The organism is Bacteroides sp. 51 (assembly GCF_010500965.1).
Classification (GTDB): Bacteria; Bacteroidota; Bacteroidia; order Bacteroidales; family Bacteroidaceae; genus Bacteroides.
Genome location: NZ_QVMI01000011.1, coordinates 66,049 through 123,719, shown reverse-complemented (window position 1 = coordinate 123,719; position 57,671 = coordinate 66,049). Strand labels below are relative to the sequence as shown.

The window sequence follows — 57,671 nt, the reverse complement described above, 5'->3', positions numbered from 1 at the left end:
CCTCATCATAGAAGCAGTTGTAAACACCTGCCAACAAGCTTTGTGCCTGTTCCATATCCTTGAGGAATGTGTCGGGAGAGGCTTTATCCGGAGGAGTAGTATTCAGGTAGTCTTCGCAGGAACTGGTGGCTACACACAGGAACGCGATTGAAATATACGTTATAAAATTCTTTTTCATGGCTTAGAAAGTTAAGTTGAGTCCGAATGTATAGGTTTTAGTCAACGGATAATCGTAGATGTTAGAAGACTCTGTACCGGCACGTTCCGGATCGAAACCTTTGTAGGAAGTAACGGTAAACAGATTCTGAGCGCTTACAAAAGCACGTGCTCCGGCAAGTCCGATCTTACTCATCCATAATTTGGGGAATGTATATCCCAATTCAATATTCTTCAGACGCAGGTAGGACATGTCTTCTACATAGTATGCCGATTTGATGGAAGAACGCTGACTGTCGATGTACACCCGTTGGTAGGTGTTGTTCGGTCTTTCGGGAGTCCAGCGTTTGGTCATCCATCCGGCAGAGTTGTAACCGTTGAAGAATGGGGAAACAAGCTGTCCCATGCTCCAGCCTTCACCACCGTAAACTCCCTGGAAGAAAGCGGTAAAGTCAAAGCCTTTATATTTTGCGCCTACATTGAAGGAGTACATAAAGTCGGGCGATGGGTCGCCAAGTGCTACCCGGTCGTTCTCTTTATCAATGATGCCATCGCCATTCTGATCTTTGAAACGGATATCACCGGGAGCGGCAATGAGTCCGGAATAGGAGTTCACGGGATTTCCGTAGCGGTCGAAAGTAACCAGATGGTTGTGGATTTCGTCATCGCTTTGGTAAAGACCTTCTATTTCATAGCCATACAATGTATTGATGGCTTTGCCTTCCTGTAATAGCAAGCCTCTGTCATCGTTAAGGATGGGGCTTTGGCCTTTCAGGTCTAATATTTCGTTCTTATTGAAGGATATGTTTCCGCCACCGTTGATTTCCAGGTCGCGCATGAGTTGTTTGCTGTAAGACAGCGAGAATTCAAAACCTGTATTCCGCATCTTTCCGGCATTCTGCCAGGGAGTTTCGGTAAAACCATAGGTCATGGATACGGGCAACTGCATCAGGATATCGTCTGTTTCCTTTCTATAATAATCGGCAGAGAAATTTAATGTTTTGAACAGAGTGATGTCTAAACCGATATTCTCTTGTGTGGTCGTTTCCCAGGTGAGGTTCTTATTGGCCATGTATGCTAAGGCAGAACCAGTTGTATTCTGTCCGTTCCAGATGTAGTTGGCACTCCCCACAGAGAGAATATCCACACCGGCGTACATGCTCCATATCTTTTCGTTACCCAGTTTTCCCCACGAAGCACGTAGCTTAAGTTCATTCAGCCAGGACACTTTATTCTTCAGGAATTTCTCTTCGGCAATACGCCACGCGGCAGAGAATGAGGGGAATGTACCAAACTTATGCCCTTCGGCAAACTTGGAAGAACCATCGTAACGCACGTTTGCTTCGAAAAGATATTTGGCTTTGTAGTCGTATCCAAAGCGTCCGAAAAGTGAAACGGATGTGGTTCCTCTTTCCCAGCTTTCATTTTTCTGTGTAGCCGGGTCGCCTACTTCGAGTGACGGCAAGTCGGCCGTAAGCCTTCTGCGCTCGGTCATCACATGCTTGGTTCTCCATTCCGACTGCTGTACCCCACCCATAATACGGAAGTGGTGATGCTCTTTCAAATCATGCCAATAGCTTAACGTGGCATAACTCGACTGACTGCTCGAACGGTCGGTGCTTTCTTTTATCTGCGACTCTACGGAGTTGTTCTTACCGATGGTTTGTTCGCCGTTGGCACCTGTTTCCACGCCATATAGCGTAACGTTGGGGGCATAAGTTTGCCCGAACTCCTGGTACATATCATAGCTAACGGCTCCTTCGAGTTTCAATTGCGGAAGGATTTGTATTTGCATATTGAAATTACCATTGAAGTTCTGTCCCACCCACTTCTGTCCGCCGCCGGCTTCTTTCGCGGCATCATCATAGAACCAGCTTGTCCATCCGTAGCCTTCCATTTTAGGTTGCGCGGTAGGCGGCATCTGAATGATACGGGCAAGTGTACCCCCGGTTCCACCTACAAGGTCGCCGCGGTTTCCTTTATATCCGGAAATGTTGGTTCCGATTTTCAGTTTATCATTAAAGAAAGAACTGTTGGTGTTGGAACGGAAGGAGAATTTCTCGTAAGATGTACCATCAAGAATACCATTCTGGTCGAGATAACCCAGCGACAAACTATACATCAGTTGTTCGGTACCTCCACTCATTTTTATATAATGGTTTTGTTGGGTAGCAGGTTTGAAATAGAAATCGGCCCAGTTACGGTCATTGTACACACCGGGATTCTCGCGCTTGCGGAAATGATCAATCCACTCTTCGCTGAATGATTTCTGCAGGCCGGAGTTCAGGCGTGCTTCATTGTGCAGTTCCATATAGTCTACAGCACCCAGCAGATCGGGATAACGGGTAACCTCCTGTATGGCCACATAGCCATTATACTCGATGGATAGCTTTCCGCTCTTTCCTTTTTTAGTGGTAATCAGGATGACCCCGTTGGCGGCTTTATTACCGTAAATGGCAGCAGAAGCGGCATCTTTCAATACCGAAATTGACTCAATGTCTTTGGCATCTACTTTATCAAAGGAAGATTCAAATCCGTCTACAATAACCAACGGCGATGAGTCATTCAACGTACCGATACCACGGATATTGATCTTTCCACCATCTTTACCGGGCTGACCGGATTCTTGCGTTACCTACAAGCCTGTTACCTTACCTTGCAGCGCCATGGATACGTCGGTAATGGGCCGGTTCTTAAAGTCGCTTGTGGACACCGTGGAGACGGAACCCGTCAGCTTTTCTTTACTATTCGTACCGTAACCAATCACGACTACATTATCTAATAAGATACTGTCGTCTTCCAGTTGAATGGTCAGTGGCTTTTGCGAAGCGGCTACTTTGATGGTTTGCGGCCGATAGCCCAGATAAGAGAATTCAAGAACATCGCCTACCTGTGCGTTGATCGTAAAATTACCATCCACATCGGTAGTAGTGCCCACGGGGCGATCCTTGATTTTAACTACTGCTCCAACAATCTCCATGTTGGCCGAATCGACTATTCTTCCTTTTACAGAAACAGTGGATCTTGTTTGAGCGTAATCCAATTGCGAATAAAACAGTCCTAATATAAATAGGAGCCAAAAGCAAAATGATGAGCTAATGCGGTGTTTCATCGTTTCATAGTTTTAAATTTAATTGAAGGGTTAATTATATCGAGGGCTAAAGTAGATAATAATGAGGCTGGGGGCTTATACGGTGGTTTTTAATTCATACCTAACATATCTGTATGAGAAAAGGACAGGGAAAAAGAACGATTTTATATGCGTTCTGAACAAATAGACATAAAACGGATGCATGATTATTCTGGTTCCAAGGTATTTAGTATTAGATGAAGGCTATATAATATACAATTGTTAGTTCATTATGAACAAATATAGATATTAAAGAATAAATGCTACCTATTTTTAAGATATACTATTTGCATTGAACTTTCTACTATAGCAGTAAAATCTTATATTCTCCTACCTAAACCGCTACCACCTGATACACCGTTCCAAACCTCCCCTTCCGGCTACGCAAATTCTTCTTCAACACCCGCCCCAACTTCATAGCAACAGACCGGCTACATTCAAATTCGGGGCGCCGCTGGCGGATACGTTCCAATATTTCCGTACAAGTTAACTCTTCGTACTCCTCTCCTACATGTGGGGAACGGAAATACAGGAAGATCATTTCTTCTTCGGGTAATATTTGGTGGAAGCCCAGATTGCTTTTGGTTATATAAGCCTCCTCTTCGTGCGAGAACCAATACTGTTCTTTATTACGTACTGCGTGCAAGGCCTGCGCGTATAATTGTTCGTAATCAATGGGTTGTATATAGTCTATTACCCCTTCCACCTCGATACAGATAAAACGGCGGCTTCCTGTAGGATCGGTTAGTAAATCAAAATTATTGCTGGTGGCTATGAATGTGGCGTAACGCCGCAATTGCTCTGTTGAACTTCCATGCGGGCGACGGGTTTGCACAATGGCCTTTTGTAGTATATGTTTCAAAAAGCCTTGATAGGATGAACCGATAGAATCAAACTCATCCATATTGATCAGTGCAAAACGATTTAGAGACAATTGCACATCGCGGCGATTGCTGAAATCTATACTATCTGTATAATAATCGCGCAATTCTGGCGGTAGTATATTCAAACAAAATGTTGATTTCCCACAACCTTGATCACCCACAAGTAGGGGCAATGTACTGTTGGCATGTTCGCGGTCGAGCTGCAACCAATGCGCCACCATAGACAAGAACCAGGTGTAAAACAGATCGGGCCAGCGCTTATTGGAGCATTTTACCCGGCGGGCCAGTTCGCGGATACGGTCTTTTCCGTCCCATTTTGAGAGTGCGAAGAGGTATTCTTCGATTGGGTCGTACACCGGAATACGGTCCGACTCTACGTATCGCCGCATATCGGCATCCCAGGCACCGATGCCTTCGGCTGTGGCGTTGAGCGTCATACCGTTCAAGGCTTGTTTGGTTAGCGGACGAAAGTCGAACTTATATGATTTTAGTTCCCGATATTCAACGATGCCTTTGATGGTGTTGCGCCGCAATTGATAACGGCGTTGCATAAACTCTTCCAACTGAGCTACCAGTGTCATGGCCGAGGTTATGCAGGGTCGGCCACCGAATTTCTGCCGCATGGTGTATGCGCTACGGAAACAGGCGCGTACAAATAAATCATAATCAATGAGGTCGCGCCGCACGAGGGTAAACCGCACGGCATCTTCTTCGGGAATGCCAGAGTTGTAGCAGTTCTCGGCCAGGCGAATGAGGAAGGGGTGCAGGTCTTCCTCCGTATCTACTTTTTCCAACTCCGCCATGGCATTCCACAGGCTGGTTTCGAAGAGTGTATCGATGATCCAATAGCGTTCATAACCGGGAATAAGCCGCAATAGCGGGTCGCTTATTTCTTGCTGATGTTCGGAAAAAGTCGGTTCGAGAGGCATGCGCAGAGGCTGTTCGATGCGGATGGGCACGGCATTGGGATTATAAAACAGCGTTGGGTCGTAGGTCATCCTACAACAGAGGTTCAGTACGGGCTTCTTCAGTTCGATCTCCCTTTTTAGTTGGGGTTGATACCACTTTACGGCATCGCGATAGGCTTGGGCGTGAAACATTTCAATGAGTTCGGGGCTTTGGGGCAGCGTACCGTCGGGCAGCGTAAAGGGTATCAGTATTTTTGTACTCTTTCCACTCGATCCTACAAATGCCAACAGGGTTTGGGGCAGAGTGGCTGCCCGGTCGCGTATTTTCACAGCCTCCTTCATGCCTGTCAAGTTGTTGACCTGAAGCACGACTACTCCGTTATAAGTGGTCATTTCCTGCCGGCTGCCTACTGTCCGCCGAAACACTCCGCTAAATGCCATAAGGGGTACTTTTCCGACGAATTCGTTCTTTACTCCATGCATACTGTCGCGCAGTTTCTCGCGCATAACGGATACGGGTTTACCTTTTGTCTCTGTGCGCATGGCAGCCAAAGCGGCTTCCATATCTATGGTACGTTGTGTCTGCACCTTACCATCGTTACGGTATTGGGTTATTTTCATTTTTTCTTCTTTGCGCGTTCACAGAATTTATATTTCATTTTTTCCAGAAAGCTTCGCATTATGTTATCGGCTTTGAAACAGATGCGTTGCGCCTTCACTGTGGCGGGGGTAACTTCCTTTGGGGTGTCGTACCCCGGACTACTGGCCGACACGGAAAACAGGCCGATACCTTTCAGGTAGACCGTATTTCCAATTCGCAAGTGATCTTGCATAACATCGCTCAACGCACTGATTGTTGCCAATACATCGGCAGGGGTCAGTGAACAGCGCGCGCTGATTTCGGCGGCCAAATCATCGGCATCTACTTGCCCCGAAGTAACAGGAACACCATAATAAAGTGTTTTCGGTTCTTTTTTACTCTTATCAACCTTCGGTCTTACTACATATAACTGCATATCTTATTTGTTTAAATTATTAATCTATTTTATTAAGTATTTCCACACCCGGGTGGAGGTGGTTTCTCCATCCGGATAGAGGAGACTTCTCCACCCGGATGGAGAAGGCATCTACACCTGGGTGGAGAAGCACTTAAGGCGATTACAAATATACAAAAACAAATCATATTTATCAAATATAAAAGGTAGTTATAAAGAGACATAAAGAGGATAAAATTGTAATTTATAAATCAAACAAAACAACAGATAAAACCTGTGGGACTTTCGGGACTTTTATGGGACTTTTTTAGAAAGTCCCACACGCTGTATCTATCTATATTACAGATCATTAACACACCATTGTGGGACTTTCGGGACTTTTTAATCAAAAAAATCATCTTGAACAGCGAGTTTACATATCACCTTTTTGCTATTCATCTAAAATGAGTACATTTGCATGAACCAGCAAATATCAATCCTCAACATTATGAGCTTCGAGCAATTATTAGACAGATTCAACGAACTGCACATCACTGATGCTGCCCCCCTTTTCGTAAGTTTCTTTTAGAGTTTTTGAAATACACCATTTGCTCAGCCAATTCAAACGGATCTATAAACAATAGTATCAATTTGTGCATAAGTCGACTGCTTTCTTAAATAAACTTTCCTCAAACTTATGATATAACCTTGAACAACTTTTTATACCTTTGCATAATAACTTTACTAGACATCTATATTTGAAGAACAAAATCCATCTCATAATATTTACCATCTTTGCATTTATTAGTGGGTGTAAGAATGATAGAATTCTTTCCAATCAGTTAATTCAGATTGATTCTTTGATAAATGATAAAACTGATAGTATCCTGATTATACTTGAAGATTTAAAGCATATTGATATTTTTGACAACTACAACAGAGCCTACTACAATTTATTATACATTGAAGCGCAAGATAAAAACGGACAATCTATAATCAATTACGATTCACTTCTCAACGATGCTATTGACAAATTATCCCCTCAAACAGATAAATATCTTTTAGCAAAAGCATTGTTTTACAAAGGGCAAATATGGGAGGAATTGAACGAACCTACCGAAGTCGCCATGTATTACCATAAGGCTATTGGATTGGCCAACGAAATAAAAGATAATAATTTGCTCGCACGCATCTTTATTGAACTGGGAAATTTGTATATAGCCCAAGAATTGTTTACTGATGCATTGGATGCTTTTCAAAAAGGATATTTCCACAGTAACAAATCTAACAACGACTATAATACATTTATTTCATTGCGGAATATGGGTGTTGCTCATTTACTTACCGATCAATTGGATAGTGCCTTTACATATTTCAATAACTCCTACGAATACGCAAAAAAGACAAGCGATTCAACCGAACTTATCAACTCAATTAATAACGACCTTGCAATTTACTATCATGAAAACAAGCAATATAAAGAAGCCCTATCCTACCTTCAGAACGTATCTGAAATGAACGAAAAACACTGTTTAACGAAAGGAGATCTGTTTTTAGAAACAAAACAATATGATTCAGCCTATCATTACTTATCATTATCCGAAAGAAGTGATAATATTTTAGTTCAAATTAATAGCTGGCATAGTCTACATAAGCTAAAAGAAATACAAGGAGATTTTAAAGAGGCCAACTACTATCTCAACAAATTTATAGACGGTTATGATTCAGTCATGGTTGCAACTCAAACCTCGGAAATCCACACGATCAACCAAAAATACAATATTAAAAACGCTATAGCAAAACTTGAAAGGCAACATACAAACAGAATCATATCCTTAATTATTCTCATAGTGTTATTGACATTGGCAACAACAATAATATACATTACATTAGATCGAAAGAAGAAAGTCAGACAGAAAATTCAAGAGCAGGAAATATTAAAAAAAGAGAATGAACTCCTTGAAAAAGAGATTGAAATATCAAACTTGTTAAATCAAATCGCAGAAACAAAGAATACTATATTAAAACTGACTTACACCAACAACAAGGCTGCAAGTGATAACACTATGGTTCAAAAAGAAAATACCCTGGTTGAACTCAGGAATAAAGTAGAAATATTGCGTTCAAAACTTATTATAGATAAACCATTATACAAAAAAATAACAAAATTAGCACAACAAACAGAGAGTAACGATGCAAAAGTACTCAACCCAAGTGAAAGAGAAGAATTAAAAAACATAATAAAATTCGTCTATGCCGATTTGATAGAAGACCTACAGTCGTCATGCCCTTCTCTGACTGAAGAAGATATTCTCTTTTGTTGTTTGGCTAAATTAAACCTTTCAATGTTTGCAATTAGTATTTGTACAGGCTATTCGCAAACAAGTCCAAGCAGACAGCGGAAATTCCGCATTAAGAAAAAAATGGTTGAAGAAACCGATAATTTGACTTTATACAATAGTCTTTTTAATGCATAAACAACAATCAAATCATTCATTGTAACACAAATCTCACACTCAAAGCTGATTATCAGGCAATTACAATCACTTAGTGTTACATCTTTTTTTTGTGTACCAGAAATTACAGCTCTACTTTTGTAGTTGAAAAACTAAATAAAATATTTATTATGAAAAAGCTGTATCTATTCTTATTCATCTTGGTTATATCTAATCTATGCCTGGATAAAGCATTCTGTACCATTCACGAAGTTGAGAAAAAAGGGAAAGCATCATTCGCTATTAGAGCAAAACTTGAAACCCATAAATCAAAACGATCTCTCAGACCACCTTTATTAATAGAAGGATATATTGATGGAAACGATTTGATTATATCATTCACAACGACTCCTCCTGACAACAATATAAGCATTCTTATAGTAGATGATTGTGGCAATACCATATACAACAATAATATGATCGTCATTGATAATAGAATTGAAATAGCAATTGATCTCAATGAAGACGAGGATATAACTTATTATATTGAGATGAATTCTCCCCAAATGTTTGCTTATGGTTCATTTTAAGAAGACAAAATAATTAATGTCTGTAAATTACTAATCATTAAATTAATTCATTATGAAAAAGTTTTTTTATTTTTTTAATCTATTCTTATTATTGGTATTCTTTTCATGTAATGATGACAATGATCTATTACTTGAAAACCAGGAATCGATATCGCCTAAAACCAATGATATATCTATTACTGAAGAAGGTTTTTTATCATTCTCTTCTTTTAATGCCTTAGAAAAGGTTATCAATGATATCGAATTAGGAGAAAAAGTTGGTATCACATCAAAAGCCATAGTTACACGCGCCATAAGCCGTGATTTTGAATCAGTTGCTACATTAAGACATCAAATAGATGACTTCGGCGGCGGTGGAGGTGGATATACACCTCCTCCATTACCCATTGATGATGATATTGAGGAAATGACAATACATGAATATAGACTAATGAAAGCTGAAGAGTTATTGTTAGACAATGTTCTTGCAGAGGTTTTAGACACCACATTAAGAATAGGAGTTAATGATATTGTATACAAGATAACAGACTATGGTACATTTTCAGCTCATAAAAATAAAGTAATCCAAATAGATAGGGCTATAGCAAACTTCAACCCATCAATCATCTCCGGCAATGAAGCTGGGGCAAGTATTCAATTAAATAATGATGTTACTTTCACTAATACTTTTGGTGGCGGAGCAGTGCAACCTACCGCTACTTCAGTTCAAGTACCAGCAAACTATAATCCAGATTTTCATAATGGATATAATTGTACGACATTCAGTTGGAAGAATAATTCGTTGTGGCAAAAATTTTGGGATTGGGTTCGCGGTAAAGATGTTACGAAGGAGGTAAAGTTCGATAAGAATAACAGAGTACAAGTTGAAGTTTTTAATGTAAATTATCAGTTTTATGCATCTTCTGGCATAAAGGTTAAAATGCAAAAAAGAAAGAAATTTTTAGGTATCACTTATTGGAAAAGTAAAAATGCAGAAAAAATGGCTATTGGATTCAATATGTTATCCGGGGAAATGAAATATACAAATCCACGTTCATTTTCATCAATAACACCAACTGGAAGTACAGGATGGGGAAAGTTCACAGGTACAATTAACAATATATCTCATAGTTACGTATTAGGAACATATCATAAATTTGAGATTATAAAAGACTGGGTTGATGACATATATTTCTGGATGCCAGAAGTCAATATATCCTACCCTGGAGGCAATTATACAATTCCAAATCTGGATTTACTGAACAAACTCTATGATGCTCCTGCCGAACAAGTATTCAGTCAACTAAAAAGTCTTGCTGGACAAACCGTATATAAACCTATACAAAAAAAGATCCAACCAAAAGATCCAAGAATGAGTTATTTCATGTGGGGCAATGCAAATGTCACATATAACAAAGATAAGAGTTATATTATTGGTGTTCAAGAATACACGAATAAAAGTAGTAAGACTGTACGTTTCGATCGTTCTTTTGGCATCAATTTCAACAATGGATCCGTTAGTGGCTTTATACCAACTGAATTCAAAATAAAGGACTTAGATATGTTTGGTGCTTGTTACTATAATAAGCAATGGAAAGGTGTTCGTTTTGTCAAATAACAAATTGAAAAGAAATGAAAAAAATACTATTACTGATTTTCCTATTCACCGCTCCTTATTTATCCTCACAAGATAGTAAGAAACTTTGGGGGGGAATTGAAATCGGTTATGGAATATCTCTATCAGATGATGGTGATAGTTATAATACATCTTATGGGAGCGAGAATAAAATGGCTATAAGTTCAATCAGAGGAGTAATTGGTTATTATATCATCCCTGAATTATCATTAGGAGCAGGAGTAGGACTCAATAGTTATACGAAACCAGGGGTAAACATTCTCCCAGTATGGTTTGATATAAGATATCATCCTTTTACAAATAAGAAAATTCAGTTGAATGGTGATCTGGGTTATACTGTTGTTACTTCAGAAAGCAAACAGAAGGGTAAACTATTAACCGACCTTTCAATCGGATATAAATTATTCAATTTCAAGAGAATAAGCCTCCAACCTGCTATAGGATATAACTTTTGTAATTATTCAATAGAAGAAACTAAAAGGTTTAACCAATCCAGACATTCATTGTTTCTAAAAATAAGTATATTATTTTAACGTAATTTGGGCCAATCTCTAAGATTGGCTCATTTTTTAAGTAGCCCCAGTTAATCTCAGAAACAAAACAAAACCAACATTATTGGGCTTAAGTTTGAGATGATCTTTTAAGTTAATACTTTCGACCTTTGAATAATAATATGCATTATAAGGATTATGGTTTGTTATTCCCGCACCAAAAGAAATTCGTCCTCGCCTTTTTATTGTCCTATTTTCATAAAACAAACCTAGTTCAGCAGTATAAGACGGATTAAAACGGGTAAAAATCAAACCATTTTTACCACTTTCTTCGGGATATTGGTAATTAGTATCAAATGTCCTTTTATGTATATCGACATAATTAAAAGGGATGGGGTCAAACATTAATTTCAAATCAGTAATTATCCCTACTTTTTTAAACACCGGACTTGAAAACTTTAATCCGACAATTCCGTTCAAATTAAATATTGGAGCATCAACAGAATAAAAGACCTTATCGTCTTTAGGTGAATCAAAAACCATATCAATTTTAGAATGACTCACCATACCACCCAAAGTAACTCCCCAATATTGATTAATCCAGTAATTATAATTCATCGATAGTCCCAAGGAGACACTATAATCCAAATCTGACAACATCAGCTCCCCTCCCATTTCGAGTTCTTGTACTTTTTGTGAATAAGCAGATATCGGATATAAACAGAATAATAAAATAACAATGATCGCTAGCTGACGTAAAAAGTGTTTCTTCATATTATATTTTAATTTAGCACAAATATTATCTAGTACTTAACCTCCTTCATCATTCAATTCCTAAAATACTTCATTACAGCTTTATACTTACTCTGTGCTGTTAAACAAATATCTATTAAATATTCGTGAACTTTACTCCGCTCCGCTCTTGCAGGCCTCCGGCATCACCACCACCCCTAGCTTCTTCTTACCATCCATCTTAATCATCACCGGTTTCTCAAACCGCACATGGCGCAGGTATTTCGTTTCTTCCACAGCCGGCTGCGCATTCAGGAACTCCTGATTATATATTCCATCATTCATAAAAGCGTTGATCGTGAAATACCCCACACCAAAAGAAGTCAGATTCTGGAAGAAATGCGTTCCCTGACTCGGGTCTACCCGATAATTCGTCAGCCCGGCCTCAACTATGACTTTCGCTCCGGAAATGTGCGGCCACTTCACCGGAATACCCAACCAGGTATCGCTACTCCCCCACCGGCCCGGACCAACCAGAACGTAACCTTTACCTGAATCGAGGAATTGTTTATTAAGCTTTTCTATTTCGTATGCGATATGTTGATTATTGGACGCACTGTAACCATCGGTTTTCACATAAACAATATCATATACATCGTCCATAATACCGTGTCCCAGGGAGTTCTCGGATTTCAGAATCACCTCATCATCTGGTATAAGCGTCAGATCTTCGTCCAACACATCCTTGCTATCCACAATAGGACGAATCTGCAACAAATAAAACGTTCCTGTTTTATCGTGCTCACGGCTCATATTGGCAGCAAACTCAATCTCTACCGGACGGCGGACTTCCTGCTGGCTATGCTGCAATACGAGTTGCAGAATACGCGCCAGCGGAAAAACATCGTGCTGGAGGATATTGGCAAACGTAATCACCTTACGTCCACCGGGGTAAAACCCGTCACGTATAATCATATCATACGGATCATACGTAGAAGCGATATACTGTAAAGCACCATCCGCCTCGGCCTCCTTCACATGAAGTTTAAGCAAGTTGAACCCATCGTCAATAGAAAATTCCTGCGCCACATTCTTAAGGTCGAGCGCATAGAAGCGGGTCTGGGTTTCCTTCAGTGCTATTTCCATTTCGCTGGTTTGCAACACCTGGTTAGGGTGATAAGGAGAGAATCGCAACGTCATTCCGCCATCTACAATATACTTTCCAAGTCCAAGAGCCAGGTTCACCGTGCCCTCTTCCGCTTTCTCATCGCCAATGGGGTAGTAATTCAACGAACGCGCCACACCCGACATAGATGGATAATAACGGTCGCCATACTGATTACCAACTACTTCCTGAAGAATTACGGCCATCTTCTCCTGATCAATCACATTGGAAGTAGCCTGCATATACGCCTTACTATCCTTAAAGAAAACCGAAGCATATACTCCTTTTATGGCATCGGAAAGCATACGAAGCATCTCATACTTATCATCCAGATAAGGTATCATGTATGTATTGTAAATCCCCGCAAAAGGCTGATAATGTGAATCTTCCAACAAGCTGGACGAGCGGATGGCAATCGGCGCCTTCACTACATCAAAGAATGTAAAGAAGTCCTCGATAAAGCGATCGGGCAGTTTAGCTTTCAGGAAATATTTCATAATCACATCGTCGTCGGCATTCGAAAGCGCCACCTGATACAGGTTATTTGTCTCCATAAACTCATCGAAGATATCCGTACACAATACAACTGTTTTAGGAATGGCTACCGTAGCATTCTCAAACTCCTCGTATTCCGGATGGTGCTTTACCATATTATCAATGAAAGCCAAACCACGCCCTTTACCCCCCAACGAACCTTCGCCGATACGGGCAAAATTAGAATAACGGTCGAAACGGTCGCGCTTAAAGATAGCTACAACTCCCTGATTCTTCATTTTACGGTACTTCACGATGGCTTCGAAGATAATCTTCCGGTGAGCATCCACATCTTGCAGACTCTGCCAGGTGATAGGCCGCAAAAACTCGGCTATCGGGAATAAAGCACGCGAATAAAGCCAGCGCGACACATGGTTGCGGCTGATATGATAGAGGAATGACTCCGCAGGAATAGCAAAAATAATATTCTGCAACTCCTTCAGGTTGCGCACGCGGGCTATCTCCACTTTTGTATCCGGATTGATGAAAACAAAATCGCCAAATCCAAAGTAATCCGACACCACCCGGCGCAAGTCCACATCCATCTTTTTGGAATTCTTATCAATAAAACTTGCAGCGAATTTACTGGCATAAGCCGCGTTCTCAGACTCAGACGACTGGATGACCAACGGTACAAACGGATCGGCCTTCCGGATATGTTCGCAAAGCTTAATCCCTGCCATACCATCTTTTTCTCCCCCACGTGGAAACCGCACATCGGTAATCACCCCAAGCACATTGTTCTGATATTTATCGTAAATGCTGATTGCTTCCTCATACGTACGTGCCAGTACAATCTTGGAACGACCACGCATACGCAACGTGCGCTGATGCGCATTCAGTGCTTCGGTAGAAAACTCCTGACTCTGCTGCAAGACGAACTTATACAGATTAGGCAAAGCGGAAGAATAAAAACGGATACCATCTTCGACCAATAGAATCAACTGAACACCCACCTCAGCCACATCATGATCCAGATTCATCTTGTCCTCAATCAGCTTAATAATCGAAACCAACAAATCCGTATTGCCCAACCAACAGAATATATAATCAAACGCACTCAGGTCTTCATCCGCAATACGCTTGGTGATGCCGTGGCTAAAGGGCGTCAGAATCACAATCGGTATCTGTTCGTACAGCGCTTTAATACGACGACCGATATCGAAACTATCATTGTCTCCCGTACCCGGCATACAAATCACCAGGTCGAAAGACATATCGTTCAATGCCGCCAAAGCCTCTTCCTCGGTAGAAACCTGCGAAAAACGAGGTGGATAGCGCAAAGAAAGCGAGGTGTATTCATTAAATATCTTTTCGTCAATGCGCCCGTCGTCCTCCAACATAAAAGCATCGTACGGATTGGCTATCAACAAGATGTTGAAAATGCGATGCGGCATAAGGTTAGCAAATTGTGTATCCTTAAAATATAGTTGGTTGAGTTTTAGTTTCGTAAGCATGCGGATTTATTATTAATATACATTTTCTATACATTCGAACTACAAATTTAAGAAAAATAACATACCTTTGCTTTCAACAGTAACTAAAGAACTACTATTATGAAAAAAATTATCCTGTTAGTAACCGGAATTATGGCCATATCCTGTGCTCAACAAAAAAAGCTGGTCTACCCCGAAACGGCGAAAGTAGACACTGTAGACGTGTATTTCGGTACGCAAGTTCAAGACCCATACCGCTGGTTGGAAGACGATACCTCGGCAGCTACAGCCGCATGGGTTGAAGCGGAAAATAAAGTAACATTCGAGTACCTGAAACAAATACCCTTCCGCCAGAAATTACAGGAGCGCCTTACCGAACTGACCAATTATGAGAAGATCGGTACTCCGTTTAAAAAACATGGTAAATATTATTTCTATAGAAACGATGGCTTGCAAAACCAAAGCGTACTTTATGTACAGGATACATTGGATGGCGAACCACGCGTAGTTCTCGACCCAAATAAGCTGTCGAATGACGGAACAGTAGCTTTATCGGGCATTTCCTTCTCTAATGACGGAAAATACCTGGCCTATACCATCTCACGCAGCGGATCGGACTGGAGAGAAATATTTGTAATGGACCTGGCAAGTGGTAATCTAACCAGCGACCACATTGAATGGGCTAAGTTCTCGGGAGCAAGCTGGCAAGGTGATGGCTTCTATTATAGTGCATATGACTCGCCCGAAAAAGGAAAAGAGTTCTCGAACGTAAACGAGAATCATAAGATTTACTATCATAAACTGGGCGAACCACAATCGAAAGATCAATTGGTATACACCAACCCGGCATTCCCCAAACGCTTCTACTATGCCAGCGTAAGCGATGATGAGAAGATGATGATCATCTATGAATCAGGAGCAGGTCGCGGTAACAGAATGTTTATGAAAGACCTGACCAAAAAGAATGCACCGGTAGTATTGATCGCCGAAGATGCAAAACTGGATAATCAATATTCTTTCGTAGAAAACATTGGAGATAAAGCTTATTTCTATACCAATGAGAATGCCCCCAAAGGTAAAATCATGGTAGCCGACATCAACAAACCTGAACTGAAAAACTGGAAGGAATTTATTCCGGAGTCCGAATCCGTATTATCAGGCATGCGCGTTATTGGCAACAAATTCATAATGACTTACGATCAGGATGCATCAAACCATGCCTACGTATATGACCTGAATGGCAAACTGGTACACGAAATTACACTACCTTCTTTAGGTTCCGTAGGTTTCAGTGGAGATAAGGATGATAAAGAGTGTTTCTTCTCATTCACATCATTCACTAATCCGGGTGCTACCTATATATATGATATAGATAAGAACACATACGAATTGCTTCGTGCTCCGAAAGTGAAATTCAACTCCGACGATTTCGTTACCGAACAGATATTCTATAGCAGCAAAGATGGTGCAAGAATACCGATGTTCCTTACGTATAAAAAAGATATGGTTAAAGACGGCAACAACCCGGTATATCTGTATGGATACGGTGGTTTCAATATCAGTCTGAACCCTGGCTTCTCAACCTCACGCATTCCATTCCTGGAAAACGGTGGTATCTATGTACAAGTTAATCTCCGTGGTGGTGGCGAATACGGTGAAGAATGGCATGTAGCCGGCACCAAAATGCAGAAACAAAACGTATTCGACGACTTCATCTCAGCAGCCGAATATCTGATTGATAACAAATATACCAATAGCAAGAAGATCGCTATTGTAGGTGGTTCAAACGGTGGACTTCTGGTAGGCGCTTGTATGACTCAACGCCCCGAACTGTTCCAGGTAGCCATACCACAGGTGGGGGTAATGGATATGCTTCGCTACCACAAATTTACCATCGGCTGGAACTGGGCAAGCGATTATGGCACAAGCGAAGACAGCAAAGAGATGTTTGAATACCTCAAAGGTTATTCACCGCTGCATAATCTGAAACCGGGTACGACTTATCCGGCAACCCTGGTTACCACAGCCGACCATGATGACCGCGTAGTACCGGCACATTCTTTCAAGTTTGCAGCCATGCTACAAGCATGCAACGATGGAACAAACCCAACCCTCATCCGCATTGAAACCAAAGCAGGACACGGAGCCGGAAAGCCTATCGCAAAAATACTGGAAGAACAAGCAGATATTTACGGATTCATCATGTACAACCTGGGAATGAAACCTAATTTCTAATAATGTTGTTGGGCGGTTCGCGAACCGCCCAACAATATCAACAATATCATTTTATCACTTCGATATTCAAAAATAGGCCATTTACATTTGCGAATAACAAAAGAATATCTATATTTGCATAGAGATAGGTTACATTTTATCAGAAACCTCCTTAAAAACATATATTATGAATATCGAACGAATCATGTCCTCACTAGAGGCCAAACATCCCGGCGAGTCTGAATATCTTCAAGCCGTAAAGGAAGTGCTTATTTCCATCGAAGATATATACAATCAGCATCCAGAGTTCGAGAAAGCGAAAATTATCGAACGATTGGTCGAACCGGATCGTATCTTTACTTTCCGCGTGACATGGGTAGACGACAAAGGTGAAGTGCAAACAAACCTTGGCTATCGTGTACAGTTCAACAACGCCATTGGCCCTTACAAAGGCGGTATTCGTTTTCATGCTTCAGTAACTCTCTCTATCCTGAAGTTCTTAGGTTTCGAACAAACATTCAAAAATGCACTGACTACCTTGCCTATGGGTGGTGGTAAAGGTGGATCTGATTTCTCTCCACGTGGTAAGAGCAACGGAGAAGTTATGCGATTCTGCCAGGCTTTTATGCTGGAATTGTGGCGTCACCTTGGCCCGGATATGGACGTTCCTGCGGGCGATATTGGTGTGGGCGGTCGTGAAGTTGGCTATATGTTTGGTATGTACAAGAAACTCACCCGCGAATTTACCGGAACATTTACCGGAAAAGGATTGGAATTCGGCGGATCATTGATTCGTCCCGAAGCAACCGGATTCGGCGGACTATATTTTGTTAATGATATGCTCCAGACCCGTGGCGAAACCATGGTGGGTAAGACAGTAGCTTTATCCGGTTTCGGTAACGTTGCCTGGGGTGCTGCCCTAAAAGCGAATGAACTAGGTGCTAAAGTGGTTACTATATCAGGTCCTGACGGTTATATCTATGACCCGGAAGGGATTAGTGGAGAAAAGATCGATTATATGCTTGAACTTCGTTCGTCAGGCAATGATATTGTTGCTCCTTACGCAGACCAATTCCCTGGTTCAACATTTGTTGCGGGCAAACGTCCATGGGAGGTAAAAGTAGATATAGCATTGCCATGTGCTACCCAAAATGAGCTAAACGGTGAAGATGCTGCAAACCTGATTAATAACGGCGTACAATACGTAGGCGAAATATCTAATATGGGATGTACTCCTGAAGCGATCGAAGCATTCCTTGAGCATAAAATTCTGTACGGACCGGGCAAAGCGGTTAACGCTGGTGGCGTTGCTACCTCAGGTTTGGAAATGTCACAGAATGCCATGCACCTGAGCTGGGGAGCAACAGAAGTAGACGAAAGACTGAAAAGTATTATGCACGGCATTCATGAACAATGCGTGAAATACGGTACAGAACCCGATGGTTATATTAATTATATGAAAGGCGCCAACATTGCAGGCTTTATGAAAGTAGCCCATGCAATGATAGGACAAGGATATATTTAGTTGATAGATAACAGTTGATAGTTGACAGTTACTATGCAGAATTACAGCGCAGCTAACTGTCAACTGTTAACTATCAACTGTCAACTCTAAAAGGGAACTTTGTTTAGTTGTATTTGTATTTGTGGTGCGTTACCTGCTCGCCTGTGAAGGTTAAGGTAACGCTTTTTTTTTGTGAAGTTAAATCTCTACAAAAAAATAAGGTACCCATAAAGGATACCTTATTTTAATATTATATTCAATGTATTACCATTTAACTTCCGGGAAGTATTTGCTCAGGCAGTTTCTCAATGCTGCCAATGTGATCGGCTTTACCAATACCTCAGTAGCACCGCTCTCCATCGCACTTTCCCTGTCACTATTAAATGCATAAGCCGTTTGCATGATAATAGGTATTTCAGGAGACATACCACGAATTATCTTGGTTGCTTCTAACCCATTCATTATCGGCATCTTGATATCCATCAAGACAGCAGCGGCTTTACCTTGGTGTTCCTTAAAGTTCTCCACCATCTCAGCGCCATTTTTTGCCCAGACAATATCATATTTCTTTCCGATAATAGCTTTTATTAATTTAAAGTTGCTGTCATCATCTTCGGCCACTAATATTAAAGGACGATAGTCCTGTGCATTGTTTGTTGTTTCCATAACAATCTTATTGTATTATTATGCTATTTTCTTGTACATTCGAATTCGGGGTGCAAGTTAGGAAAAAAAATCATATAAATGCTTATCTTTGCACCTCATTTTTAAAGTGAACTTGTATTTTCTATCTAATTAAACTAAAAGAACCATATACAAACACCATGATTTCAATTGATGGACTAACCGTAGAGTTCGGTGGAACAACTCTTTTTTCTGATATATCTTTTGTAATAAACGAAAAAGACCGGATTGCTTTGATGGGTAAGAACGGAGCTGGGAAAAGTACTTTATTGAAGATTCTGGCCAACGCCAGACAGCCAAGCAGGGGAAAAATTTCAACTCCTAAAGATTGTGTCGTAGCCTATCTGCCACAACATCTGATGACAGAAGATGGGAAAACGGTATTCGAGGAAACAGCACAAGCTTTCGCACATCTCCACAAAATGGAGGAAGAGATCAATCAACTGAACAATGAACTGGCAACACGGTCTGATTATGAGAGCGATAGCTATATGGAGCTGATCGAGAAAGTATCCGCCTTAAGCGAAAAGTTCTATACGATCGACTCAACCAATTATGAAGAGGACGTAGAAAAAGCACTCCTCGGACTCGGATTTACACGTGCCGATTTCAACAAACAGACCAGTGAATTCAGTGGAGGATGGCGTATGCGCATTGAACTGGCTAAACTCCTGTTACAAAAACCGGATGTGTTGTTACTCGACGAACCTACAAACCACCTGGATATCGAATCGATCCAATGGCTGGAAGACTTTCTCATAAATAGTGCCAAAGCGGTGATCGTAATCAGCCACGACCGCAAATTTGTAGATAATATTACTACGCGTACCATCGAAGTAACCATGGGACGTATATATGACTATAAAGTAAATTATAGTAAGTATCTTGAGCTACGCAAAGAACGTCGCGAGCAACAACAAAAGGCTTACGAGGAGCAACAGAAGTTCATTGCCGAAACCAAAGAGTTTATTGAACGCTTCAAAGGAACCTATTCAAAAACGCTACAGGTACAAAGTCGCGTGAAAATGTTGGAAAAGCTCGAAATACTTGAAGTGGACGAAGAAGACACATCGGCTTTAAGGTTAAAATTTCCTCCTTCTCCCCGCTCGGGCAACTATCCGGTGATTATGGAGAGTGTTGGGAAATCGTATGGAGATCATCTGGTATTCAGCAATGCTTCACTTACCATAGAAAGAGGAGACAAAGTTGCTTTTGTCGGCAAGAATGGCGAGGGTAAATCGACCCTGGTTAAATGTATTATGAAAGAAATAGAACATAGTGGTACATTAACTTTGGGGCATAACATACAAATTGGTTATTTTGCGCAGAATCAGGCGTCCCTATTAGATGAAGGACTCACTGTTTTCCAAACCATAGATGATGTGGCCATAGGAGATATCCGCAATAAGATACGCGACTTACTTGGCGCATTTATGTTCGGTGGAGAGGAATCGACTAAAAAAGTAAAAGTGCTTTCAGGAGGAGAAAGAACCCGTCTGGCTATGATAAAGCTTTTGCTGGAACCCGTAAACCTTCTTATTCTTGACGAGCCTACGAACCACCTGGATATGAAGACAAAAGATATTCTTAAGCAAGCATTGATAGATTTCGATGGCACTTTGATCGTCGTATCACACGACCGCGACTTCCTGGATGGCCTTGTAACGAAGGTCTTTGAGTTTGGAAATAAACGAGTGGTCGAACACCTGAGTGGCATCTACGAATTCCTGGAAAAGAAGAAAATGAATTCACTCAAGGAACTTGAGCGAAGTTAAAAATTGAAAGTTAAAAGTTGAAAGTTACGATGCCGCATGGTAACTTTCAGCTTTCAACTTTCAATTTTCAACTAAATAAACTATCTTTGCCACTGTTAGACAAGCTAAAGTGATGAAAGACAAGCGATACATCCTATATTTTCTGATGATTACCTGCATGATTATGCTGGTAGCCCCGCTTATTCCTCATCATCACCATAGCAACGGTATTATATGCATGAAAGATGATATTAAGGACACGGAATGTCCTTGCGATCATCAACACCACCACCATAAAGACGATCCGTGTTGCACGAGCGACTGTATGACCCATATCGAATCGTCTGTTCCTACTAATCAATTAGAAGAGGTACAACCTCAGTACTTCTATATCACAACCTTATTCACCGAACCACTTCTCAGGTTCCTTACCCAACCCGAAGAGAGGGATATCCATCGAGATTATGCTTATCTGGAATCTCTTCACGGCACATACATCACATGTGCCGCAGGTCTTCGCGCACCTCCTTGTTTATTTACGATTTAACAATTTAGCGGCAACGCGCCGCAGCGAGGATATAGTTTTATCCCAACCCGCGTAAATTCGTTAAATCCATATTGCAGAATTACTCTTTGCAAGTTATTTGCCGTAGGGGCGGTTCGCGAACCGCCCAATACGCAGAATACACAGGAAATCATTTTCGGGCGGTTCGCGAACCGCCCCTACAAGCAATCAATTATATACAATATGAAAAAAGCAATATTCATAGGAGTCTTAGGATTATTCCTGTTAGGCTCATGCAATAATTCTAATAATAGCGAAACACATAATCACGAAGAGCACAATCATGCTACCGAAGCTCATAAGCATGAAGGTTGCGACCATGATCACGATCACACCGAACATAGTCACGAAGGCCATAACCACGGACACGAAGAAGGGGGCAACAGTGACGAAATCGTTCTTCCCAAAGATAAAGCCCTGGCAGCCGGTGTGAAATCCGAAGCCATACAAGCCGGCACCTTTCATCAGGTGATTAAAACCAGCGGACAGGTATTGGCGGCTCAAGGTGATGAAACCACGGCTGTAGCCACCATTGCCGGAGTCGTTTCATTCAGAAACAAAGTACTGGAAGGAATGGATGTAAGCCGTGGCACAGCACTGCTTACCGTATCTGCCAAGAATATGGTAGATGGAGATCCCGTACAAAAAGCCCGTGTTGCATACGAAATGGCAAAGAAAGAATATGAGCGTATGCAACCGCTTGTAAAAAGCCAGATCGTATCACAAAAAGACTTCAACCAGGCAGAGCAAAACTATGAAAATGCCCGGATCAGCTATGAAGCTATGGCAAAAAACCACTCAGCAGGCGGGCAAACCATAACTTCGCCTATTTCCGGATTTGTTAAAAGTATCCTGGTTAAAGAAGGCGACTATGTAGAGTTGGGACAACCTTTGGTCAGCATTACCCAAAGCCGGAGACTCTTCCTGCGTGCCGAAGTCTCAGAAAAGTATTATCCATATCTTCGTACCATCTCTTCAGCCAATTTCAAAACCCCGTATAACAACACGGTATACCAACTGAAGGAACTGGGAGGTAAACTCCTGTCTTTCGGAAAATCTTCAGGTGATAATGCCTATTATGTTCCGGTTACTTTTGAGTTCGATAATAAAGGCGATGTTCTTCCGGGTTCTTTCGTAGAGATATATCTCCTGTCCTCTCCTATTAACAATACAATTTCATTGCCACATACAGCGATAACCGAAGAACAGGGCAGTTACTTTGTATATCTGCAACTGGACGATGAATGTTACAAGAAGCAAGAGGTTACTTTAGGAGCTGACAATGGGCAGAATATACAAATTCTTAGTGGAATCGCCGCCGGGAACCGTGTCGTAACACACGGCGCTTACCAGGTGAAGCTTGCATCGGCTAGCAATGTATTACCTGCACATAGTCATGAACACTAAAGCAACTGAACGAGTTCAGTTGTAATTATAAATTCTGAATTTTAAATTTTGAATGGCTATGCAGACAGAATCACACTTGATTGGAAGCAAAAGACAATTCAAAACTCAAAATTCAAAATTCAAAATTGATTTATGCTAAACAAAATTATACGATATTCACTCAATAACCGACTGGTCGTTTTATCAGTCGCCGTATTATTAATGATATGGGGAACATACACCGCCGTACATACAGAGGTCGATGTTTTCCCCGATCTGAACGCTCCAACCGTGGTGATCATGACCGAAGCCAATGGCATGGCTGCGGAAGAAGTAGAACAACTGGTAACCTTTCCAATAGAAACCGCCGTAAACGGCGCAACAGATGTACGCCGTGTACGTTCTTCATCGACCACCGGTTTTTCTGTTGTATGGGTAGAATTTGACTGGAGCACAGATGTTTATCTGGCCCGGCAAATTGTTTCCGAGAAGTTGGCAGTCGTTAACGAATCACTCCCATCCAATGTAGGCAAACCCACGCTAGGCCCACAATCGTCTATATTGGGTGAGATGCTCATCATTGGGTTGACTGCCGACTCGACCTCCATGCTCGACCTGCGCACGATTGCCGACTGGACCATCCGTCCACGTTTGTTATCCACCGGAGGTGTTGCACAGGTGGCCGTGCTTGGAGGAGATATAAAAGAATTCCAGATACTCCTCTCGCCCGAACGAATGAAACATTACGGAGTTACGCTCAATGAAGTTATGAATGTAACCCGCGATATGAATCTCAATGCCAACGGCGGGGTGCTTTACGAATATGGCAATGAGTATATCATCCGGGGAATGCTATCGACAAACAATGTGGAACAACTCGGTAAATCCGTTGTGAAAACAATAGATAACGTTCCCGTCATGATCGAAGATATAGCCGACATACGTATCGGAGCCAAAGCGCCTAAACTCGGCACTGCATCGGAGAGAGGAAAACCGGCAGTATTACTGACCGTAACCAAGCAACCGGCTACCAGCACATTGGAATTAACAGATAAGCTGGAAGCTTCGCTTAAGGATTTACAAAAGAATCTGCCTGCGGACGTAAAGGTATCAACAGATATTTTCCGCCAAAGCCGGTTCATCGAAGGGTCTATCGGCAATGTCCAGCGGTCACTGATTGAAGGAGGTATTTTTGTTGTCATCATATTGTTCATCTTCCTGGGCAATGTACGTACAACTGTGATTTCGCTGGTCACACTGCCTATATCTATCATCATTTCCATACTGACACTTCACTACATGGGCTTGACCATCAACACCATGAGTCTCGGAGGATTGGCCATTGCCATAGGTTCACTTGTAGACGATGCTATTGTAGATGTGGAAAACGTATTCAAACGCTTACGCGAGAACCGGATGAAACCCAAAGAAGAGCAGTTGCCTGGAATAGAAGTTGTATTTAATGCTTCGAAAGAGGTCCGCATGCCGATCCTGAATTCAACTCTTATCATCATTGCCAGTTTCGTTCCGTTATTCTTCCTCACAGGAATGGAAGGACGTATGCTGGTACCACTGGGCATTGCTTTTATTGTGGCACTATCTGCTTCAACCCTTATTGCACTTACACTGACTCCCGTACTTTGCAGTTACTTGCTGACAAAGAATAAAAAGGATGAACTGCCCAAAGAAGCATTTGTAGCCGTCTGGTTAAAAGGCTTTTATGAGAAAGCACTGACTTGGGTACTGAAACGTAAACGTATTGTACTGGGTTCTACTATCGGACTGTTTATCATTGCATTTGGACTGTTCTTTACGTTAGGACGTAGTTTTCTTCCACCATTCAACGAAGGGTCGTTAACGATAAACGTAAGTTCTTTACCGGGAATCTCACTTGAAGAATCTGATAAATTAGGGCTACGCGCCGAGCAGCTTCTTCTGACCATTCCTGAAATACAAACTGTAGCTCGTAAAACCGGTCGCGCCGAATTAGACGAACATGCTTTAGGGGTGAATGTTTCCGAGATAGAAGCACCTTTTGAACTGGATGAACGTTCGCGCAGTGAGTTTATGACCGAAGTACGCGAAAAGTTGGGTACTATTACAGGAGCAAACATAGAGATCGGACAGCCCATCAGTCACCGTATTGACGCCATGCTATCGGGTACACAAGCCAATATTGCCATTAAACTCTTCGGCGACGACCTGAACAAAATGTTCTCGTTGGGTAATGAAATCAAAGATGCAATCACCGATGTAGAAGGTATAGCCGACCTGAATGTGGAACAACAGATTGAACGTCCGCAACTGAAGATTACACCTAAAAGAGAATTGATGGCCAAATATGGCATCAGCTTACCGGAATTCTCAGAGTTCATTAATGTAAACCTGGCAGGTGAGGTCGTATCTCTTGTATACGATAAAGGAAAGAGCTTCGACCTGACTGTCAAAGTGAATGATGAGAGTCGTGATAAGGCTTACAAAATTGCCGACTTAATGATCGATACGTCTGATGGGAAAAAGATTCCGTTGAATTATATTGCAGACGTCCAATCATCTATGGGACCTAATACTATAAGCCGTGAAAATGTAAAACGGAAGATAGTTATCTCGGCCAACATTGCCGACCGGGATTTGCGAAGCGTGGTAAACGATATTCAAAAGAAGGTGGATAACCAGATTCAGTTACCCGAAGGATACCACATTGAATATGGCGGACAGTTCGAAAGTGAACAAGCGGCAAGCCGCACACTACTGCTTACCTCGCTCATGTCTATCATAGTCATTTTCTTGCTGTTGTTTAATGAGTTCCGCAGCATGAAACAATCGGGTATTATTCTAATCAACCTACCACTTGCGCTAATCGGGGGGGTATTCAGCTTACTGCTGACTACAGGAGAGGTTAGCATACCTGCCATCATAGGATTTATTTCTTTGTTCGGTATCGCTACCCGAAACGGAATGTTATTGGTGAATCGCTATAATCACCTGCAAGAGGAAGAAGGGTTAAGTATATACGAAAGTGTGGTTCGTGGTTCATTAGACCGCTTGAATCCCATCCTTATGACTGCCCTCACATCGGCTCTGGCACTTATTCCGCTGGCATTGAATGGCGATCTGCCAGGAAATGAGATCCAAAGTCCAATGGCGAAAGTGATTCTGGGTGGGCTGTTAACATCAACCTTCCTGAATGGGTTTATCATACCGATAGTTTATATAATGATGCATAAACGGAATGGAAATAAGTAAAACGGATTGGAAAGGAAGGAAACGGGAAATAGGTTAACTGTAGGGGCGGTTCGCGAACCGCCCAATGCCCAGAATACACAGGAAGCCATTTTCGGGCGGTTCGCGAACCGCCCCTACAGTAAATCATTTACATCAAAACCCTACAATAATGAGTAAAATGAAACCAATAAATATCATATTTGCAGCACTCCTGGCAACTACAGGAGTACATGCTCAAACCACGGGTATAGATAATATACTCAGAAGTATTGAAATAAATAATAAAGATTTGAAGGCTAGTGAACAGCTGATATCCTCACAAAAGCTGGAGGCCAAAACCGATAATAACCTGCCCGACCCCACCTTTTCATATGCGCACATGTGGGGAGCAGGCGATGCTACAATCAGTGAAATGGTGGTATCACAAAGCTTCGACTTCCCCACTCTATACGCCAGTCGTCATAAATTGAATAAGTTGAAAATGGGAGCATTCGATAGTCAGGCCGAGATAACCCGCAGGGATATCTTGCTTCAGGCAAAAGAGGTTTGTTTAGATATCATCATGCTCCGCCAACAAAAAGAGATCCTCGACGAGAGATTAAAAAACGCTCAGGAACTCTCGGTCATGTATGCCGAAAGACTAAAAAGAGGTGATGCCAATATTATAGAAACGAATAAGATAAATCTCGAATTACTAAATGTAAGGACAGAAGCTAATTTGAATGAATCTACCTTACAGAACAAACTACAAGAGCTATATACATTGAATGGAAATACTCCCATAGAATTCAATGAAACGATTTATCCTTTGGTGGTCCTTCCGTCAGATTATGAGCAATTAAGGAACGAGGTTTTATCATCAGACTATGCATTGATGGCATTACTAAGAGAGAGCGAAGCTGCGAATAAGCAGGTCAGCATCAACAAATCACAATGGCTGCCCAAACTTGAACTGGGATATCGGCGTAATACAGAATCGGGCGAGCCTTTCAATGGTGTAGTGGTCGGCTTTTCTATCCCACTTTTTGAAAACCGGAATAAAGTGAAGATGGCAAAGGCACAATCGCTCAATCTCAATTATCAGAAGGAAAGCACAACGCTACAGATTGAATCGGAACTGATACAACAATACAAAGAGGCCCGGACGCTCCGCACAACAATGGATGAGTATGAAAAAACATTTGGTGGCGAGGCATTGCAATCAGGTTTCCATGCGGGAGGAGCGAATCTGGCTATACTGAAAGAAGCACTTACAGGAGGAGAAATCTCAATGATAGAATACTTCGTAGAGGTTTCTGTAGTATATCAAAGCAAGCTGAATTATTTGCAATTACAGAATCAATATCAAAAAGTAATGGCGAATATCTATAAGAACAGGATTTAAGTATAAGTTTGAAAAGTCCAACGCACTTACTTAAAAAGTTCAACGCATTTACCTGAAAAGTCCAACGGAAAAAGATTTTTGCGTTGGACTTTCAGGTAGTTTGCGTTGGACTTTTGGGGTAAAAGTCCAATGCAAAAATCAAAATGCGTTGAACTTTTTAGAATGCCCCCAATCTCTATAGGGTAATCAATCTCAGCTTTGGCCGATACTTTAATAATATCCGAAGTACCCATATAAAAACCTCCCGTCACATGAAAACGTTTATTACGGAAAGGAAACACATCAGCCAATAATAATCCGTTAACCATATTGGCTTTTGCTTTCATTGGCACCTCATAGTTATACCCTTCATATTCACCATCGTAATCGTAATTATACGTATAAGTAAACATCATCAACCCCGTCCTCAACGACAAGTACTGATTCACCGGAGCAGCAACTTGCACACCGACACCAAGCGTTCCGGCATTCACTGAGAAAGACAGATGTTCAAAAGGCTTCACTTTGTGCTGAGCACAAACGGTTGTCGCAGATAATAATGTCAATGCAAAACAGCATCAACAAAGTTGTTGTTTTTTTTCATAAAGATAATCTAATAATATTAACAATAAAACACTATATTATAATACTCTCACTATATCAGGTAAATACCCGCTACGAATACGCCAATCCTGCGGATAAAGGTTATTTGCACGATTACCTATATTTTTTACAAATCCCAAAGGGAGATTCCTATACATCACTAATATATAACCACGAGGCACTGATGCATCCAGCACGATAGCCTCTCTGCGTAAATAAGCAATAGCCTGCTCATAAGTAAGTTCACAGGATGGATAAGTTTCCGATTCCAGAGTCAGACTCATGGCCTGGGCATGCGATGGAATCAGGTCCTTTCCCTTCAAAGTCCCCGGTTCAACACCAGAATCTTTTATTACCCTGAGATGCTTACGAACAAGAGCCTCTTTATCGCCGGAACGTTCAAATTCTCCTTCTCCCTCTTTACGCAATACCGCCAGAAAAAATCCTTCTCCTTTTGTTTTATGCGGCAAGAAACGATAAACCGGAAAATCGCCCTCAGATAAGTTACCCGTAATCCCCCAATCTTCCGGAACACTTACAGATAATGGTTCGGCACCAAGCTCCTTGATGATCCAGGAAACGTTTTCTTCATTTTCTTTCGTATTATATGTACAGGTACTATATATTAAAATTCCCCCGGGTTTAAGACAAGGCCAGATGTCGGTAATTATACGACGCTGGCGCTGCCAACAAACGTCTACATTTTCCGGACTCCACTCTTCGATAGCGCCGGAATCCTTCCGAAACATACCCTCACCGGAACAAGGTACATCGGCCAAGATAACATCAAAAAACTCCTCTAATTTTCCAAAATTTGCAGGATCATTATTGGTTACCATTACATCAGGGTGCCCCCACTTAACCAAATTCTCTGCCAAAACCTGAGAGCGATTACGAATCACTTCGTTAGCCACCAACAGGCTGCTTTCCGGCAACAAACTACGTATATGAGTTGACTTCCCCCCCGGAGCTGCACAAAGATCAAGCACAGTAACCGGTTCATTTAAATGTTGCCTCATTGCCTGTTCAAGGAACATAGAAGAGGCTTCCTGAACATAATAACAACCAGCATGGAAAAGAGGGTCGAAGGTGAAGGTTAAACGCTCGTCTAAATAGTAGCCACCGGCACACCAAGGCACGGGGGTAAACCGTTCCCGATCAATAGACGGTTCTACTTCCTTTTGTTTCCGGGGATTTAAACGAATACTCACAGGTGCTTCCTCTGCCAGCGCAGAAACCAACTTTTTATACTCCACATCTCCCAGCAACGCACGTGTCCGCTCTGCAAATTCAGCAGGTAAATTCATCTTTTCGTTCGTTAATGAATGCAAATATGAAAAAAAAATCGTCTCTTTGCAACTTTCAGTGATATTAACTACGTCTAACATACAAAGAAACAAAAATTCAGATATTATTATGAAACGAATTACTTTATTACTCATTGCAATTATCGCCTGCCTCATTACCGTAGCAGCGCAAGTTGACACCAGTGCAGTTCAACAATCGGTCACCGATACGCAGATTGAATACACTGACACTCCCGACACGAACCATAGCGGAGAGAAAAGTAGAACCAGAAGCAGTGATTTTTTCTCAGACTTTAGCATGGATTCCGCAATGGCCATTCCGATTATAGCTATTGTATGCACATTCGGTATGCCGGTTCTGATTGTTTTCATTGCGTTCTATTTCAAATACAAAAATAGAAGAGCGAAATACAAATTGGCCGAACAAGCACTTGCGGCCGGACAACCCATACCGGAGGACTTCTTCAAAACAAAAGCCGAAAGTGGTACATTGCAAAAAGGTATTACTAACACATTCACCGGGGTAGGACTATTCATTTTCTTATGGGCCATCACAGGCGAATTCAGTATCGGATGCATCGGGCTGCTGATTATGTTCATGGGACTGGGACAGATTGTGATTCACTACACTCAGGACAATAAGAAAAACAACAAAAAAGACCGATACAACGACGACAATAATATCTCTATAGAAGAATGAGTCAACTCAATGATATATCGTTAGTCGCACAGGTCGTGGTGTTCAAGAACACCAGGGCCTTCAACCAATTGGTGAAGAAATACCAATCGCCCATACGGCGATTCTTTCTGAACCTGACCTGCGGCGACAGCGAATTGAGTGACGACCTGGCCCAAGACACGTTTATCAAAGCATATACAAATATAGCATCATTTAAAAACTTGTCCAGCTTCTCAACATGGCTATACAGAATTGCGTATAATATTTTTTATGACTATATTCGCAGTCGAAAAGATACAGCTGACCTGGATAGTTATGAGGTAGACCGAACGCATCAGACCGAACAAGAGAATTATGGTCAGAAGCAAGACGTTTACCAATCGCTCAAAACGCTGAAAGAAGTGGAACGAACCTGCATCACACTGTTCTATATGGAAGATACCAGTATAGACAAAATTGCGGGTATCATCGGATGCCCTCCAGGAACGGTAAAATCGCACTTGTCGAGGGGAAAAACAAAGTTAGCAATGTATTTAAAAGAAAATGGTTATGACGGAAATGGACGATAAACTCCTGAAACAGTTTTTCAGTGAGCATAAACAAGAAATTGCCGACAACGGATTCTCCCGCCGGGTGATAAAGAACCTGCCGGACCGTAGTCTCAAGATCTCCAGGATATGGACCACCTGCTGTTGTGCGGTAGCCCTTATCTTATTTTTCGCACTAGATGGTTTACAAGCTATAGGAAGTGTATTACGCGAAACCTTCACATCAATGGTAGAATATGGAGCGGCCAACCTTGACATCAGGTCATTGATGATCGCCGGCACCGTATTATTATTCTTAGGCGTACGCAAAATTATAGCTACGGATTAAAAAATAAAAAGTTTTGAGAGTATTCATTATCCTTTTTCTACTTCTTTTTGTAGGAAACATTCAGGCACAAGATAGCCTGGCCATACAAAAAGAAGTAGAAAATGTTGTTTTAAGTAGCGATTCGATCGTTCGCCGCTATCTCATCGAATCGGGCATACAGGTAACAGAAGACAATAGCGTCAAATTACTTAAAAGCGGAGCCGAAAAGTTTAATGACTTGTTTCCCATCATAGAACAGGCCAAACATCACATACACATGGAGTATTTCAACTTCCGGAATGACTCCATAGCCAATACCTTATTCGAGATTCTTGCCCGGAAAGCCGGGGAAGGCGTGGAAGTCCGCCTGATGTTCGACGCGTTTGGAAACTCTTCAAACAATAAACCGCTTACAAAGAAGCATCTGAAAGCGATACGGGAAACCGGTATCCAAATCGTTAAGTTCGACCCGATCAAATTTCCTTATATCAATCATGTATTCCACCGGGACCACAGAAAGATCGTGGTAATTGACGGGGGCATTGGATACACAGGTGGAATGAATATAGCGGATTACTACATTCAGGGGCTACCCAAAATCGGTCAGTGGCGGGATATGCATGTACGCATTGAGGGAAGTGCCGTTCATGATCTGCAAAAAATATTCCTGGCCATGTGGAAAAAAGAAACCAAAGAAGTGATTGGAGGGGATGCTTATTTTCCACAGTCCACTCCCGACAGACAAGGAAAGCAGGTGGCTATTGTAGATCGCTGGGCCAGAAAATCGCCGAAACAAATGCGCCGCACCCTAGCTAAATCTATTAATGTAGCTCAATTCAAGGTTCAAATTATTAATCCTTATTTTGTACCGACGAAATCAATCAAAAAAGAAATCAGGAAAGCCCTTGAAAGAGGGGTGGATGTTGAGATCATGATTTCTTCCAAGTCTGATATTCCTTTCACTCCGGAAGCTTCTCTCTACATCTCGCATAAACTTATGAAAAAAGGAGCAGAAGTTTATATGTACGATGACGGATTCCATCACTCCAAGATTATGATGATAGATGAGTCGTTTTGCACAGTAGGTTCCACTAACCTGAACAGCCGAAGCCTACGCTACGATTACGAAACCAATGCGTTCATCTTCGATAAAGAGACTACCCAAGAGCTGATTGATATGTTTGAGGAAGATAAAGAAGCAAGCACTATCATGACAGAAGAAGGATGGAAAAAACGCTCTAAATGGAGACGTTTCGTTGGCTGGTTTGCACATTTATTCACGCCATTCATATAATCCGCGCAACTCTGCGGTTCAAAAAATATAAAACAACATGAGTGACTACTTACAAAAATAACAATTATCTTTGCACACAACTCAACCAGGAGATTAATCATGAAGCAGTATTTGGATTTATTAGACAGAGTGCTAAAAGAAGGTGCACAAAAAGAAGATCGTACGGGAACAGGAACAATCAGTGTATTCGGACATCAGATGCGTTTCGACCTTAACGATGGTTTCCCTTGCCTGACCACCAAGAAACTTCACCTGAAATCCATTATTCATGAACTCCTATGGTTTCTGAAAGGCGATACGAACGTTAAATACCTGCAAGACAACGGTGTACGTATCTGGAATGAATGGGCAGACGAAAACGGAAACTTAGGACACGTTTACGGCTATCAATGGCGTTCCTGGCCGGACTATCAGGGAGGACACATTGATCAGATTACCGAAGTAATAAATACCATTAAGAATAATCCGGATTCACGCCGTATGGTGGTTAGTGCATGGAATGTTGCCGACCTGAACAATATGAAACTTCCCCCATGCCATATGTTCTTTCAGTTCTATGTTGCCAACGGGAAATTAAGCTTGCAACTTTATCAGCGTAGTGCAGATATATTCCTGGGAGTTCCTTTCAATATCGCCTCTTATGCCTTGCTACTACAAATGGTAGCTCAGGTAACTGGATTGCAAGCCGGAGAATTCGTACATACATTCGGAGATGCTCACATATATCAAAACCACCTGGAACAGGTAAAACTTCAATTAAGTCGCGAGCCTAGGAAACTTCCTCAGATGAAAATAAATCCTGAGATAAAAGATATCTTCGACTTTAAATTCGAAGACTTCGAACTCGTTAATTATGACCCTCACCCACATATAGCAGGCAAGGTGTCGGTATAACGATCATTCTTCTACATCAACCATAATCGGCATTTGCCTCTTGATCGCCTCATTGAACGATATCAGAGTTTCAGTACGCGCCAATCCCAGCGGCTGTAGCTTGTCGTGGATGATGCTTAGCAAATGACGGTTATTCTTGGCATATATCTTAATAAACATATCATATTTACCGGTAGTAAAATGGCACTCCACAACTTCCGGTATCTTTTCCAAAGCCTTCATTACTTTCTGAAAAGACTCAGGATCTTTGAGATTGATACCGATATATGCACACGTCTCATAACCTATCTTTACCGGGTCAAGAACATATTCCGAACCTTTCAGAATACCCAGATTTGTTAGTTTCTGTATGCGCTGATGAATGGCTGCACCCGATACATTACAAGCCCTGGCAACTTCCAGAAAAGGAATACGTGCATTTTCTGCAATCATCCTTAGTATTTGTTCGTCTAATCCATCCAGTTGATGATGTCCCATATTTATGTTTTTAGTAAATATTAAAAAGCTCAAAGCTCTGCGTTAATAGTACAAAGTTAGATAAAATTTAGTCATCCCAAACTACAATTTATTACTTTTTATAGAGGAAATCTGAATAATCACTGCATAAAGTTACTACCTTTGTATAAATCCCAAACAAAACCCATATGAGAACACTAGCACTTATCATGATAATCGGCCTTTCCGTGTATCAGGGAAAAGCACAGAAATTCTCGGAGTACTTTATAGACAAAACGCTTCGCGTAGATTACATATTTACCGGAAATGCCGGGCACCAGAGTATATACCTTGACGGTTTGTCGAGTCTGCCATCCTGGGCAGGTCGAAAACATCATTTATCTGAGATTCCTTTGGAAGGGAATGGCCAGATCAGGGTGAAAGACCTCAACAGCCAGGAGTGCATATACAAAACATCTTTCTCTTCTCTTTTTCAGGAGTGGCTGTCTACAGATGAAGCGCACACAGCATCTAAAGCTTTTGAGAATACATTTCTGTTGCCCTACCCTATTCAACCAATAGAAATTGAAGTGGTTTTATTTGATATGAACCGTAAAGAAGTGGCAAACTTAAAACATATCGTTAAACCAGACGACATATTGATCCACCAAAAAGGGACTACTCATATCACACCTCATAAGTACTTAATACAAAACGGCAGTTCAGACCAGACAATAGACGTCGTTATACTGGCCGAAGGATATACAGAAGAAGAAATGGCTGTTTTCCACAAAGATGCACAAATAGCATGCGAAAGCATCTTTAATCACGAGCCTTTTCAGTCGATGAAAGATAAATTTAATGTAATTGCAGTAGCCAGCCCCTCCATAGATAGCGGAGTCAGCATTCCTCACCAGCAGTTATGGAAGAATACAGCATTCAGCTCTCATTTCGACACATTTTACTCAGAGAGGTACCTAACGACAAGTCGCGTTAAATCCATACACGATGCACTCGCCGGAATCCCCTATGAACATATCATCATCCTTGCCAATACAGAACAATACGGTGGTGGAGGAATCTATAATGCTTTCACCCTGACTACTGCACATCACCCCATGTTTCGCCCCGTCGTAGTACACGAATTCGGGCACAGCTTCGGTGGGCTGGGAGATGAATATTTTTACGACCAAGATATCATGAGTGATATGTATCCACTACATATCGAACCCTGGGAACAAAATATTACTATGCTTGTTAGCTTTGAAACCAAATGGAAAGACATGCTTAAAAAAGGTACACCCCATCCTACCCCACCGGCCGAGAAGGATAAATATCCGGTTGGAGTTTACGAAGGAGGTGGATATGCCGCTAAAGGAATTTATCGCCCGGCAGATAATTGCAGGATGCGTACAAACGAATATCCTGCATTTTGTCCGGTATGTCAACGGGCAATTACACGAATTATTAATTTTTATACAGAATAAAAGAGAACTAATTATGATTGGAATTCAATGTATTACCACTGGAGACAGCCAGCACTACGACTACATGGAACAACTACTCACCACCTCTTTTCCGGTAGATGAGTATCGGGACCTGAATGAATTAAGGGAATACACCGATACCCACCCCAGTTTTTATTGCAACATCATCCTCGATGATAGCACCCCCGTTGGACTTGTTACGTACTGGGACTTGGGTAAATTCTATTATATAGAACATTTCGCCATTGACCCCGACCAGCGCAACGGTGGCTATGGTCGCAAACTATTAGACTACCTGGCCAGCTTACTGGAAAAACCCATTGTATTGGAAGTTGAACACCCTACAGAGGAAATGGCACAACGCCGGATTAACTTCTATCAAAGACAAGGATACACACTCTGGGATAAAGAATACTTTCAACCACCTTATAAAGCCGGATCTAATGAACTTCCAATGTACATAATGGTACATGGTGACTTGAGTCCTGATACGGATTTTGAGATGGTAAAGGCACAACTACACCGGGTTGTATACAACATAAAATAAACTATTTAACACACCAACTTTCTACGTTAACACGTCAACTTCGGGGCTTAACACCACGACTAGTGGTGCTTAACATGGCAGGTAGCCGCGTTAACGTAGAAAGTTGGCTTGTTAAACATAAAAAAAGAAGGTATCCACCAAAGTAGATACCTTCTCTTTTTATTTTAATTCAACTCTTACTGACGCGGTTGCGCAGAGTAGTTGATTTTCAGTGCGTACGCTAAACGAAGAGCTTGCTTAATATCGGTCACAATACCCATTTTGGTATCCTGGTCAATCTTAAGTGATACAGTCATAAATGGCTGATCCTCTTCTTTCATACTTAATCTTTCCTGAGTAATGAAGTCCTGAATTTCTGCAACTTCTGCGAATGCATCATTCAACTGAATACGGCTTTCAGAACCCATTTTCTTACGAAATTCTTCGCCTGGTTTACCTACATAAATGAAAGTTACCAACGATTTCTTTTCCAGTTTTTCAAGTTCTGTACCCTGAGGAACCTTAAACTCAACCTTCAATGTTACTTCACGCATAGTTGTTACAATCATAAAGAAGAACAACAGCGTAAAAATAAGGTCAGGCAAAGAAGAAGTGTTCAATTCAGGCATTCCACGTTTACCCGTTTTATTAAATTTTCCCATTACTTCTTTCCTCCGTAGTTTTTAGGTTCTGCTTCAGATATCTTCTGAGGATAGATCATACGAATTGCCTTTTTCTGTTCTTCGTCCAAAGCTTCGTAATCTTTCTGCCATTTTTCCTGAGCCAGTTCATTTCTTAACTCATTATAAGCAGCTACCAACTCATTCTGAACATTTATATATGCCTGATATGTTGTACCACGGTCATTCTGCAAAGATATCACATGATTTTCCGTTACCATGGTATTACCAAAGAAAGGAACATCTTTCGCTTTCTTTTCTGGTAATTTCTCATCATTATACGGATTAGCAATAAAATCTTTAGCCATCTTACGTAAATCAGAAACCTTCACATATTCTTTTCCTGCCATCAATTGATCTTGGGCATTCAACAGAACAACAAGAACGTTTCTTTCCTTTACGATGATGTTTTCAATATCCTTATTTTCTGGTGGAGGAGGAAGCTGTCTAGCCAACCCTCTGTCGGTATCCATAGATGTGGTTACCAAAAAGAAGATAAGAATGATAAAAGCAATATCGGCCGTAGAACTCGAATTAATACCAGGAACTTCTCTTTTTCCTTTTGCCATTATATTCTAGTTTTAAATAGAATTATTTCTTTTATTGAAGTGCCTTTTTAATGCTACTTCCCAATATAGCTACTATACAAGCAGCAATAAGGAAGTATAGGGTATAAAGGAACATATCTGATAGTTTTAACCAGAAAGGTACGTTCTCATTTCCATCATAGCCTTGCAGAACGAGAGTTTCCTCACTACCCATTGACCAAGCTACAACCATAACTATAACTAACAGAACAACTCCTAATAATGACTTTATTGCAGCCATTGGATTATCTTTCAATGCCCCGCCAAACTGTACAATAAAAGCACCAACTGTTAGCACTATAGTAAGACCTAACAAACCATACATCAGATATAGCAATGCATCTGTATAGATCGGATTTTGCATCAATTCCGGCCCGAGTGGTTCTCCATCTCCTCCGAAGTAGAATAAGCCCAAAACTACGACAATTACAGCAAACAGTGCATATAATACGTAGTATGATACTCTATATGATAATTTACTCATTGTGATATTTTATTTTTGGTATTTCAAGTTGTATTTAATCACCATGTCAAGCAAAGTAACAGAAGAATCTTCCATTTCGCTTGTAAGAGCCTCAATTTTAGAAAGGATATAGTTATAGAACAACTGAAGAATCAAAGCAGCAACAAGACCGAAGATTGTTGTGATCAAAGCCACTTTCATACCACCTGCTACTACTGTTGGAGAGATATCACCTACTTGTTGGATTTTGTCGAACGCCATAACCATACCGATTACAGTACCCAAGAACCCTAATGATGGAGACATCGCGATAAACAGTGTAATCCAAGAACATCCTTTTTCAAGGTAACCAGCCTGAACACCACCATAAGAAGCTACTGATTTTTCTACTACGTCAATACCTTGATCAATTCTCAACAGACCTTGATAGTAGATCGAAGCTACTGGTCCTCTGGTATTACGAGCCAAATCTTTTGCAGCTTCCACATCTCCTTTTTCAAGGGCAGCTTCAACGCCGGCAACAAATTTCTTAGTATTTACTTCGGCTAAACTTAAATAAATAATTCTCTCAATACAGAAAGCCAAACCTACAACCAATGCAATGGCTACCAAGCTCATGAATGATGCAGTACCTTCGATAAATTTGATTTTAATTTCTTTGTGGATACCACCTTCGGTTCCATCAATCGCTGAAGTTTGTTCTGTTTGCGCAGCAGGAGCATCCTGAGCCTGAGCAAGTTGAGTTGATCCAAAAGCTAGGACTCCCATCACAGCAACAATTGCAAATAACTTTTTCATTGTGTGTCTAATTTTTAAGATTAATTAATTGATTATTATATACTTATAAATTTATTCGTTTCTTTATTTACCGCGGAGAAAGCGGGATTCGAACCCGCGATACGCTTTAGGCGTATACACGCTTTCCAGGCGTGCCTCTTCAACCACTCGAGCATCTCTCCAATATTTCAAATCCTCTCTAAAACGGGCGCAAATTACAAAAAAAATGCGAACCGCAAGCGATTTCAGCTACAAATGTATCCTTTTTTTTCTTCTTCTCTAGAATTATCTCTTTTTTCTGCCCATTTAATCGGCAAAATTAATAAACTTTAAAACCTTTATCCCTGTTTTCGGGGTAATCCAAACACTTTTAAAACATTCGCCGATGTCTGTTCCGCGATGAATTCGGGCGATTGCATATATATATCGGCCACTTTCATCAGCGTATATTTCAAATGTGCGCTTTCATTCCTTTTCCCCCGATAGGGCACAGGAGTAAGATAAGGGGCATCAGTTTCCAACACAATACGTTCAAGGGAAACAGACTTCAATGTTTCCGGAAGAACGGAGTTTTTAAAGGTTACCACTCCGTTAATACCCAAGAGAAACTTATCATATTCCAACAAAAGTTCAGCTTCTTTCACTGTACCTGTAAAACTATGAAATATGCCTCTCAATGAAGAATCCTTATAGGGCCGCATCACTTCGTTAATCTGTTCAAAGGCATCACGACTATGGATGACCAAAGGCAGATCATATTTCAATGCCCACTGTATCTGGAGATCAAAAGCATAGATTTGTTCTTTCAGAAAGGTTTTATCCCAATAAAGATCTATTCCCACTTCACCTACAGCAACGTATTCATCAGAAGCAGCAAGTTGCTGTTCTACAATAGCTAACTCTTTCTCGTAGTTTTCATTAACAGATGTCGGGTGCAGACCGATCATTGGATAACAATAACCTTTATAATCACGACATACTCTCAACATGCGTTCCAAAGTAGTACTATCTACATTAGGAAGATATATCCGGGTAACGCCAGCTAAACGCGCACGTTCAATGACTTCAGGTAAATCGTCATCAAATTCCTCTGAATAAATATGAGAATGAGTATCTATTAAATTCATGTTCAAAAAGCATCCTCCGGTTTCTCGTTTGAACGATAGTAGTAAACAACCCCATATTCACGACACATATCTAATCGCTTTTCATTGGGTTGCACCTCTTCAAATTTCTTTTCCACCTGATTCCAGATATCCAGAATGATTTCATCGGCCGTATCACGCATAGCGGCAAGCCCCTCAAGACTACGTCCCGTAATCGTCTGAAGTTCTTTTTGCCTGACATATCCCTCCATAAAAATATCATAATGTACTTTTACTTTGGCAATCGTAGGATTATAGATTGGCGCACCACCACCGGCGGCCTGCCTTTTTCGCTCCCCTTCGATTATCTTAGCTCCCCACTCCGCAATTGCAGCTTCACTGGTCAAATCGGGTACGTTAAAGTTATCAACAGGCAAGTCATATAATTCTTTATGTGACTTTTTTATCTCCGCTCGGAGAACTGCCATATTTAACACTTGAATAAAATGCGAAATAAATAGTCGAGCCATTTTTACATTTGCCTGATGTTTACGGCTGGCTCTTGATTGGTTATCGTAACACTGTTTATAATATGCTTGTGCGCCTTCAAAACGAAGCAGGAAATTCTTTGCTTCGGTTAGTGTCTTTAAAGAAATAGCCAAATCATACACATTATATTTATCGCACCTTTCCACAGCTGACTTCAAGGCTCTAACCCTGGCCAGATCAGTATTAGGTAATCGTCTATAAGGCATAGATATTTCTTGTTTATACTCTAGTTTTCACGGTACATCAGTTCATGTACCAAGTTTATTAATTCGTTTTTCGTCTCTTTTTCTACTGATACTTTATCTAAACTGCGCATTGCACTGTTGTAGTATTCGCGCATTTTATTTTCACAGAGTTCTTTAATCCCCACTTCGTTATATATTTCTATAACTGCTGAGATTTTTTCCTCCGGATTAAAGGTTTGTGTTTGCATCCATTTATTCAATTCGGCTTTCTGTTGACCATTAGCCAGTTCCATGGTTTTGATCATCATATAGGTTTTCTTGTTACACAAGATATCACCACCAATATTCTTCCCAAAGATAGCCGGATCTCCATATACATCCAGAAAATCGTCTTTGAGTTGAAAAGCCAAACCGATATTTATTCCAAAGTCGTACAATAAATCAGCATCTTGCCCGGATGCCCCGCCTTGTATGGCTCCCATTTTCAGACTTGCGGCAAGTAAAACTGCTGTTTTCAGACGGATCATTTCCAGATAATCTTGTTCGGCTACATCATCCCGTTGTTCAAAATCAACATCATATTGCTGCCCTTCACAGATTTCCAAAGCAGTAACGCTGAACAAGTCCAACATTTCCTTTAAACTAGATAACGGGGCTTCAGCTACATATTGGTATGCTAACACCAACATCGCATCGCCTGATAAAATAGCTGTATTATCATTCCACACTTTGTGAACTGTCTTCTTTCCCCGACGCATGTCGGCTCTATCCATCAAATCATCGTGAAGAAGTGTGTAATTGTGATACATTTCTATTCCTGTAGCCGGGGCCAATGCAGCAGACACATCGTCTTTATACAAGTTATACGCCATCAACATAAGTACCGGGCGAATACGTTTCCCCCCCATAGATAAGACATAATCTATTGGAGTATACAATCCTTCCGGAGCGTGTATGAGGGATAAGCCGGATATGTAGGCGTTTATTTTATCAAGTATTTGGTTGGCCGTATGCATTTCTTTAGATTCAAATAAGGATATTATGAAAAAAGGCTGCCGTAAGCAACCTTTTTTCACCTGTATAATACTATTACTGTAGTCTGAACATTACAGGCACCGTGTATTTCACACGTACTGCCTTACCTCTCTGCATACCAGGTTTCCACTTAGGCATCTGGCCGATTACACGGAGAGCTTCTTTATCAAGATATGGGTCTACACTGCGCACAACCACAGGGTCAACTACAGAACCGTCTCTGTTTACAACGAACTGTACGATTACACGACCTTGTGTTCCGTTTTCCTGTGCAATAGTAGGATATTTGATATTTTTAGAAAGGAACTGCATCAAAGCTGCGTTACCACCTGGGAATTCAGGCATGTTTTCTACAACTTCAAAGATAGTTTGTTCTTCCGGTTCTTCTTCTTCTACAACAACAGGAACGTATTTTACTTCTACTTTCTCACCGACATCTTCGGTAGATGCAATAGCAGTTTCCTGTACATCAGCTTTGTCATCCACGATCTCAAGTACCTCAGCTACAGAAGGAACTTCTGGTGGTGGAGGAGGCGGAGTGTTTTCCTGTTGTGTAATAGGAATAATTTCTTCTTCAAATACAACGTCGACCAAAGCCTGACTTGTATCAATCACTTTATCACGCTCTGTCCATTCGAACGCAACAAACATAAAAGCAAGCACGATCACGTAGCCAATCAACATCCACGTTGACTTTTTGCCTTCGAGATCTGCCTTAGGTGATTTTTTAACTTCCATAATATAATATAATTTTTAACGTGTTCCTCATTTTGGGCAAATATAGTACAATTTCAAGTAATCCTTCCGATTACTCGTTTTTTTTTGCACTAACCCCATGGTATTTTTGATTTTTTAATTCTTCAAACCCTATAAAAAGGTTCTTTCTGTTGGGTTTGAATAAAGTGCAATTCATTTGATTAATGCCGCAAATGTAACTTAGATATTTTAAAATACCGTATCTTTGGACTGTTTTTTTAATAGAAAAATTAAAAATAGACTGAAATCGGACAAAAAACATGAAGAAAATAACAATAGCAGTCGACGGATTTTCATCAAGCGGGAAAAGTACAATGGCAAAAGACCTGGCCAAAGAAATCGGCTATATCTACATTGATAGCGGCGCCATGTACCGGGCTGTAACCTTGTATGCAATGGAGCACAACTTATTCAATGGTGAAGATATCGATACGGAGAATCTTGAAAAGCAGATACAAGACATACATATATCTTTTCAACTCAACCCCGAAACCGGACGCCCGGATACTTATCTGAATGATGTGAATGTGGAGAACCAAATCCGTAGCATGGATGTTTCTTCTAAAGTCAGCCCGATCAGTACTCTAGGTTTTGTTCGCGAAGCTATGGTTCGCCAACAACAGGAAATGGGTAAGACCAAAGGTATTGTTATGGATGGCCGGGACATCGGTACCACCGTCTTTCCTGATGCCGAATTGAAGATATTTGTAACTGCTTCCCCCGAAACACGGGCAGAGCGTAGATACGAAGAGTTAAAGGCCAAAGGACAAGATGCCAGCTACGAAGACATTCTCAAAAACGTAAAAGAGCGCGATTATATTGACCAGAATCGTGAAATCAGTCCGCTTCGTAAAGCAGATGATGCTATACTTTTAGATAACAGTACAATGAGCATCTCTCAGCAAAAGGAGTGGCTCATGCAACAATATTTGCAAGCCGTGCAATGACCAGAGTTGTGGTTGAAATGGACGAAGGTTCGGGCTTCTGCTTTGGTGTAGTCAACGCGATAAAGAAAGCAGAAGAGGAACTGGCAAAAGGAGAAACACTTTATTGTCTGGGTGATATTGTGCATAACAGCCGTGAAGTAGAACGCTTGAAAGAACTCGGCCTGATTACGATTAACCACGACAAATTCAAAGAACTGCACAACGCCAAAGTATTGCTCCGGGCACATGGGGAGCCTCCCGAGACTTACGAAACAGCCCGAAAGAACAATATCGAAATCATCGATGCAACATGCCCTGTGGTACTGCGCCTTCAAAAAAGGATTAAACAGGAACATCTGGATAATCAAACTGAGAACGATCAGATTGCAATTTATGGCAAAAAAGGCCATGCCGAAGTTTTAGGGCTGGTTGGACAAACGGAAGGTAAAGCCATTGTCATTGAAAACATTGATGAGATCAACAAACTGGACTTCAGTAAGAACATCTGGTTATACTCGCAAACCACTAAGCCTCTGGATGGTTTTGCTACGATTATTGAAGAAATCAAAAAACGTATTTCTCCACAGGCTACATTCGAATACTATGATACGATTTGCCGCCAGGTGGCTAACCGCATACCCAATATCCGTAAGTTCGCATCAACACACGACCTGATCTTTTTTGTGAGTGGAAAAAAGAGTTCGAACGGAAAAATGCTATTCGACGAATGCCGGAACATCAACCCGAACTCTCACCTGATAGAAAGTAAAGAGGATATAGACAACTCTTTATTAGTAGGAGTCAATTCAATTGGGGTATGTGGCGCTACGTCTACACCGAAATGGCTCATGGAAGAAGTTTACAATTATATTAAATCTAAAGTTTAAAAACTTTAATGCGGTTTCTTCGCTCACCCTTTTTACTATCTTTGCACCATCAAATTTAAACTATTAAGAAAAAAGATTGTCATGGGAATAGTTAAATGTGTCGGAATCTTAACATCCGGAGGTGACGCACCCGGAATGAACGCAGCTATTCGTGCGGTAACACGTGCAGCTATCTATAATGGTTTGCAAGTAAAAGGCATATATAGAGGATATAGAGGCTTGATCACCGATGAGATCGTTGAGTTTAAAAGCCAGAACGTAAGTAATATCATTCAATTAGGAGGCACGATTCTAAAAACAGCACGCTGTAAAGAGTTTACCACTCCGGAAGGACGTAAAATTGCTTATGAAGCCATGCAACGACATGGAATCGACGCTCTTGTCATTATCGGCGGTGATGGTTCGTTGACCGGTGCCCGTATATTTGCCCAAGAATATAATATTCCTTGTATAGGACTTCCCGGAACGATTGATAATGACCTGTATGGTACAGATACTACTATTGGATATGATACGGCATTGAATACGATATTAGATGCTGTGGATAAAATCCGCGATACGGCAACATCTCACGATCGTTTGTTCTTCGTAGAGGTTATGGGACGTGATGCCGGATTCCTGGCATTGAACGGAGCAATTGCTTCGGGTGCCGAAGCTGCTATCATTCCCGAGTTCAGTACCGAGGTAGACCAACTGGAAGAGTTTATCAAGAGTGGATTCCGCAAATCGAAAAACAGTAGTATCGTGATCGTAGCCGAAAGTGAACTAACCGGAGGTGCCATGCACTATGCTGAACGTGTAAAGAATGAATATCCACAATATGATGTACGTGTAACCATTTTGGGACACTTACAACGTGGTGGTAGCCCAACGGCTCACGACCGCATCCTTGCCAGTCGTCTGGGTGCTGCGGCTATTGATGCTATAATGGAAGATCAACGCAACGTTATGATAGGAATCGAGAACGATGAGATCGTATATGTGCCTTTCTCAAAGGCCATCAAAAACGATAAGCCTATTAAGCGCGAACTTGTAAATGTACTAAGAGCATTATCTATTTGATTTATTAGGAGGGTGTGTCATAAGGCTATTTCGTCACATCATTGCGAACGCAGTGAAGCAATCCAGATTGTAGTTTTGGCTGGATGGCGCCCGGGTAAACCCTCGCAATGACGTGATGGGAAAGGCTTATGACACACCCTCCTTTTTAAGGATGAGCGTCATCTTCTCATAATTATTTAAAAATTAAAGTGTATCTCGCCAGGTTTGCTACTACTGCTGCTACCTGTACTTACACCCGATTTATTATAATACTTCAATGCCTCGGGCATATACTCCTGTAAACGTTTGATACGCGTATTATCTGAGGGGTGCGTACTTAAAAACTCAGGAACACTGCCACCTTGTGCGGCCATTCTTTGCCAGAATGGAATAGCTGCCTCCGGATTATACCCTGCCATTGCCGCAAACACGAGTCCCATATGATCGGCTTCGCTTTCATTTAAGCGTGAATAAGGAAGCATTACTCCCACTTGCGCACCCAGTCCATAAACAGTTTGCGCTAAAGCCTGAGTCTCCTCCGATTTCTTCATTAGTGACAGTCCCAGCCCCAGTCCTACACCACCATAACTCACCAGCATTTGTTGGCTGATTCGCTCTGCGGAGTGTTTGGCTACGGCATGGGCCACTTCATGCCCAAGTACAATTGCAAGTCCTTCTTCCGTTTGTGTATAAGGTAAAATACCTTCATTCACTACAATCTTTCCTCCGGGCATGCAGAATGCATTGGGTTCTTTATCCTGAACCAAATGAAACTCCCATGCAAATTGTTTTAGATCATCGGCTCTTCCATTGGTTCTTAAATATTCTTCTACGGCAGCAGCTATTCTTTTCCCAACCCGAACAACCATAGCCGTTTGTGCGGCATTAGTTGACGGTTTAGCCTCTGCCATATATTCACTAAAACTTTGTTTACTCAAACTCAGTACTTCTTCATCAGAAACCAGATGAAGCTGCTTTCTTCCTGTCAATGCTACCGTACTGCAACCATTAACAGCCAATAGAGCAATCAACAATAATGTTGCAAATGATAATTTCTTCTTTTCCATATTTATCTTTTTAAGAAGTTAGAAGTTAGTAGTCAGGTCAATGAGAGCACTCTCGTAAAGGTAAAAATAAAACTTAACTACCAGCTACTGACTACCAACTTCTAACAGTTTTATAACGAATTAGAAACCGGGAATGTTTATCTTTGCTGCCGGATTTTATCTTTATCACTCGTGGACCACAAAAATAAGCATAATCTTTCAGTTATTAACGATTTACAGCAACAGCAACTTCTGTTGCGTATGGAGTACGAACACGAGAAGGAAGAGTTTCAACGCCAAACCGAAACGATGGGAGTAGGCAGAAAAGTGAAACGGGGCCTTTGTTGGTATCCGGTAAAACCCGGAAGAAGTTTCTACAACTCACTGAACCAGCTTGCTTTTGAGGTTGAACGCAAAGAAGATAAAGAGATAGAGCATAACTTCGAATTTGGCAAACCGGTATGCTTTTTCAGGCAAGATCCCACAGGAAAACTCCATTACTTTAACTTCACGGCACAGGTTAGCTATGTTGATGATGACCGGATGGTGATCGTTATGCCTAACGCCCACGCTCTTGCCGATGTACAAACTGCCGACTATCTGGGAGTACAGCTTTATTTTGACGAGACAAGTTATCGTACCATGTTCGAAGCACTGGTCGATGTGATAAGGGCAAAGGGAAATCGGCTCGCTGAACTTCGGGATACGTTACTTGGCACTCTCCCAGCCCGCCAACGCGAACTTTTCCCTATACGTTTTCCCTGGCTAAACTCCACCCAGGAAGGAGCGGTGAACAAAGTACTGCGTACCAAAGACGTTGCCATAGTGCATGGCCCTCCGGGAACGGGCAAAACAACGACTCTCGTCGAAGCCATCTACGAAACATTACACCGCGAGAACCAGGTACTTGTTTGTGCGCAAAGCAATACAGCTGTTGACTGGATTTCGGAGAAGCTGGTCGACCGTGGAGTCTCCGTACTACGAATTGGCAATCCGACCCGTGTGAATGATAAAATGCTCTCGTTTACCTATGAAAGGCAATTTGAGAACCATCCGGATTACACTGAGTTGTGGGGAATCCGCAAATCCATCCGCGAAATGTCAGGCAGGATGCGAAAAGGAAGCTATTCGGAACGTGAGGGAATGAGAAGCCGGATGAGTCGCCTAAAAGACCGGGCTACGGAACTCGAGATACGCATTAATGAAGAGCTGTTTGCCAATGCCCGCGTCATAGCATCTACGCTGGTCAGCTCCAACCACAGGATATTGATGGGGCGTAACTTCACCACCCTTTTTATTGATGAAGCAGCACAAGCGCTGGAAGCAGCCTGTTGGATTGCTATCCGCAAAGCAGACCGGGTGATATTCGCCGGCGACCATCAGCAGTTGCCTCCTACCATAAAATGCATCGACGCTGCCCGGGGAGGATTGGACAAAACATTGTTAGAGAAGGTTGCCAGCCGGAAGCCAACTGCTGTTACCTTATTAAAGGTACAGTACCGGATGCATGAAGATATTATGCGGTTTTCCTCCAACTGGTTCTATGAAGGTATGCTGGAGGCAGCGCCGGAGATTCGCAACCGGGGCATACTCGACTACGACACGCCCATGGTTTGGATAGATACGGCCGATCTGGATTTCCATGAAGAGTTTGTCGGCGAAAGTTTCGGGCGTATTAATAAAGAAGAAGCAGAACTGTTGTTGCAACAGCTTCGGGAGTACATCGGGCGCATTGGCCAGACCCGGATATTAAACGAACAAATTGATTTCGGTCTGATCTCCCCTTATAAGGCGCAGGTGCAATACCTGCGCAAGAAGGTACGGACCAACAATTTCTTCCGTCCATTCCGCCACCTGATTACCATTCATACCATAGATGGATTTCAGGGACAGGAGCGGGATGTGATCTTTATCAGCCTTGTGCGGGCCAATGAAGAAGGCAGCATTGGTTTTCTTACAGACCTGCGCCGGATGAATGTGGCCATTACCCGTGCACGGATGAAACTGGTTATTCTGGGGGATGCTTCTACTTTAACAAAACATCCCTTTTATAGAAAGCTGTTTGATTATATGCAGTCTATGTAATAGACCATGCATCGTCCGCATGGAGAACCCGGCTGCGGCACCATGCCGCGCCTAGTCTTCCCACCGCATTTCAAGATCCGCAGACGTATAAGAATAAGCTCCAAAGTATCCCAGCGCACCGCCTTTGATGTTGCTGGTTGGGTTAGCCAATCCTTCATCTATATTATATAAGGTATCAAAGTACTTATACACGCCTCTATCTATGCACTGCATTTCTACGGTAACAACATCGCCTTGTTCAATAGGATCATCATCTCTACCGCCATTCACATAACGAATAAATATGGGGTGGCTAATCTTAACACCATCCGAGAACTCTGTAGACATCAACCGGTCTTCAAGCCGGTCTTTCAACAGAGGCTTTTCATGGTTTATGTACAATACATAACGATAATATTCATTTTCCTTTCCTACAGGGTCCATAAAATGAACTTGCGGAACGGCGTAGTCCATTATCGGCATCTTCCATACAGTCAGGGATTCGATTTCCACCCGGGGAGGCATATAAGAGGTTGCGGTATATTCCACATCTTCGTATTTAACAGATAGATAATAGGTGGTACGTTCTGTTCCAACGATGGTTGTTGCCACGTAGCGCCCCTCGGCATTACATTGCAGGGTTTCCGTATTTCCCGCATCGTCCGAGATGGTGACTACCGCATCGGTTATAGGTGGGTAGTCATTGGAATCACCGAAATCTTTGGTCTTCGTGATCAGTACTTCGGCAGCAGCTCCCATGCGGACTGTACCTTCAATCACCAACTCCGGATCTACCGAATTTAAGTCAACATCAATAATATCTTCGCAGGAGGAGAAAGAGAACAGGGCTGTTAATCCGGCAATCAGGGTAAATATAGTTTTCTTATTCATAAGACAAAGGATTAAAATTTAAAGTTCCACGATACAGAAGGTACATACGTAAACAAGGCGTAGCGATAGGCCGATGTTTTGCTCGGATCGTCTTCGTTTGTTTTAAACTGAATCATATAGGCATTGCGTCTGCCGTAGGCATTATACAAGCTGAATGCCAGTTCGGATTCGAACTTCTTGGTTTTCTTCAACAAACATGTTGCTCCCAAATCCAGGCGATGGTAGGCCGGTGCGCGATATCCGTTGCGTTCGGCATAGTACATGACGTCTTTTCCGTCAATCTGGTATTTACCGCTGGGGTAAGTGATGGCATTTCCGGTATAATATATCCATGCCGCCGACAAGGTCCATTTACGGTTCAGTTCATAGATACCCACCAGTGAGATGTCATGCGTACGGTCCTGATAGGCATTGTACCAACGGTTTTCGTTTATGCCGTCAATCTTCTTCTCTGATTTGGCCAGCGTGTAGCTCAACCAACCATTGAAGCGCCCTACGCGTTTCTTAAACATGAATTCTATACCATAGGCGCGCCCTTTACCAATGCGCACTTCGGTATCTATTACGTCATATCCCTGGAATTCGGCATGATCTTTAAAGTCTATCTGGTTGCGCATGTTTTTATAATAGGCTTCAATGCTGAATTCGTAGGTGTTATCCTTGAAGTTCCGGAAATAGCCTACGGTAAACTGATCGGCTATCTGGGGTTTAATGTTATTGGAGCTTGACGTCCAACGGTCGAATGGGGTACCGTTGTTTACATACGTCAGCAGGTGCATATTCTGTGTGGTCCGGGCATAAGATGCCTTCACGGATGATACGTCGTTGAATTTATACACGGCCGAGAGACGGGGTTCGAGGTTGAAGTAGGTCTTCACGAACTTGCCCGATTTGTGCCACACGCTGTCTACTACTTCATGATTGTCGTCTATCTCGTAATATTCTCCTTTTCCCATAGCCGAGAAGGCAGACAGGCGCAAGCCATAAAGCACTTCCAGACGGTCGCCCAGTTTCAACTGGTTGGAGATGTACAATCCGTTTTCCCATGAGTAACGGTGATGCAGGTTTACGGCAGTCGACTCGTCGGAACTTGTATTGAAATCGCCGGGACCAATGTCGTGGTAAGTCGATTGAAGCCCCATTCTCCAGGTGCTGTTGATGTTTGGTTTGTATTGAAACTCCTGACGGAAGCCATAGTCGTTGATTTTGGCATCTCCGGTTTCGTCCATTCCCATTTCTACGTCATAGCCATAGGAGTACTGGTTGTATTGCAGGGAGGTGGTCGACAACCATTTCGGATTCATATTCCTTGTCCACTTGGCATTCAGGAACATGTTTCCCCAACCCATATCTGCTACGTCTTTCAGTACCATCTTGTCGCGACCCAGATAGCCGGAAACCGAGAGCTGGTCTTTATCGGACAATGCAAAATACAGTTTCATATTCAGGTCGTAGAAGTAAAGGTAGGCATTCTGCGCATCTTCAATGCCCGACAAACGGGCGATGGCATCGGCATAAGTGCGTCTTGCTCCGAGCAGGAAAGATGATTTTCCTTTTTGTATCGGGCCTTCAACGTTAATCTTAGACGAGATCAGTCCGATACCACCCGACACGCCGTAGTCTTGCATATCGCCATTGCGTTGCTGCACATCGAGTATGGCGGAGAGGCGTTCGCCGTATTGAGCGGGGATCGGTCCTTTGTAGAGCGCCACGTCGCGCAGTACGTCGGAGTTGAAGGTAGAGAAGAATCCCATCAGGTGGGAGGCGTTGTAAACGGAAACGTTATCCAGCATCACCAGGTTCTGGTCGGCCGTACCTCCACGGACAAAGAAGCCGGTACTCCCCTCGCCTGCGCTCTTTACGCCGGGCATCAGTTCAAGAGATTTAATCACGTCGCGCTCGCCCATCAGTACCGGAAGTTTGTTGAGTTGTTGTACTTCCATTTGGGTTACTCCGGTTTGAGCGTCGGAAACATTGGCATCTACACGTTTGGACGTAACCACTACTTCGGCCAATTGAACGGATGCCTGGTTCATGGTGACATTTCTTTTGAGGTTGCCCGTCACCACGACCTTAACTTTCTGGACATCGTAGCCCATGTAGTTAAAGAAGAGGGTGTACTCGCCTTTTGACAGTGTAATTGAATATTTTCCGTTTCTATCCGTAGTAGTCCCATAAAATGGCTGGCTCTCCGGAAAGATGGATACTCCTATCAGTGTTTCACCTGTCTTGGCATCAGAAACCTGACCGGTCACAGTATAATTCTGTGCAGAGATTGCAATAGGAATAAAGCATAGTAGGAAAATGAATGCGGAGCGAAATCGCTTTTCGAGTGTCATAAATGAAGTTTGTTTAGGCCCTTTATCATAAAGGAGTTTTTAAATATAAGATCAAATTATTATTGGTTGCAAAAGTATATAATAAATCAATACGATATAGAAAAATGAGACTAACCAAATGAATTATGATACGAAATAGTGTGAAAAAGCGATAAACTATAAATATCGTAAAACAAAACGGTTTCCCCGGTTTCTGTTTATATAGACGATTATGTGCTGGAAAAATTGCAAAAGTTATACGACTTTTTTTAGAAAAAAGTTTCTCACTTGATTTGAGGTACTTTCTCAGTCGTACTGCAAAAGTTTCTCATCCGCCTTGAGGTACTTTCTCAGTTGCATTATAAAAGTTTCTCGTTTGGCTTGAGAAACTTTCTCAGAATCGCTGCAAAACTTCTACAATATGTTGCAACTACATAGCGCAAAAAAAAGAAGGCGCCCCTGCCAACAGAGACGCCTCATTATCTTAGAATAACGATTAGTTATTTTCAGGGCGGAGCTTACGAACCACTGCACCAGCCTGCCACATTTCGCTCTCGCGAAGCGCTTTCAGTTCGGCTTCCAAACCTTCACGGTAGTCGGGTTTAGAGTTGGTGTCGATAGAGCGTTGTGCTTCGTTACCGATTTTCACTTCATTATATAGCTTTTCGAATACAGGTTTTGAAGCATCGTGGAAAGGTCCCATCCAATCCAAAGCACCACGTTGAGCGGTAGTCGAACAGTTTGCATACATCCAGTCCATACCGTTTTTAGCAAACAAAGGCATCAACGATTGGGTCAGTTCTTCTACTGTTTCGTTGAAAGCTTCGGATGGAGTATGTCCGTTTTCGCGCAACACTTCGTACTGAGCAAGCAGGATTCCCTGAATGGCTCCCATCAGCGTACCGCGTTCGCCTGTAAGGTCGGAATATACTTCGCGCTCGAAAGTAGTTTCGAACAAATAACCCGAACCTACACCGATACCCAACGCCACTACACGGTTGAAAGCATTGCCCGTTGCATCCTGGAAGATGGCGTAAGAAGAGTTCAAACCGCGACCTTCGAGGAACATCGTGCGCAATGAAGTACCCGAACCTTTAGGAGCTACCAGGATTACGTCTACATCGGCAGGAGGAATGATGTTGGTACGTTCTTTGTAAGTAATACCAAAACCATGCGAGAAGTATAGGGCTTTACCCGGAGTGAGGTGTTTTTTTACTGTAGGCCATACTTCGATTTGAGCAGCATCCGAAAGCAAGTATTGGATAATGGTTCCACGCTCGCAGGCTTCTTCTATCTCAAATAAGGTTTCGCCGGGCACCCAACCGTCTGCTACGGCTTTTTCCCAGGTTTTTCCACCTTTACGTTGACCAATAATTACGTTGAAGCCATTGTCGCGAAGGTTTAGCGCCTGTCCGGGACCCTGAACACCATAACCGATCACGGCAATGGTTTCGTCTTTCAATACTTCACGTGCTTTTTCCAATGGAAATTCTTCGCGGGTTACTACATTCTCTACAACACCGCCAAAATTCATCTGTGCCATTTTTAAGTTCTTTAGTTTTGAGTTTTTAAGTCTTTGAGACTCAAAAACTCTGGTTTATATTAAAGTTTATAATTTACAAAGTTATTTCAATCGTAAATAGTAAATCGTCTAATTGTAAATCAAATCCATACTACTTTAGCCCGGCAAACCACTTCGCCGTCACCTTTTCTGATCTCTACGCTAAACTCTCCCCCGCCGATTTCTTCTTTGTAGAACTTGAGTTCATCGCCGTAATAGCTTTCAGCAATATAAGCTATCTCGAAGCGGCAGATACGCATAGCCTGATAATATTCAATCGGGAAAAGGTCCAGAATATGCTCAATATACCGAATGCTATTCACATGACCGTTAATGTCTATATCATTATATTTAGCAACCAACGTCTCGGATACTTCTTTGGTATCAACCTTGATTCGTGTAGGTTTCTCAATCGGACAATCTTCACCTTCGCAAATATAATTAACGATGCTTCCACCATGCATGCTCAGCAAATCGGCCGGTTTACGGGTGTTCATATTGATCATAGCCCAGATGGAGCGGGCATACCCAATCTTTATCCCATCTTTGTTGATAATGGAAAAGTTACGGTCGGTAAACAAGCGATATACATTTTCCACCCAAGTCTGGACGGTAAACTTTTCATATTGATTCGGCATATCGTCCATCTCAATAGCCAGACGGGAAAGTACCCAGGTATAATTTTCTTCGTTCAGGGTAGACATGCCAAACCCGCGGTCCGTGGCGTGGAAACCTGCACAATTCAGCAAGTGATTTCCCAACAGCCCCAAGGTCAGCTTTCCATTGAAATCCACATGAAAAGGCTCTGCAACAAAGTTGTATGTACCGATTTTATTGTCTTTCATTATACTTGTTCTTTTTTACTCAGAAGATATTTCTCTTCGCGCATTGTCAGGTATTCGTTTACACGTTCGAAACAGCTCGTAGTAATAGCTACACGGCCCGAACGCACAAACTGTAATACACATTTCTGCGCTTTCAATTCATTATACATGGAAGTAATCTCTTCGCTCATCCCATTCTTTTCAACAATAGAAAATACCGGATTTACCTCTACCACACGGGCATTATATCGACGGATAATCTTCGAAGCCATCGGACTATCCTGAAACTCAGGCGTAGAGAGTTTATAAAGGGCAATCTCGTGGAAATAAATCTCATCATCGGTAAAGAAATGGGCTTGAAGCACATCTATTTTCCGCTCAATCTGTTTTACTACCTTCTCAATAATATCTCTTGTGGCCCAGGTAGTAATGGTGTATTTATGTACTCCTTTGATAGAAGAAGCTGAGACATTCAGACTCTCAATATTAAGCTGGCGACGGGTAAAAACCGCAGTCACCTGATTCAACAAACCAGCTATATTTTCTGAATGAACGATTAATGTATATAAAGTCTTTTCCATTTACAATTTAATTATTTACGATTTACGATTGGAATTACTTTTCTATTTACGATTTAACTATTTACGATTTACGATTGGAATTACTCCTTCATTTACAATAATCAATTAACAATGATACTTCAATCGTAAATAGTAAATCACAAATGAGTTAGCACTCTAAAAGCATTTGGTTTACCGAACCTCCCGGAGGAGTCATTGGCAATACGTTTCCTTCTTCAATTACACATGCTTCCAGCATAAACGGACCATCCGTTTTCAACATATCCTGAATAGCTGCCTGAAGGTCTTCACGCTTTTCTACACGTATAGATGGTATGCCATAAGCCTCTGCAATCTTCATATAATCGGGGTTCTCCATCGGAGTAAATGAATAACGACCTCCGAAGAACATCGCTTGCCATTGGCGTACATTGCCCAGGAAATTATTGTTCAACAGAATAATTTTTACCGGCGCTTTCTGTTCCATAATGGTACCAAGTTCCTGAATGTTCATCTGTAATCCGCCATCACCCATAAAAGCGCAAACGGTACGTTCCGGGGCTCCAAATGTGGCACCGACCGCCGCAGGCAGACCAAATCCCATGGTACCCAGACCTCCGGAAGAAACAATGCTCCTATTCTTCGTGAACTTAAAATAACGGGCAGACATCATCTGGTTCTGACCCACATCGGTCACCAGGATAGCCTCATTGTTTGTAGCCTCACTTACCGCACGAATAACCTCTCCCATATTCAGAGGACCTTCTGTAGGATAAACTTCTTTCTGAATAACCTGTTCGTCTTCTTTCCGAGCGTATTCGGCAAAACTATCTATCCACTCCGTATGCTTATTTTCCTGTATAAGTGCAGTTAAGCTTGCCAGCGTTCTCTTGCAATCGCCCAACAAAGGAATATCAACTTTAACATTCTTGTTGATCTCGGAAGGGTCGATATCCATATGTATAATCGTAGCTTGCTTAGCGTATGTATCCAGTTTTCCGGTTACACGATCGTCAAAACGCATGCCTACGGCGATCAGTACATCACATTCGTTGGTCATTACATTAGGAGCAAGATTACCATGCATACCCAACATGCCTTTATTCAACGGATGATCAGTCGGGAAAGCCGAAAGACCTAACAATGTACAACCGCAAGGAAGATCTGCTTTTTCCACAAAACGGCAAAGTTCTTCTTGTGCATTTCCTAGTTCTACACCCTGCCCCACAAGCACCAGTGGTTTCTTGGCACTATTGATCAGTTTGGCAGCAGTTTCCAGCGCACCCTCGTCCGTAGTAGGATCGGGATCATAACTGCGGATGAAATCAAGTTTCATAGGTTCATAGTCAACCATTCCAACCTGGGCATTCTTAGCAAAATCCAATACAACAGGACCGGGTCTGCCACTCTTTGCAATATAAAATGCACGGGCTACGGCCCAGGCTACATCTTCTGCACGCTGAATCTGGTAACTCCATTTAGAAATAGGCTGAGTAATACCTACCAGGTCAACTTCCTGGAAAAAGTCGGTACCCAGGAAAGGAGTCGGCACCTGACCAGAAATAACAATGATAGGTGTACTGTCGATCATCGCATCGGCAATACCTGTTATGGTATTTGTTGCGCCTGGTCCGCTTGTCACCAAACAAACCCCAACCTCTCCCGAAACACGGGCAAAGCCTTCGGCAGCGTGCGCCGCACCTTGTTCATGGCGAACCAAAACGTGATTTATCTTGTCTAAATGGTCATACAGTACATCAAAGGTCGGCATAATGGTACCACCCGGATAACCAAATATATTCTTTACTCCATGGTGCTCTAATGATCGTATTAACGCTTCGGCACCGGAAATTAATTTACTATTTACCATTTACTATTTACAATTTAAGTTAGTCTATTCATTGTCTTTACTGATTTACAATGTATTAAATGGTAAATTGTAAATCAGTAAATTGTAAATCAAATAATACGTACTGCTCCTTTATCGGCCGAACTTACCATACTGGCATATGCTTTCAGGCTCTTAGGTACGTAACGTTGGCGAGTGACTGGTGTCATTGGACGTGCAGCCAGTTCTTCGTCACTCAGTTTCACGTTGATTGTCCGCTCGGGGATATTAATTTCAATGATATCTCCATCCTGGACTTTACCGATATTTCCACCGGCGGCGGCTTCGGGCGATACATGCCCGATACTTAATCCTGAAGTTCCCCCACTGAAGCGCCCGTCTGTAATCAATGCACATTCTTTTCCTAAATGGCGTGATTTTATATAAGAGGTAGGATATAACATTTCCTGCATGCCCGGTCCACCTTTAGGCCCTTCGTGGGTAATGACGACGACATCGCCACTGACGACTCGCCCTTTCAGAATACCCTCACAAGCAGCTTCCTGTGAATCAAAGACTTTAGCCGGACCAGTGAATTTCCAGATACTTTCGTCTACACCGGCTGTTTTAACCACGCAACCATCTTGTGCAATGTTTCCTTTTAACACAGCCAATCCGCCGTCTTTGGAGTAAGCATGTGCCATATCGCGGATGCAACCTTCTGCACGGTCAGCATCCAGTTCCTTATAATATGTATCTTGCGATCCCATTACCAGATTAAACTTACCTGCCGGAGCGCTTTTATACTTCTGAATCGCTTCGGGCAGAACATTCGGACTGGTTATAGCGTATTTATCCATCGCTTCTGCCAGCGTCATACCATCTACACGGCAAACGGATGTATCTACTAATCCACCCATAGCCAGTTCATTCAGGATTGAGATGATTCCGCCGGCACGGTTCACATCCTGAATATGATATTTTTGTGTATTAGGAGCAACCTTACAAAGACAAGGGCTTTTGCGGGATAGTCTGTCAATATCATCCATCGTGAAATCGACCTCGGCTTCCTGGGCAACAGCCAACAGGTGCAATACCGTATTGGTTGAGCCACCCATAGCAATGTCCAACGTCATAGCATTCAGGAATGCCGGACGAGTGGCAATACTTCTTGGAAGTACCGACTCATCGCCGTCTCTGTAATATTTATATGCGTTTTCTACGATCATCTTCGCGGCATCCTTAAACAATTGGATACGATTAGCGTGCGTAGCAACAATCGTACCGTTTCCGGGAAGAGCCAAACCGATGGCTTCATTCAGACAGTTCATTGAATTGGCAGTAAACATACCCGAACAGCTACCACATGACGGACAAGCACTGGCTTCTATCCGGGCAACCTGCTCATCGCTTACATTATCATCGGCCGATTGAATCATGGCATCAATCAAATCCAGGTGCTGCCCATCCAATTCGCCCGCTTCCATTGGACCACCGGAAACAAACACCGCCGGAATATTCAGGCGCATAGCAGCCATCAGCATACCCGGAGTAATTTTATCACAATTGCTGATACAAATCATCGCATCTGCCTTGTGAGCATTTACCATGTATTCTACGCTATCGGCAATAATATCTCTTGAGGGTAATGAATATAGCATTCCGTCATGACCCATAGCGATACCATCGTCAATGGCAATCGTATTAAATTCTGCTGCAAAACAACCCAACTTTTCAATTTCAGCTTTCACGAGTTGCCCGATCTCATGCAAATGCACATGCC

General features: G+C 42.0%; 48 protein-coding genes, 1 tRNA gene and 1 pseudogene (2 of these 50 only partly in view). 22 read left to right on the top strand and 28 right to left on the bottom strand.

All coding sequences use genetic code 11. The features are described from left to right. The 5 genes and pseudogenes from D0T87_RS10635 to D0T87_RS10620 form a co-directional block, all read right to left on the bottom strand. A protein-coding gene (locus tag D0T87_RS10635) for a RagB/SusD family nutrient uptake outer membrane protein (RefSeq protein WP_163175103.1) crosses the window boundary here: on the bottom strand, positions 1-178 show its beginning. 1,427 nt of this gene lie to the left of the window's left edge; the window shows 178 of its 1,605 coding nt (coding positions 1-178); it begins with the start codon at positions 176-178; the stop codon falls past the left edge of the window. A 3-nt stretch (positions 179-181) separates the two neighbouring features. Next, positions 182-2,779 (bottom strand): annotated as a pseudogene (locus D0T87_RS10630) (SusC/RagA family TonB-linked outer membrane protein); the annotation flags it as partial. A gap of 12 nt (positions 2,780-2,791) precedes the next feature. Further along, a complete protein-coding gene (locus D0T87_RS24600) occupies positions 2,792-3,268 on the bottom strand; it encodes a carboxypeptidase-like regulatory domain-containing protein (protein ID WP_239063603.1) in 477 nt (158 codons plus the stop codon). A gap of 352 nt (positions 3,269-3,620) precedes the next feature. Then, the gene (locus tag D0T87_RS10625; RefSeq protein WP_163175102.1) at positions 3,621-5,699 is read right to left on the bottom strand and encodes a BT4734/BF3469 family protein; all 2,079 of its coding nucleotides are present in this window, start codon (positions 5,697-5,699) and stop codon (positions 3,621-3,623) included. Then, complete coding sequence (locus D0T87_RS10620) at positions 5,696-6,094, bottom strand: HU family DNA-binding protein (RefSeq protein WP_163175101.1); 399 nt, start codon at positions 6,092-6,094, stop codon at positions 5,696-5,698. Before D0T87_RS10620 ends, D0T87_RS10625 begins: the two co-directional genes overlap by 4 nt. Positions 6,095-6,810: 716 nt before the next feature. On the opposite strand from D0T87_RS10620, the gene D0T87_RS10615 reads away from it, so the two are divergent. From D0T87_RS10615 to D0T87_RS10600, 4 genes are all read left to right on the top strand, one after another. After that, complete coding sequence (locus D0T87_RS10615) at positions 6,811-8,529, top strand: lipopolysaccharide assembly protein LapB (protein ID WP_163175100.1); 1,719 nt, start codon at positions 6,811-6,813, stop codon at positions 8,527-8,529. Positions 8,530-8,678: 149 nt separating this feature from the next. After that, positions 8,679-9,077, top strand: coding sequence for a DUF3244 domain-containing protein (locus D0T87_RS10610; RefSeq protein WP_163175099.1), 399 nt, complete (start codon positions 8,679-8,681; stop codon positions 9,075-9,077). A 52-nt stretch (positions 9,078-9,129) separates the two neighbouring features. Further along, the gene (locus D0T87_RS10605) at positions 9,130-10,674 is read left to right on the top strand and encodes a hypothetical protein (protein WP_163175098.1); all 1,545 of its coding nucleotides are present in this window, start codon (positions 9,130-9,132) and stop codon (positions 10,672-10,674) included. Between the two features lie 14 nt (positions 10,675-10,688). Further along, positions 10,689-11,225 carry a hypothetical protein gene (locus tag D0T87_RS10600; RefSeq protein ID WP_163175097.1) on the top strand — a complete coding sequence of 179 codons (537 nt, stop codon included), beginning with the start codon at positions 10,689-10,691 and terminating at the stop codon, positions 11,223-11,225. 36 nt (positions 11,226-11,261) lie between these two features. Here D0T87_RS10600 and D0T87_RS10595 read toward each other — a convergent pair whose 3' ends face one another. Then, entirely contained in the window at positions 11,262-11,957 is a 696-nt protein-coding gene (locus D0T87_RS10595) for a hypothetical protein (protein ID WP_163175096.1), read from the bottom strand. A gap of 132 nt (positions 11,958-12,089) precedes the next feature. Next, complete coding sequence (locus D0T87_RS10590) at positions 12,090-15,071, bottom strand: PEP/pyruvate-binding domain-containing protein (RefSeq protein ID WP_163175095.1); 2,982 nt, start codon at positions 15,069-15,071, stop codon at positions 12,090-12,092. 99 nt (positions 15,072-15,170) lie between these two features. Here D0T87_RS10590 and D0T87_RS10585 point away from each other — a divergent pair, with 99 nt between their 5' ends. Together D0T87_RS10585 and gdhA are read left to right on the top strand one after the other, a co-directional pair. Continuing rightward, positions 15,171-17,285: a prolyl oligopeptidase family protein gene (locus tag D0T87_RS10585; RefSeq protein WP_163175094.1), complete on the top strand. Its 2,115-nt coding sequence runs from the start codon at positions 15,171-15,173 to the stop codon at positions 17,283-17,285. A 166-nt stretch (positions 17,286-17,451) separates the two neighbouring features. Next, positions 17,452-18,789 (top strand): NADP-specific glutamate dehydrogenase, encoded by a 1,338-nt coding sequence (gene gdhA / locus D0T87_RS10580; protein ID WP_163175093.1) that lies wholly within the window; start codon positions 17,452-17,454, stop codon positions 18,787-18,789. Between the two features lie 243 nt (positions 18,790-19,032). Here gdhA and D0T87_RS10575 read toward each other — a convergent pair whose 3' ends face one another. Next, complete coding sequence (locus tag D0T87_RS10575; protein ID WP_163175092.1) at positions 19,033-19,434, bottom strand: response regulator; 402 nt, start codon at positions 19,432-19,434, stop codon at positions 19,033-19,035. 158 nt (positions 19,435-19,592) lie between these two features. On the opposite strand from D0T87_RS10575, the gene D0T87_RS10570 reads away from it, so the two are divergent. The 5 genes from D0T87_RS10570 (at position 19,593) to D0T87_RS10550 (ending at position 27,766) form a co-directional block, all read left to right on the top strand. Beyond that, positions 19,593-21,227 (top strand): ABC-F family ATP-binding cassette domain-containing protein, encoded by a 1,635-nt coding sequence (locus tag D0T87_RS10570; protein WP_163175091.1) that lies wholly within the window; start codon positions 19,593-19,595, stop codon positions 21,225-21,227. Between the two features lie 112 nt (positions 21,228-21,339). Then, entirely contained in the window at positions 21,340-21,753 is a 414-nt protein-coding gene (locus D0T87_RS10565) for a DUF6769 family protein (protein ID WP_163175090.1), read from the top strand. 201 nt (positions 21,754-21,954) lie between these two features. Further along, on the top strand, positions 21,955-23,178 hold the full coding sequence (locus D0T87_RS10560) for an efflux RND transporter periplasmic adaptor subunit (RefSeq protein WP_163175089.1): 1,224 nt from the start codon (positions 21,955-21,957) through the stop codon (positions 23,176-23,178). 132 nt (positions 23,179-23,310) lie between these two features. After that, entirely contained in the window at positions 23,311-26,403 is a 3,093-nt protein-coding gene (locus D0T87_RS10555) for an efflux RND transporter permease subunit (RefSeq protein WP_163175088.1), read from the top strand. Between the two features lie 157 nt (positions 26,404-26,560). Continuing rightward, positions 26,561-27,766 carry a TolC family protein gene (locus D0T87_RS10550; RefSeq protein WP_163175160.1) on the top strand — a complete coding sequence of 402 codons (1,206 nt, stop codon included), beginning with the start codon at positions 26,561-26,563 and terminating at the stop codon, positions 27,764-27,766. Positions 27,767-27,792: 26 nt separating this feature from the next. On the opposite strand, the gene D0T87_RS10545 is transcribed toward D0T87_RS10550, so the two are convergent. Further along, positions 27,793-28,311, bottom strand: a complete 519-nt coding sequence (locus D0T87_RS10545; protein ID WP_163175087.1) for a hypothetical protein — start codon at positions 28,309-28,311, stop codon at positions 27,793-27,795. 75 nt (positions 28,312-28,386) lie between these two features. Further along, positions 28,387-29,655: an rRNA cytosine-C5-methyltransferase gene (locus D0T87_RS10540; RefSeq protein WP_163175086.1), complete on the bottom strand. Its 1,269-nt coding sequence runs from the start codon at positions 29,653-29,655 to the stop codon at positions 28,387-28,389. Between the two features lie 109 nt (positions 29,656-29,764). Between D0T87_RS10540 and D0T87_RS10535 the strand changes: the two genes are divergently transcribed. From D0T87_RS10535 to D0T87_RS10515, 5 genes are all read left to right on the top strand, one after another. Further along, positions 29,765-30,355, top strand: coding sequence for a DUF6249 domain-containing protein (locus D0T87_RS10535; protein WP_163175085.1), 591 nt, complete (start codon positions 29,765-29,767; stop codon positions 30,353-30,355). Beyond that, a complete protein-coding gene (locus D0T87_RS10530; RefSeq protein WP_163175084.1) occupies positions 30,352-30,903 on the top strand; it encodes an RNA polymerase sigma factor in 552 nt (183 codons plus the stop codon). The genes D0T87_RS10535 and D0T87_RS10530 overlap by 4 nt, the downstream gene beginning before the upstream one ends. After that, positions 30,884-31,210: a DUF5056 domain-containing protein gene (locus D0T87_RS10525; protein ID WP_163175083.1), complete on the top strand. Its 327-nt coding sequence runs from the start codon at positions 30,884-30,886 to the stop codon at positions 31,208-31,210. Before D0T87_RS10530 ends, D0T87_RS10525 begins: the two co-directional genes overlap by 20 nt. A 13-nt stretch (positions 31,211-31,223) precedes the next feature. Next, positions 31,224-32,483 (top strand): cardiolipin synthase, encoded by a 1,260-nt coding sequence (gene cls, locus D0T87_RS10520; protein WP_163175082.1) that lies wholly within the window; start codon positions 31,224-31,226, stop codon positions 32,481-32,483. Between the two features lie 99 nt (positions 32,484-32,582). After that, positions 32,583-33,377, top strand: coding sequence for a thymidylate synthase (locus tag D0T87_RS10515; RefSeq protein WP_163175081.1), 795 nt, complete (start codon positions 32,583-32,585; stop codon positions 33,375-33,377). Positions 33,378-33,380: 3 nt separating this feature from the next. Here D0T87_RS10515 and D0T87_RS10510 read toward each other — a convergent pair whose 3' ends face one another. Then, entirely contained in the window at positions 33,381-33,854 is a 474-nt protein-coding gene (locus tag D0T87_RS10510; protein ID WP_163175080.1) for an Lrp/AsnC family transcriptional regulator, read from the bottom strand. Positions 33,855-34,042: 188 nt separating this feature from the next. On the opposite strand from D0T87_RS10510, the gene D0T87_RS10505 reads away from it, so the two are divergent. Both D0T87_RS10505 and D0T87_RS10500 read left to right on the top strand, forming a co-directional pair. Next, complete coding sequence (locus tag D0T87_RS10505) at positions 34,043-35,299, top strand: IgA Peptidase M64 (protein WP_370526838.1); 1,257 nt, start codon at positions 34,043-34,045, stop codon at positions 35,297-35,299. 13 nt (positions 35,300-35,312) lie between these two features. Then, positions 35,313-35,846, top strand: a complete 534-nt coding sequence (locus D0T87_RS10500; RefSeq protein ID WP_163175078.1) for a GNAT family N-acetyltransferase — start codon at positions 35,313-35,315, stop codon at positions 35,844-35,846. A gap of 176 nt (positions 35,847-36,022) precedes the next feature. Here D0T87_RS10500 and D0T87_RS10495 read toward each other — a convergent pair whose 3' ends face one another. The 9 genes from D0T87_RS10495 to D0T87_RS10455 form a co-directional block, all read right to left on the bottom strand. Further along, positions 36,023-36,487: a biopolymer transporter ExbD gene (locus D0T87_RS10495; protein WP_163175077.1), complete on the bottom strand. Its 465-nt coding sequence runs from the start codon at positions 36,485-36,487 to the stop codon at positions 36,023-36,025. Beyond that, positions 36,487-37,074: a biopolymer transporter ExbD gene (locus D0T87_RS10490; protein WP_163175076.1), complete on the bottom strand. Its 588-nt coding sequence runs from the start codon at positions 37,072-37,074 to the stop codon at positions 36,487-36,489. Before D0T87_RS10490 ends, D0T87_RS10495 begins: the two co-directional genes overlap by 1 nt. A gap of 31 nt (positions 37,075-37,105) precedes the next feature. Further along, on the bottom strand, positions 37,106-37,576 hold the full coding sequence (locus tag D0T87_RS10485) for a hypothetical protein (protein WP_163175075.1): 471 nt from the start codon (positions 37,574-37,576) through the stop codon (positions 37,106-37,108). A gap of 9 nt (positions 37,577-37,585) precedes the next feature. After that, positions 37,586-38,353 carry a MotA/TolQ/ExbB proton channel family protein gene (locus tag D0T87_RS10480; protein WP_163175074.1) on the bottom strand — a complete coding sequence of 256 codons (768 nt, stop codon included), beginning with the start codon at positions 38,351-38,353 and terminating at the stop codon, positions 37,586-37,588. A gap of 73 nt (positions 38,354-38,426) precedes the next feature. Further along, positions 38,427-38,514: transfer RNA gene (locus tag D0T87_RS10475), tRNA-Ser, on the bottom strand. A gap of 156 nt (positions 38,515-38,670) precedes the next feature. After that, positions 38,671-39,459, bottom strand: a complete 789-nt coding sequence (locus tag D0T87_RS10470; protein ID WP_163175073.1) for a TatD family hydrolase — start codon at positions 39,457-39,459, stop codon at positions 38,671-38,673. A 2-nt stretch (positions 39,460-39,461) separates the two neighbouring features. After that, positions 39,462-40,172, bottom strand: coding sequence for a hypothetical protein (locus D0T87_RS10465; protein ID WP_163175072.1), 711 nt, complete (start codon positions 40,170-40,172; stop codon positions 39,462-39,464). 20 nt (positions 40,173-40,192) lie between these two features. Then, complete coding sequence (locus D0T87_RS10460) at positions 40,193-41,167, bottom strand: polyprenyl synthetase family protein (protein ID WP_163175071.1); 975 nt, start codon at positions 41,165-41,167, stop codon at positions 40,193-40,195. Positions 41,168-41,240: 73 nt separating this feature from the next. After that, positions 41,241-41,924, bottom strand: coding sequence for an energy transducer TonB (locus D0T87_RS10455; RefSeq protein WP_163175070.1), 684 nt, complete (start codon positions 41,922-41,924; stop codon positions 41,241-41,243). Between the two features lie 278 nt (positions 41,925-42,202). Between D0T87_RS10455 and cmk the strand changes: the two genes are divergently transcribed. From cmk to pfkA, 3 genes are all read left to right on the top strand, one after another. Beyond that, complete coding sequence (cmk, locus tag D0T87_RS10450) at positions 42,203-42,889, top strand: (d)CMP kinase (protein ID WP_163175069.1); 687 nt, start codon at positions 42,203-42,205, stop codon at positions 42,887-42,889. Continuing rightward, complete coding sequence (locus tag D0T87_RS10445; protein ID WP_163175159.1) at positions 42,886-43,755, top strand: 4-hydroxy-3-methylbut-2-enyl diphosphate reductase; 870 nt, start codon at positions 42,886-42,888, stop codon at positions 43,753-43,755. The genes cmk and D0T87_RS10445 overlap by 4 nt, the downstream gene beginning before the upstream one ends. Before the next feature lie 81 nt (positions 43,756-43,836). Continuing rightward, positions 43,837-44,817 (top strand): 6-phosphofructokinase, encoded by a 981-nt coding sequence (pfkA, locus tag D0T87_RS10440; protein WP_163175068.1) that lies wholly within the window; start codon positions 43,837-43,839, stop codon positions 44,815-44,817. Positions 44,818-44,993: 176 nt separating this feature from the next. On the opposite strand, the gene D0T87_RS10435 is transcribed toward pfkA, so the two are convergent. Continuing rightward, complete coding sequence (locus D0T87_RS10435; protein WP_163175067.1) at positions 44,994-45,863, bottom strand: M48 family metallopeptidase; 870 nt, start codon at positions 45,861-45,863, stop codon at positions 44,994-44,996. Between the two features lie 171 nt (positions 45,864-46,034). On the opposite strand from D0T87_RS10435, the gene D0T87_RS10430 reads away from it, so the two are divergent. Next, positions 46,035-47,927: an AAA domain-containing protein gene (locus tag D0T87_RS10430; protein ID WP_370526835.1), complete on the top strand. Its 1,893-nt coding sequence runs from the start codon at positions 46,035-46,037 to the stop codon at positions 47,925-47,927. A 51-nt stretch (positions 47,928-47,978) separates the two neighbouring features. Here D0T87_RS10430 and D0T87_RS10425 read toward each other — a convergent pair whose 3' ends face one another. The 7 genes from D0T87_RS10425 to ilvD form a co-directional block, all read right to left on the bottom strand. Next, positions 47,979-48,797, bottom strand: a complete 819-nt coding sequence (locus D0T87_RS10425) for a DUF4249 domain-containing protein (protein ID WP_163175066.1) — start codon at positions 48,795-48,797, stop codon at positions 47,979-47,981. An 11-nt stretch (positions 48,798-48,808) separates the two neighbouring features. After that, the gene (locus D0T87_RS10420) at positions 48,809-51,136 is read right to left on the bottom strand and encodes a TonB-dependent receptor (protein WP_163175065.1); all 2,328 of its coding nucleotides are present in this window, start codon (positions 51,134-51,136) and stop codon (positions 48,809-48,811) included. A 475-nt stretch (positions 51,137-51,611) separates the two neighbouring features. Continuing rightward, on the bottom strand, positions 51,612-52,658 hold the full coding sequence (gene ilvC / locus D0T87_RS10415; protein WP_163175064.1) for a ketol-acid reductoisomerase: 1,047 nt from the start codon (positions 52,656-52,658) through the stop codon (positions 51,612-51,614). A gap of 119 nt (positions 52,659-52,777) precedes the next feature. After that, on the bottom strand, positions 52,778-53,524 hold the full coding sequence (locus tag D0T87_RS10410; RefSeq protein WP_163175157.1) for an acyl-ACP thioesterase domain-containing protein: 747 nt from the start codon (positions 53,522-53,524) through the stop codon (positions 52,778-52,780). Next, positions 53,521-54,081, bottom strand: a complete 561-nt coding sequence (gene ilvN, locus D0T87_RS10405) for an acetolactate synthase small subunit (RefSeq protein ID WP_163175063.1) — start codon at positions 54,079-54,081, stop codon at positions 53,521-53,523. The genes D0T87_RS10410 and ilvN overlap by 4 nt, the downstream gene beginning before the upstream one ends. 148 nt (positions 54,082-54,229) lie before the next feature. Further along, positions 54,230-55,930 (bottom strand): biosynthetic-type acetolactate synthase large subunit, encoded by a 1,701-nt coding sequence (ilvB, locus tag D0T87_RS10400; protein ID WP_163175062.1) that lies wholly within the window; start codon positions 55,928-55,930, stop codon positions 54,230-54,232. Between the two features lie 89 nt (positions 55,931-56,019). After that, positions 56,020-57,671, bottom strand: the 3' portion of a protein-coding gene (gene ilvD, locus D0T87_RS10395) for a dihydroxy-acid dehydratase (protein ID WP_163175061.1). The gene runs 148 nt beyond the window's last position; only the last 1,652 of its 1,800 coding nucleotides appear in the window; its start codon lies beyond the right edge, outside the window; it ends in the stop codon at positions 56,020-56,022.

Bases quoted from the DNA above. Each gene is read 5' to 3' on its own strand.
- D0T87_RS24600 (WP_239063603.1), bottom strand. From the start codon at position 3,268: ATGAAACACCGCATTAGCTCATCATTTTGCTTTTGGCTCCTATTTATA.
- D0T87_RS10625 (WP_163175102.1), bottom strand. From the start codon at position 5,699: ATGAAAATAACCCAATACCGTAACGATGGTAAGGTGCAGACACAACGT.
- D0T87_RS10620 (WP_163175101.1), bottom strand. From the start codon at position 6,094: ATGCAGTTATATGTAGTAAGACCGAAGGTTGATAAGAGTAAAAAAGAA.
- D0T87_RS10610 (WP_163175099.1), top strand. From the start codon at position 8,679: ATGAAAAAGCTGTATCTATTCTTATTCATCTTGGTTATATCTAATCTA.
- D0T87_RS10605 (WP_163175098.1), top strand. From the start codon at position 9,130: ATGAAAAAGTTTTTTTATTTTTTTAATCTATTCTTATTATTGGTATTC.
- D0T87_RS10600 (WP_163175097.1), top strand. From the start codon at position 10,689: ATGAAAAAAATACTATTACTGATTTTCCTATTCACCGCTCCTTATTTA.
- D0T87_RS10595 (WP_163175096.1), bottom strand. From the start codon at position 11,957: ATGAAGAAACACTTTTTACGTCAGCTAGCGATCATTGTTATTTTATTA.
- D0T87_RS10590 (WP_163175095.1), bottom strand. From the start codon at position 15,071: ATGCTTACGAAACTAAAACTCAACCAACTATATTTTAAGGATACACAA.
- D0T87_RS10585 (WP_163175094.1), top strand. From the start codon at position 15,171: ATGAAAAAAATTATCCTGTTAGTAACCGGAATTATGGCCATATCCTGT.
- gdhA (WP_163175093.1), top strand. From the start codon at position 17,452: ATGAATATCGAACGAATCATGTCCTCACTAGAGGCCAAACATCCCGGC.
- D0T87_RS10575 (WP_163175092.1), bottom strand. From the start codon at position 19,434: ATGGAAACAACAAACAATGCACAGGACTATCGTCCTTTAATATTAGTG.
- D0T87_RS10570 (WP_163175091.1), top strand. From the start codon at position 19,593: ATGATTTCAATTGATGGACTAACCGTAGAGTTCGGTGGAACAACTCTT.
- D0T87_RS10565 (WP_163175090.1), top strand. From the start codon at position 21,340: ATGAAAGACAAGCGATACATCCTATATTTTCTGATGATTACCTGCATG.
- D0T87_RS10560 (WP_163175089.1), top strand. From the start codon at position 21,955: ATGAAAAAAGCAATATTCATAGGAGTCTTAGGATTATTCCTGTTAGGC.
- D0T87_RS10555 (WP_163175088.1), top strand. From the start codon at position 23,311: ATGCTAAACAAAATTATACGATATTCACTCAATAACCGACTGGTCGTT.
- D0T87_RS10550 (WP_163175160.1), top strand. From the start codon at position 26,561: ATGAAACCAATAAATATCATATTTGCAGCACTCCTGGCAACTACAGGA.
- D0T87_RS10540 (WP_163175086.1), bottom strand. From the start codon at position 29,655: ATGAATTTACCTGCTGAATTTGCAGAGCGGACACGTGCGTTGCTGGGA.
- D0T87_RS10535 (WP_163175085.1), top strand. From the start codon at position 29,765: ATGAAACGAATTACTTTATTACTCATTGCAATTATCGCCTGCCTCATT.
- D0T87_RS10530 (WP_163175084.1), top strand. From the start codon at position 30,352: ATGAGTCAACTCAATGATATATCGTTAGTCGCACAGGTCGTGGTGTTC.
- D0T87_RS10525 (WP_163175083.1), top strand. From the start codon at position 30,884: ATGACGGAAATGGACGATAAACTCCTGAAACAGTTTTTCAGTGAGCAT.
- D0T87_RS10515 (WP_163175081.1), top strand. From the start codon at position 32,583: ATGAAGCAGTATTTGGATTTATTAGACAGAGTGCTAAAAGAAGGTGCA.
- D0T87_RS10510 (WP_163175080.1), bottom strand. From the start codon at position 33,854: ATGGGACATCATCAACTGGATGGATTAGACGAACAAATACTAAGGATG.
- D0T87_RS10505 (WP_370526838.1), top strand. From the start codon at position 34,043: ATGATAATCGGCCTTTCCGTGTATCAGGGAAAAGCACAGAAATTCTCG.
- D0T87_RS10500 (WP_163175078.1), top strand. From the start codon at position 35,313: ATGATTGGAATTCAATGTATTACCACTGGAGACAGCCAGCACTACGAC.
- D0T87_RS10495 (WP_163175077.1), bottom strand. From the start codon at position 36,487: ATGGGAAAATTTAATAAAACGGGTAAACGTGGAATGCCTGAATTGAAC.
- D0T87_RS10490 (WP_163175076.1), bottom strand. From the start codon at position 37,074: ATGGCAAAAGGAAAAAGAGAAGTTCCTGGTATTAATTCGAGTTCTACG.
- D0T87_RS10485 (WP_163175075.1), bottom strand. From the start codon at position 37,576: ATGAGTAAATTATCATATAGAGTATCATACTACGTATTATATGCACTG.
- D0T87_RS10480 (WP_163175074.1), bottom strand. From the start codon at position 38,353: ATGAAAAAGTTATTTGCAATTGTTGCTGTGATGGGAGTCCTAGCTTTT.
- D0T87_RS10470 (WP_163175073.1), bottom strand. From the start codon at position 39,459: ATGAATTTAATAGATACTCATTCTCATATTTATTCAGAGGAATTTGAT.
- D0T87_RS10465 (WP_163175072.1), bottom strand. From the start codon at position 40,172: ATGCCTTATAGACGATTACCTAATACTGATCTGGCCAGGGTTAGAGCC.
- D0T87_RS10460 (WP_163175071.1), bottom strand. From the start codon at position 41,167: ATGCATACGGCCAACCAAATACTTGATAAAATAAACGCCTACATATCC.
- D0T87_RS10455 (WP_163175070.1), bottom strand. From the start codon at position 41,924: ATGGAAGTTAAAAAATCACCTAAGGCAGATCTCGAAGGCAAAAAGTCA.
- cmk (WP_163175069.1), top strand. From the start codon at position 42,203: ATGAAGAAAATAACAATAGCAGTCGACGGATTTTCATCAAGCGGGAAA.
- D0T87_RS10445 (WP_163175159.1), top strand. From the start codon at position 42,886: ATGACCAGAGTTGTGGTTGAAATGGACGAAGGTTCGGGCTTCTGCTTT.
- pfkA (WP_163175068.1), top strand. From the start codon at position 43,837: ATGGGAATAGTTAAATGTGTCGGAATCTTAACATCCGGAGGTGACGCA.
- D0T87_RS10435 (WP_163175067.1), bottom strand. From the start codon at position 45,863: ATGGAAAAGAAGAAATTATCATTTGCAACATTATTGTTGATTGCTCTA.
- D0T87_RS10425 (WP_163175066.1), bottom strand. From the start codon at position 48,797: ATGAATAAGAAAACTATATTTACCCTGATTGCCGGATTAACAGCCCTG.
- D0T87_RS10420 (WP_163175065.1), bottom strand. From the start codon at position 51,136: ATGACACTCGAAAAGCGATTTCGCTCCGCATTCATTTTCCTACTATGC.
- ilvC (WP_163175064.1), bottom strand. From the start codon at position 52,658: ATGGCACAGATGAATTTTGGCGGTGTTGTAGAGAATGTAGTAACCCGC.
- ilvN (WP_163175063.1), bottom strand. From the start codon at position 54,081: ATGGAAAAGACTTTATATACATTAATCGTTCATTCAGAAAATATAGCT.
- ilvB (WP_163175062.1), bottom strand. From the start codon at position 55,930: ATGGTAAATAGTAAATTAATTTCCGGTGCCGAAGCGTTAATACGATCA.